This window comes from Ramlibacter sp. G4-7 (genome assembly GCF_057784995.1).
In genome coordinates this window covers 1-56,017 of sequence record NZ_JBYNTT010000012.1, presented here as the reverse complement: position 1 = coordinate 56,017, position 56,017 = coordinate 1, and the positions used below count along the sequence as shown (strand labels likewise).

Here is a 56,017-nt window from a genome sequence, read left to right as displayed (position 1 = left end):
AGGGCGGCAAGGCTTTTGGCGTGGCGGTGAACATCGCCACCCGCGAAGGCATCCGCGAGGCGATCCGGCGCTCTTTCGAGCACGGCAAGCGCTTCGACATCCTGGTCAACAACGCGGCCTGGGTGCGCTACCAGGCCATCCCGGAAATCATGCCGGAGACGGTGGACCGCATGCTGGACGTGGGCTTCAAGTCCGTCATCTGGAGCCTGCAGGAGGCCGTGGCCGTGATGGACCCGCAGCGCGGCGGTTCCATCGTCAACGTGGCATCGGTCGCGGCCTTGCGCTCGGCCGCCAACTCGGTGGTGTATTCGGGCATCAAGGCCGGCATCCTGGGCATCACCCGCGCGGCGGCGGCGGAGCTGGGTGGGCGCCACATCCGCGTCAATGCCGTGTGCCCCTCGGCCGTCCCCACCGAAGGCACGCAGCGCAACCGCGACGCCGAACGCGACGCCAACCGCATTGCCCGCACACCGCTGGGCCGCCTGGGCACGGTGGAAGACATCGCGCGCGCCATCTGCTTCCTGGCGAGCGACGAGGCCGGCTTCATGACGGCGCAGGCCCTGACGGTGGATGGCGGCATCACGCTGACCAACATCTGAGGCGGATGACATGAACTTCACACGAGCGGCGCACGTCCTGTTCTGCGCCCTGGGATGGCTGGCCAGCCACGCGTACGCAGCTGCGTACCCCGAGCGGCCCGTGTCACTGAGCGTTCCCTACGGCGCCGGCGGCTCGACCGACGGGATTGCGCGCGAATTCGCCAATCTCCTGGGACAGGAATTGAAGCAGACGGTGCTGGTGCTCAATCAACCCGGCGCGTCCGGCACGCTCCAGCTCGGCAACCTGGCGCGCGCGAAACCGGACGGCTACACGATCGGCTTCTACTCCTACAGCACCGCCACCTTCACTTCCCAGCTGATGAAGGTGCCGTACAAGCGGGACGACTTCACGCTGCTGGGCGGCGTGGCCGAATTCAGCTACGGCATCGTGGCCGCGCCGGACTCGCCGATCAACAACATCAAGGACCTGGTCGCGCAATCCAGGACGCCCAAGGGCGTCTTCTACGGCGTCACCGGCGCTCCCAACAACTTCCCCTTCCTGCAGCTGCAGAAACTGACGGGGGGCAAGTTCGACCAGGTCACCTACAAGTCGTCGGCCGAGTCGATCATGGCCGTGATGGGAAAACAGGTCGACGTCGCCTTGCAGGGTCCCTCCGAGTACGCAGAACTGGTGAAGGCCGGCAAGCTGAAATTCATCGCGTCGGCCAGCGACTTCCGGCTGCCGTGGTTCCCCAATGTCCCGACCATCAAGGAGCAGGGCTACGACATCGGCATCACCGGCATCATCGGTGTCGCCGTGCCCAGGGGCGTCCCGGAAGACGCCAGGAAAACCCTCGAGGCGGCCATCCACAAGGTGGTCTCCAGCAAGCGGTACAAGGACTTCCTGGCCAACGAGTACGGCATCAAGAACTACCCCGCCAGCAGCACCGAGTTCTCGAAGCTGATCGACAAGGGGTTCGGGGTCATGGCCGACATGATCAAGACCTACGACATCAGGAACTGAAGCCCCGATGCCCACGGTCCTGATCACGGGTGCTGCGTCCGGCATCGGGCGGGACACCGCACGGCTCTTTGCCGCCGCAGGCTGGCAATGCGTGCTGGTCGACTACAACGAGCAGGCCTTGCGCCAGTTGGGCCAGGAACTGCCCTCCCCGGCCGCGGCCGCGCACGTGCTGCATGCCATCGACCTGACCGATCCGGCGCAGGTCGCCCGCCTGGGCGAAGGAACGCCCGCGCTGGACGCCGTCCTGAACAACGCAGGCATGTCCGACGCGTCGAACACGCCCCTGGCCGACCAGGGTGCGGCGCAGATGGGACGCCTGCTCGCGCTCAACCTGCACGCGCCGGCGGCGGTGGTCGATGCCTGCTCCGCCTTGCTCAAGCCCGGCGCGCGCGTCGTGAACGTGTCGTCCGGCGCGGGGCTGCATGCCATTCCCTGGCGTGGCGCGTACAGCCCGAGCAAGGCCGGCCTGATCGCCCAGACCCGGGCCCTGGCGCAGGCCCGGCCCGACCTGTGCGTCACGGTGCTGGCCCCCGGCTTCGTGCGGACCGAACTGGTGGAGGGCCTGATCCAGGCCGGCCGCCTCAAGCCCGAGGGCGCGGTGGCCAAGATCCCGCTGGGCCGCATGGCGGCGCCCGCCGAAATGGCGCAGGCCCTGTACTTCCTGGCCACGCCCGGCGCGCGCCCCTTGAGCGGGCAGATCCTCGCCGTCAACGGCGGCTCCTCCATCTACGGCGGCAGCCAGCCCTTCCCCCCGGCTTCGCTGGAGCCACTGCCCCTGGACCTGCCGTTGCGGCTGGAGGTGGTGGGCAGCGATGCCGGTGCATGGCACGCCCTGGCATCGACACTCACGGACGGGCCCGCCTACGCGGCCTGCCTCGATCCGTCGCCGCTGTCCTGCGCACCGGGGGCCGTGTTGCAGGCGGTCCATGCGGCCGCCGCGCGCTTCGCGGCCGGGCACACGCAGCAGGCGAGCCTGACGGTGCTGCTACCGCCCGCCCAGGCCGCGCGCTGGCAGGACGCCGGCGATGGCGCCGCGGCGCGCATGCTGGTCTCCACCCTGGCCTGCGAGTGGGGCGGCCGCGCCCTGCGCATCAATGCCCTGGAGATCCCGCAAGACGTGGACCCCGCGTCCCTGCACCCGTTGCTGCGCTACGTCTGCGGATCGGCAGCCCAGTTCCTGACGGGGCAGTCGCTGGTGTGCGGCAGCAGCACGCCGAAGGAGGCGCGATGAGAGCCGACGACACTGCGGCCGATGCACAGCGCACGCGAATCAAGGAGTTCTTCATCCAGGAGCGCGGCTACTGGCGTCCCTGGACCGAGACCATGCTGGCGGTGAGCCCCGGCTTCGTCGAGCAATACGCCCGGTACGCGGGCTACCCCGCACGCACGGGGCCGTTGACGCCGCGCATGGTGGAGCTCATCTACGTGGGGCTGGACGCATCGTCCTCGCACCTGTTCGCCTCGGGCTTGCACACGCACATGAAGCGTGCACGCGAGGTGGGCGCGACCGACGCCGACATCTTCGACGTGCTGCACCTGGTGGCGGTGCAAGGGGTCGCCAGCGTCGGCCAGGCGGCCGATATCCTGGCCGAGTTCACGGACCCGGGCGAAGCCCCGGCGGTGGACGCTGCCCTGCAGGCCCGCATCGACGAACTGGGGCCCACGCACGCCCTCTCGCTGCAGGCCATCGCGCGGCTGGACCCGGGCTACGCCGAAGTGCTGCTCGCCTTCATCGAGCAAGGCCGGCCCGAGACAGGCCTGTCGCCGGCCGAACGCAGCCTGGTGCAACTTGCCTTGCACGCCTGTTTCACCGCCTTCAACCCTGGTGCGCTAAGACAGATCGTGGCCACGGCGCTGTCGCAAGGCCTGAAACCTGCCGGACTGCTCCAGGCCATCCAGCTGGGCGCGCACCTGGCCGTCCATGGCACGGCACTCGGTTGCGATACCTTCCGCAAGCTGACCGAGCCCGACCGGGCTGGTTGACCAGGGAGTTGCCCATGCCCGTCTTGCTGGACCTCCAGGATGGCGTCGCCACGCTCACGCTGAGCCGCCCCGAGGCGAGGAATGCCATCGATCCGGACACGCGCGCCGAACTGCGCGAGGCGTGGCGGCGGGTCGCGGACGACGATGCCATCCGTTGCGTGGTGCTCACGGGCGCGGGCGACAAGGCGTTCTGCAGCGGGGCCGACCTCAAGAAGACCATGCCGCAGGCGGAGAGCTTCGCGCAGTTGTCCTTCAGCGGCCAGGGCCAGGCCCCGATGACTGCCGGGATGGACATGGACAAGCCCATCGTCTGTGCCATCAACGGAGATGCATTCGGCGCCGGCCTGGAACTGGCGCTCGCGTGCGACATCCGACTGGCCGCCAGCCATGCCCGCTTCGGCCTGCCGGAAGTGCAGTTGGGGTCCCTGCCGGGCGGGGGCGGCACGCAGCGCCTGCCGCGGGTGGTCAGTGCGTCGGACGCGATGAAGATCCTGCTGACCGGCAACGGCTTCGACGCCGCCGAGGCCTTGCGCATCGGGCTGGTCAGCGAGGTGGTCGGAGCAGCGCAGCTGATGCCCGCGGCGCTCGCCATCGCCCGGCGCATTGCGCAGAACGCGCCGCTGTCGGTGCGCGCCATCAAGCGCCTGGTGCGCACGGGCCTGGACATGCCGCTGGACAAGGCCCTGGAGACCGAGCACTACGTCTTCGGCCTGCTGCGCGATACGCAGGACCGCATCGAAGGCCGGCTCGCCTTCCAGGAAAAGCGGCCGCCGGTTTTCCGCGGTCGCTGACCGGCTCGCCAAGGAAGCCAGCCGGCCCATGGTCCGCGTCAGCCACGGAAATGGTCGGTGAAGATGCGCGCGAACAGCGAAGGCTGTTCCAGGTTCATGGAGTGGCCGATGAAGGGAAAGAGTTCCAGCCGCGCGTTCGGCAGGCCCTGCACCATGCGGTCCACGTGCTCGCGCGGGATCCAGTAGTCCATGTTGCCGTACAGGATGAGGTGCTCGTGCGCCATCGTCGCCATCCGCTCGGCAAGCGCGCCGGACTCCCACTCCAGGGCCAGGTTGTGCGGCGTGCCGAACCAGACGCCATCGGAGAGCACCCGGGTCTTGTCCACCAGCAACTGGAACAGCTCGCGTTGCGCACCGGTCACCGCGTCGGCGAAGCGCGGTGACTGGCCGGGCGCCAGGGTCTCCGGGCGGAACAGGCTGGGCGCGGCAGTGGCCAGCCCCGCGAAGCAGACCTGGCTGTCGTTCTTCATGGCGCTGAGCACGTCGACCTGCCCCGGCGCGAGCTGCAGTCCCAGCGGCGTCACGGGGTCCAGCATCAGCACCTTGCCGAAGCGTTCCGGCGCCATCGCCAGCATGTGCGACGCGATGATGCCGCCCGTGGAATGCCCGTACAGATGGCACTTCGCGATGCCCAGCGCGTCCAGCAGCGCCAGGTGGTCGCGCGCATGCACGGCCATGGTGTAGTTGGAGTAGTCGGCGGCGGGTTGCGGCTTGTCGGACGCGCCGCAGCCGCGCCATTCGGCGGCGATCACGCGCAGGTCGTCCGGCAGCAGCGGCAGCACGAGGTCCAGCCAGTTCGCGCAGCCCAGGTTGCCGTGCACGGCGAGCACCACGTTGTCGCCCTTGCCGTGGGCAAGGTAACTCATCGATACGGTATCGGTGGCGATGCGGGCCATGGAAGCCTCCAGGGGTTCGGGACTGCGGGCGCGAGGCCCGGGAGTGCGTCGGCCTCGGGCGTGGCGAGCCAGCGCAGGAACTCCGTCATGACGCCATCGACCAGGGCCTGGTCGGCCTCGAGCAGTGCCTCGCGCTGCTCGGCGGGCACGTCGCTGGCCAGGGCCTTGAGCAGGCGGATCTGCGTCTGCAGCATCCGTCCGTTCTCCTGCTCGATGCGCGCGAGCGCCATCACGAAAGGGCTGGGCGGGCCGGCGGCCTCGGGAACGATGGGCGACAGGCGCATCCGGGCGAACTGCGCGTGCCCCAGGGACAAGCCGGCGTAGACGGCGGCCGGCGAGAACAAGGGCCCCGGCGCTTGCATGACCCGGCCCCAGGCCGCGGCAAGCGGCGCGGTGATGCGCCACGCCTGCACCGAGAGCGCGGGGACTGCGACCCATTGCGTGCTGCGTGCAAGCAAGGTGATCGCCTCGAGCTCGCGCGCGGCCTGGGTGATGACGAACTGCTGGGCCAGGCCGAGCGTCGGCACCCACTGCAGCACCGCCTGGAACGCCAGGTTGCCACTCTTGGCGGCCGTGAGCACCAGGCCCACCTTGGCCTGCACGGCGGGCCCGAAGCCGCGCTCGGCGATCCGGTCTCGCGCCTGGTCGAAGAGTTCGACGGGGATCACGGCCGCGACGGGGACGCTGGAAGACGCCGGCTGCGGCGCGCCGCCGGCCTGGCGCGTGCGGGCGCCGCGGCGCGGCCGGCGCGTACCGGCACGGGCGCCAGCTGGATGGCCCGCTGCCAGTCCCCGACCAGCGGCAGCCACTGGCGCGGCGCGGCGGGATCGTCGGCGGCCGCCCAGACGCTCTGGTCGCCGACCCAGGTGCCGTCGCTCACCTGTGCCAGGAAGAACTCGATCTGCCGCATGGTGACGGCAGGCAGTTCCAGCGTGAACGCGTGGTAGGCCCGCTGGACGATCACCAGCCGCGAGTTGGCGATGCGGCGACGGATCAGCTCGTGGCATTCGCGCGGGGTGAAGAAGTCGAACTCCCCGTTGAGGATCAGGGTGGGGACGGTGATGCGGTGCAGGTGCGGCGTCAGGGGCTCGAACTGGACGAACGACTCCATGAGGTTCTGCATCGCGTAGCCGTCGTTGCCGATGTAGCCGGCACGCTTCATCCCGGCGATGCGCTCGCGGTTGGCCGCGATCCAGGCCGAGCTCATGTTCATCGGGTACAGCATCGACTGCATGTACGGGAAGCCGACGTCCACCAGACCCTGCAGCATGACCGCGCCGAGAAATTCGAGCTGCGGGGTCAGTTCGGCGAAGGTGCTCATCGCGACCAGGCTCTCCAGCCGGCGGCCGTGCCGGATGGCAAAGTCCAGGGCGATCACGCCGCCGAAGGAAATGCCGGCCAGGTGCGTCCTGCGGATGCCTAGCGCCGTGAGCAGTTCATCGAGCAGGTCGGCGTGCGTCGCCAGCGGGATGTCCAGGACGGGCTTGGAGGAAAGCCCTTGTCCCAGCATGTCGTAGGCCAGCACCCGGTAGCCGCGCGGCACGAAGTACTCCGCGTAGCTCTTCCACAAGTTGGCGTTCTGGGTGAGGCCATTGAGGAAGGTGATGACAGGCAGGCCCTCGTCCCCGGCGAGTTCGTAGTGGACCTGCAGCTTGTCGAATCGGACGCTGGGCATGACACCTTCCGCGAGCAAGGGCACGGCCGCGATGTTGCGCCGGATGGCCGCCCTGCCAGTACTGCCCCTTGGTCCAACTAGCGGTCGCGCTCCCCGCGGCGCACTCTGGCCGGCCAGCCTTGACGGAACATCGGGGAGGTCCACGTGAGACAAGATCCCTCGTGCCGCGGCCCGTTCGCGCGCCGCGCAGCCATTCTGCTCACCCTGCTCTGGATGCTGCTCGCAGCACACGCCCAGGAGCCCCTGACGCCACGCTCGGTGGTCGCCGGCCTCGACCGGCTGAAACAGAGCTACGAAGTGAAGAACTTCCGCATCGGCGGCAAGTACGAGCTCGCCGACCCGAAGGCGTGGGAGAACGGCGCACCCGACGGCGTGACGCTCGAATCGCTGGGCGGCGCCCCGGCGCGCACCGCCTACATCGCGGTGGGCACGCCCCGGCGCAACGACAAGGGCGAGATCGTCAACGCCATCGTCATCAACTCCTACTACTCCGGCGATGCGACGGCGATGTACAACAACTGGTACGTGGGGCAGGCCGGCAACGGGTTCTCGGGCGGCGCGCTGGTCGGCCCCGGGCTGCTGTTCGACACGAACCGCTTCTACGTGGTGTTCGTCGACGCCCTGGGCTTGTGGGGGGCATCGAAGCCCTCCGACGGCCTGGGCCGCAAGTTCCCGGTCTACAGCTACTACGACGTCGTGCAGCTCAATTACCGGCTGCTGCGCGATCACCTGAAGATTGCGCGCGTGGTGCTCGCCACCGGCGCATCCATGGGCGGCACCCAGGCCTATTACTGGGGCCTGATGCATCCCGGGATGGTCGCGGCCGTGATGCCCATCGGCGGGGCCAGCGCCACCGACGGTGAAGGACCCGTGGCCGCCTGGACCTTCCAGCTCGCCAAGGCCGCCCTCGAATCCGACCCGGTGTGGGTCGCCACCCAGGGCGACTACTACAAGCTGCCCAAGGACCAGCATCCGAACAAGGGCGTGGAGTTCCACTGGTCGATGCTGTCCATCACCGGCTATGACCTGAACTACCGCCAGAGCCTGGGCTGGGAGGCGGTGGGCAAGGAAGTGTTCACCTGGGAACCCGATCCGCGCATGGGCGCGAGCGCCGGCGCCAACCTGAAGAACCTGGCGAAAATCTTCGACGGCGTGGACCTCTGGTACCGCGACACGGTCGGCGAGATCCACAACGTGAACAAGCTGCTGCCGCAGATGAAGGCGCGCACGCTGGTCGTGCACGTTGACAACGACCAGTGGCTGATCTCCGACAAGGCGCAGGCGGCCGCGGACGCGATCCCCGGCGGGCAGTACGTGTCCCTGTCCGACCCGACGGCGCACTACGCGGTGTTCAAGGCGCTCAACGTGCTCAAGCCCGACCCCGTCTTCACCACCTACATGCACGAGACCGGCATCCTGGCCGACAAGGACATCGTGTGCGAGGCGAAGAACTACCGCACCCCGACGATCGACATGCAGCCGGACGCCGGCAAGTCCTTCTGGAAGACCGGCATGGTCTCGCCCTTCCCCGTGAAATTCGCGCGCGTGAAGGACAGGCGCGGCGTCGAATGGGAACTGGGCTACATGGACGAATACTGCGGCAAGGCGGCGAACCCGCCGGTGCTGGTCGTCGTCCATGGCAAGGGCGCCTTCGGCGCGCACTACGGCTACCTGATCAAGTACGCGGTGGAGCGCGGCTACCGCGTGATCGCGCCGGACATGCCGCAGTGGGGCACCTCGGGGCCGGGCAACCTGGACAAGCCGATGACGCGCACGCTCAACGACGTGCGCGACGCATTCCACGCCCTCATCGTCGACAAGCTGGGCGTGAAGAAGGCGAACTACCACGGCCACTCGCTGGGCGGCCAGACGGTGATGGGCTACGCGCTGCGCTATCCCGAGGCGGTGCAAAGCCTGGTGCTGGAAGCGCCCGCGGGCCTGGAGGAGTACCAGCGCACCTTCCGCATGGGCGACAAGGACGTGCCGATCTGCGACAAGTCCATCGCCTACGACCTGAAGGCCTGGCATGCCGCCTACGACCCGATGGGCCTGGTGGAAGGCGAGCTCAAGCGCAGCCCGCAAGCCGTGCGCGACTTCTTCTACTTCAAGAAGCGCGACGCGGCCGGCAACGCGGTGGCGGCCAACACGGGCTACTTCTTCGAGGACTCGGAGTACGCGCGCCTGCACACCGACCAGCGCGTGGCGATGATCGCCGGCAACCGGGCCGAGTTCGAGCAGTGGTCCTTCATGTTCATCTACGACCTGTATTCGATCTGTTCCGAGCTGAACGTGGACGACCCCGCGTCCCTGTACAAGCAGCTGGTGAAGATCAAGGCACCGGTGTTCCTGGCCTTCGGCGCCAAGGAGCCCTTCATCCCCGGGACCGCGCTCAATGGCCTGACCGACCTGTCCAAGAGCATCATCCTGCCGTTCCAGCAGCGCATGGCGGCCGCGGGCAATGCGCCGGTGATCAAGGTCTATCCCGGCGTCGGGCACTTCATCCACACCGACGTGCCTTACGAGTACGCCCGCGACACGGTCGACTTCCTGAAGAACCGGCGCGTCGATACCGCGTCGCCCATCGTGATCGACGCCCTGGTCAACAGCACGACCGCGGTCACGGGCGCCGCCGAAGCCCCCGCCGGCAAACCCGCCGGTCTCGCCAAGTGAGGTGCCCCATGGCCATCCGCACGACCTGCACGGTCCTCGCACTCGCCGCCGCGGCGCTGTGCTGCCTGCCCGCTGCCGCGCAGTCCTTCGACGCGGCAAAGATGCACCGGATCACGCCGCCCTCGTCGATCATGGCGCAGGACGCGAAGAAGGAGTACTACACCATCCCGAACTTCCGCATCGGCGGCAAGTACGACCTGGACGCGGGCCCGGACGCGTGGCGCAACGGCGCCGCCGGCGGCACGACGCTCGAATCGCTGGGCGCGCCGCCGCTCAAGGTGGGCTACATCGCGGTGGGCACGCCCCGGCGCAACGACCGGGGCGAGATCACCAACGCGCTGATCATCAACACCTTCTACTCGGGCGACGCGACCTGGATGTACAACACCTGGTACGAAGGCCAGCCGGCCAATGCGTTCTCGGGCGGCCCCATCGTCGGGCCGGGGCGCACCATCGACACCGAGCGCTTCTACGTCGTGTTCCTCGATGCGCTGGGGCTGTGGGGCGAGGCCAAGCCCTCGGCGGGGTTGGGGCGCAGGTTCCCGCAATACAGCTACTTCGACATGGTGCAGGCGAACTACCAGCTGCTGCGCGACCACCTGAAGGTGGCGCAGGTCGAGGTCGCCACGGGTGTCTCCATGGGCGCGACGCAAAGCTGGGTCTGGGGCGTCATGTACTCGCCCAGCGGCTATGTGAAGGCCATCATGCCGATCGGCGGAACGACCGCCTCCGACGGCGACGATCCGGTCGGCCAGTGGACCTTCCGCCTCGGCCAGGCGGCGATCGAATCCGATCCCGTGTGGCGGCAGACCGGCGGCAACTACTACGACCTGCCGGAGGAAAAGCATCCCAAGCGCGGCCTCGAGTTCATGTGGTCTGCGCTGCAGCTCACGGGCTACACCTTCCCCGTGCGCTCGGCGACGCCCTGGTCCACGCTGCAGAAGGAGGTCTTCTACTGGGAGCCCAAGGGTGACGAGACCCAGACCTACATCAACCGCACGAAGAACGAGGACCCGGTCGACTACTGGTACCGCAACAACGCGGGCTTCTCGTACAACATCAACAAGGAGCTCAAGCGGATCAAGGCGCGCACCCTGGTCGTGCACGTGGACACCGACATGTGGCTGATGGTGGAGAACGCCAGGAAGGCGTCCGAACAGGTGCCGGGCGCGATCTTCGCGCACTTCCCCGATGCGGGGGCGCACTACGGCGTGTTCAAGGCGCCCAACATCATCCGCCCCACCATCCAGGGCTTCATCGAGGACCGCTTCACGACCGCCCTGCCGGGAATCGACGGGGCCGGCGGCAGCGGAGGCAAGACAGCCGCCGCCGACCCGAAGCCGGCGGGGCTCGCGAAGTAGGCGATCCGCTGCACCAGGCGGATAGGGGCGGACGCGCGCGCTGGGCGCAGTCGGCCTGTCAGGAAAACAAAAAGGGCCGACCCGAACGGGCCGGCCCCTGCGTGGAACCTCTGGCGGAGTGGACGGGACTCGAACCCGCGACCCCCGGCGTGACAGGCCGGTATTCTAACCAACTGAACTACCACTCCCCGTGGCTGCCGGCCTCGATCCTGGCGGATGCGAGCGCGGCACGAACTGGCGACCCTACGGGGATTCGAACCCCGGTACTCACCGTGAAAGGGTGATGTCCTAGGCCTCTAGACGATAGGGTCGGGGCCGAAAACTGGCAAGGGCGAGGCATGGCCCCGCCCAAAGAAAACGGGCCTTCGTGGGGCCCGTTTCCTGGGAAAACCTCTGGCGGAGTGGACGGGACTCGAACCCGCGACCCCCGGCGTGACAGGCCGGTATTCTAACCAACTGAACTACCACTCCGCGTGGCTGCCGCGTTCCACTCTTTCGAATGCAAGTGCGGCAAAACTTGGCGACCCTACGGGGATTCGAACCCCGGTACTCACCGTGAAAGGGTGATGTCCTAGGCCTCTAGACGATAGGGTCAAAACCTTGGACGAACCGTTCGACATCTGGTGGTGGAGGTAAGCGGGATCGAACCGCTGACCTCTTGCATGCCATGCAAGCGCTCTCCCAGCTGAGCTATACCCCCTCGCAGGTGTCGAGCCTCGAATTCTACACTGAAATTCAGGCGCTCCGCAGCTGCTCGAGCACACGCTCGCGCAGTGACAGCGCAAGGACAGCATCCAGCGACGGCGTCTGCGCCGTGCCCATCACCAGCACGCGCACGGGCATGGCCAGCTGCGGCATCTTGAGGCCGGTGGCACGCAGGGTTTCCTTGACGGCCTCGGCGATGTCCTCGCGCGTCCAGGGACAGCCTTCGAGCATGCGCGCCAGCATGGAGATCGCCGGCCGCACGCCTTCATGGATGTGTTTCGCCACTTCGTCGGCGTTCGGCGTCACGGGCTGGTAGAAGCGCTGTGCCCAGTCGGCCAGCACCAGCGTGGTCTCGCAGCGGTCCTTGAACAGGCCGCAGATCGCGGGCAGTCGCGCGTCGGGCGCCACCCCGCGCTGCTCGAGCAGGCCGGCGACGATCAGGGCCAGGTCGTCGTCCGCCATCGCCTTCAGGTGCTGGGCGTTCACCCAGCGCAGCTTGGCCTCGTCGAACTGGGCGGCGCTGCGCCCCAGGTGGTCCAGGTCGAACCACTGCAGGAACTGCTCGCGGCTGAAGATCTCGTCGTCGCCGTGCGACCAGCCCAGGCGCGCCAGGTAGTTCACCATGGCGTCGGGCAGGAAGCCCTGGTCGCGGTACCAGGTCACGGGCTGCGCACCGCGCCGCTTGGACATCTTCTCGCCCTGCTCGTTGAGCACCGTGGGCAGGTGCGCGAACACGGGCGGCTCGTAGCCGAGCGCGCGGAAGATGTTGATCTGGCGCGGCGTGTTGTTCACGTGGTCGTCGCCGCGGATCACGTGCGTGATCTGCATGTCGATGTCGTCGACCACCACGCAGAAGTTGTACGTGGGCGTGCCGTCGGGCCGCGCGATCACCAGGTCGTCGAGTTCGTCGTTGGCGATCGAGATGTGGCCCTTGACCTTGTCGTCCCATTCGACGGTGCCGCCGATCGGGTTGCGGAAGCGCCAGACCGGCTGCACGCCCTCGGGGACGGCCGGCAGCGTCTTGCCCGGCTCGGGCCGCCAGGTGCCGTCGTAGCGCGGCTTCTCCTTGCTGGCCATCTGCCGCTCGCGCAGCGCGTCCAGTTCCGCCACGCTCATGTAGCAGGGGTAGACCTGGCCCTTGGCCTTCATCTCCTCCAGCACCTCGCGGTACCGGTCCATGCGCTGCATCTGGTAGAACGGGCCTTCGTCGTGCTCCAGGCCCAGCCACTGCATGCCTTCGAGGATGACGTCCACCGCCTCCTGCGAGGACCGCTCCGTGTCGGTGTCCTCGATGCGCAGGATGAAAGTGCCGCCCTGCGAACGCGCGAACGCCCACGGGTAGAGGGCCGAGCGGATGTTGCCGAGGTGGATGAAGCCCGTCGGCGACGGAGCGAATCGGGTGCGAACTTTCACAGCTTGTCGAGACCGCGCAGCAGGTCCGCCTTGATGTCGTTGACGTGTTCCAGGCCGACTGCCAGCCGGATCAGGCCCTGGCCGATGCCGGCCGCCTGCCGCTGCTCCTCCGTCAGCCGCCCATGCGAGGTGGTGGCGGGATGCGTGATGATGCTTTTCGTGTCGCCGAGGTTGGTGGCGATGCTCATGACTTGCGAGCTGTCGATGACGGCGAACGCATTGCGGCGCAGCGTGGCGGGGTCGGCGCCCTTCACGTCGAAGGAGACCACCGCGCCGCCGATGCCGGATTGCTGCTTCATGGCCAGGGCGTGCTGCGGGTGCGACTCCAGCCCGGGGTAATACACACGGCTCACGTTGGGATGCGCTTCCAGAAAGCGCGCGATCTCCAGGGCGTTGGCGGCCTGTGCCTGCATGCGGATGCCCAAGGTCTCCAGGCCCTTGAGCACCACCCAGGCATTGAAAGGCGCGAGCGTCATGCCGGCCGTGCGCACGATGGGCGCGAACACGTCGACGATCCACTTCTTCGGGCCGCACAGGGCGCCCGCCATCACGCGGCCCTGGCCATCGAGGTACTTGGTGCCGGAGTGGATGATGAAGTCCGCGCCGAGCTCCACCGGCCGCTGCAACGCGGGCGAGGCGAAAGCGTTGTCCACAGCCAGCAGGGCGCCCGCGGTGTGGGCGATATCCGCCAGCGCCGCGATGTCGCACACATCGGTGAGCGGGTTGGTCGGCGTCTCGGCAAACAGCAGCTTGGTGTTGGGCTTCACGGCGGCCTTCCACTGCTGCAGGTCGACCTGCGACACGAAGGTGGAGTCCACGCCGAACTTGCCGAATTCCTTGGCGAACAGGTTCAGGGTGGAGCCGAAGACCGAGCGCGAGCAGACCACGTGGTCGCCCGCGCGCAGCACGCCCATGCCCAGGAGCAGGATGGCCGCCATGCCCGTGGACGTGGCGATCGCCGCCTCCGTGCCTTCCATGGCGGCCAGCCGCAGTTCGAAGCCGGTCACCGTGGGGTTGGAGGTGCGGCCGTAGGTGTAGCCTTCCTGCGGGTTGGCGAAGCGGTACGCCATGGTCTCCGCGTCGGGCTGCACGAAGCCGCTCGTGAGGTACAGCGCCTCGGAGTTCTCGCCCCACTGGCTCGCGGGCAGGCCCGCGCGCACCGCCAGCGTGTCGCGGTGCAGTCCTTCGGGCAAAGTCTTGGTCTTCACTTTAGTCTTCCAGAGCGCAGGGCGCTCGTCCTCCAGCGCGTCGGTGGGCCATTGCTAGGCCTCTTGCGGATTGGGGATGGCGAGGCGCGTGGTGTTTTCTTCCAGCGGGTCTTCCTGGCCGATGCGCGCCTCGTTGATCCGGGCGATGTCCTCGGCGTTGATGTCGCCGGTGACGTACACGCCGTCGAAGCAGGACGCGTCGAAGCCGCTCAGCTGCGGATTCAGCTTGCCGATGGCGTTCTTCATGCCCTCCACGTCCTGGTAGATCAGCGCGTCGCAGCCGATGATCTCGCGGATCTCCTCGACCGTGCGATCGTGCGCGACGAGCTCGGAAGCCGTGGGCATGTCGATGCCGTACACGTTGGGAAAGCGAACGGGCGGCGCCGCGCTGGCCAGGTACACCTTGCGGGCACCGGCGTCCCGCGCCATCTGCACGATCTCGCGCGAGGTCGTGCCGCGCACGATGGAGTCGTCCACCAGCAGCACGTTGCGGCCCTTGAATTCGCTCTGGATCACGTTGAGCTTCTGCCGCACGGATTTCTTGCGCACCGCCTGCCCCGGCATGATGAAGGTGCGGCCCACGTAGCGGTTCTTCACGAAGCCTTCGCGGTAGGGCAGCCCCAGCAGGTGGGCGAGCTGCATGGCGCTCGGGCGGCTGGACTCCGGGATCGGGATCACCACGTCGATCTCGCTGGGCGGCACGGTGGAGACCACGCGCTTGGCGAGCGTCTCCCCGAGATTCAGGCGCGCCTGGTAGACCGAGATGCCATCGAGCACGGAGTCCGGACGCGCGAGGTACACGAATTCGAAGATGCAGGGCGACAGCTGCGGGTGCTCGGCGCACTGGCGCGTGTGCACGTTGCCCTGCATGTCCACGAACACCGCTTCGCCCGGCGCGATGTTGCGCTCGAACACGTGGCCCGTGCCTTCCAGCGAGACCGACTCGCTGGCGACCATCACGGTGCCGTCGGCGCTGCGGCCGAAGCACAGCGGACGGATGCCGTAGGGGTCGCGGAAGGCCAGCAGGCCATGGCCGGCGATCAGCGCCACCACCGCGTAGGAGCCGCGGATGCGCCGGTGCACGTTGCCCACCGCCGAAAACACGTCCTGCGGCGTGAGCGGCAGCCCGCGCGTGGTGCGTTCCAGTTCGTGCGCGAACACGTTCACGAGCACCTCGGTGTCGCTCTCGGTGTTGATGTGGCGGTGGTCGGCGCTGAACAGCTCCGCCTTGAGCGCCTGCGCGTTGGTCAGGTTGCCGTTGTGCGCCAGCGTGATGCCGAAGGGCGCGTTCACGTAGAAGGGCTGGGCCTCTTCCTCGCTGTGCGCGTTCCCCGCCGTGGGGTAGCGCACCTGGCCGAGCCCCGCATTGCCTGGCAGGGCGCGCATGTTGCGGGTGCGGAACACGTCCCGCACCATGCCCTTGGCCTTGTGCATGTAGACCTTGCGGCCCAGCAGCGTGACGATGCCCGCGGCGTCCTGCCCGCGGTGCTGCAGCAGCAGCAAGGCGTCGTAGATCAGTTGGTTCACCGGGGCCGGACTGACGACCCCCACGATTCCGCACATAGTTCGTCCGCTTTCTTCAGGCCGGCAGGTACGCGCCAAAACGGTCGGGCACCACCGGCTTCAATCCGCGCAAGGCCGTCGTCGCAACGCCGGCCGTCCTCGATTCCGTCCACCACGGGCCCTTGTCCAGGCCGGCGAGGTGCACCACCACGGCCAGCGCCAGGATGGCCACCACGCCGCGGACCACCCCGAACAGCCCACCGAGCACGCGGTCGATGGGCCGCAGCCCCACCGCGGCCACCAGCTTGCTGGTGATCCACACCAGCAGCCCGCCGGCGAACAGGGCGGCGATGAACACCACCACGAAACCCGCAGCGTACTGGATCGCCTCGCCAGCGCGGCTCAGCGGCATCAACGCAGCCGCCCGCGGCGCCAGCCACTGCGCCAGCACGAAGGCCGAGAACCAGTTCAGCACCGACAGTACTTCATACACGAGGCCGCGCCACAGGCCCAGCAGCACCGATGCTGCGAGCAGGGCCAGCACCACCCAGTCGAGCGTCGCCACTACAGGGTGAGGACGGCGGCCGGCAAATCCAGCCCCTTGATCTTCTCGGCGGCCTTGTCCGCCTCGGCCCGGGACGCGAACGGGCCCGCACGCACGCGGATGCGGGTGCCGTCCTTCGTCTCGGCCACGTTGGTGTAGTTCTTCAGTCCCGCGCGCTCCAGCTTCTGCTGGACCTGCCGCGCCTTGCCCTTTTCGGCGAAGGCGCCGACCTGCACCACGTAGCGCGCGCCGGTGGCCGCGTCGGCCGTGGTCACCGACTTGCCTTCGAGCAGCGCGTGCGCCTTGGCGCTGTCACTCGTCCTGGGTTCGGCCTTGGGTTCCGGCTTCTTCTCCGGCGGCTCGCTCCTGGCCACCTTTTCGGCAGGGGCAGGCTTGGCTTCGGGCTTCTGCACCGGCGCCACGCCCGCCTCGGCTTTCGATTCGGTGATCACGGCCGCAGGTTCCGACGCCGCGGATGCGGTCGGGGCCACGGGTGCGGGGCTGACCTTGCCAGCGGCGGGCGGCTGCGGCGGCAAGGGCGGCAGCGGCTTGACCTTGGTGCGGTCGGGAATCTCGATGGGGATGTCCACGGCGACGGGCCGCGGCTGGGTGTCGAACAGCAGGGGGAAGCCGATCACGCCGGCGAGCACCAGCACCACGGCGCCGATCAGGCGATGCTTCGCGCGGCGGCGCATCACCTCGATGCTTTCGGCGGGAGCGGCAACGGCCACCGGCTCGTCGACCTTTTTCTTGCGCGACTTGAACAAGGCCATGGGTGAGGGTCAGCCGAGGTGCCTGGCGGCGAGACGGGGGATGCCTTTCTCCAGCACGCCGCCCACGGTGTAGAACGATCCGAACACGAGGATTCTATCAGCCGGCTCTGCAGCGGCCACCGCGGCGTCGAGCGCGGCCTGCGCGTTCGTGTGGGTGCTCACGGGCACGTCGCGCCGGCCCGGCACGGCCTGCCAGCGCCGGGCGAGTTCCTGCGCGCCGGCCGCGCGCGGCGTGGGCAGGTCCGTGAAATACCACCGGTCCACCAGCGGCGCGATCTTCGCGAGCATCGGCGCGAGGTCCTTGTCGCCCATCGCCCCGAACACGGCATGGGTGGCGGGATAGAAGCCCATCGCGTCGAGGTTGGCGGTGAGCGCGGCCACCGAATGCGGGTTGTGCGCCACGTCCAGCACCAGGGTGGGCTGGCCGGGCACGATCTGGAAGCGCCCGGGCAGTTCCACCATGGCCAGGCCGTTGCGGATCGCCTGCGCCGTCACCGGCAGGCGCGGGCGCAGCGCTTCCAGCGCGGCCAGCACGCCGGAGGCATTGAGCAACTGGTTGGCGCCGCGCAAGGCCGGATAGGCCAGGCCCGGGTAGCGGCGCCCGCGGCCAGCCCAGGCCCACTGCTGCTTGTCGCCGGAGAAGTTGAAGTCGCGCCCCAGCAGCCACAGGTCGGCGCCGAGCGCGCCGGCGTATTGCAGGATCGAGTGCGGGGGCATCGGGTCGCTGACGATGGCCGGCTTGCCTTCGCGCAGGATGCCGGCCTTCTCGCGCCCTATGCTCTCGCGGTCCGCTCCCAGGTACTCCATGTGGTCCAGGTCGATGCTGGTGATGATGGCGCAGTCGGTGTCGATCGCATTCACCGCGTCCAGCCGGCCGCCCAGGCCGACCTCGAGGATCGCGACGTCCAGGTTGCTGGCCGCCATCAGGCTCAGGATCGCCAGCGTGGTGAACTCGAAATAGGTGAGCGTCACGCCCTGGCGGGCCGCTTCGACCCGCTCGAAGTGCGGCACCAGCGCGTCGCCGCGCACGATCTCGCCGGCGATGCGGCAGCGTTCCTCGAAGTGCACCAGGTGCGGCGAGGTGTACACGCCGGTGCGGTAGCCGGCCTGCAGGGCGATGGCCTCGAACATCGCGCAGGTCGATCCCTTGCCGTTGGTGCCCGCCACCGTCACCACCGGGCAGTCGAAACGCAGTTGCAGGCGTTCCCGCACCTCGTGCACGCGGGCCAGCCCCATGTCGATGGTCCGGGGGTGCAGCCGCTCGCAGTGCGCGAGCCATTCGCCGAGTTCTTTCATGCCCCGCATTGTCCCGCGCCGGCGCGATCTATCATCCGGCGCATGGCGATCACCCTCTACGGCATCCCCAACTGCGACACGGTGAAGAAGGCACGCGCCTGGCTGGGAGACCAGGGCGTGGAGTACACGTTCCACGACTTCAAGAAGCAGGGCGTGCCGCCGCAGCGGCTGGACGCATGGTTGCGCGCGGCCGGCTGGGAGAAGTTGCTGAACCGCCAGGGCACGACCTGGCGCAAACTGGACGAGGCCACCCAGTTGCGCTCCGGCAACGAGGCCGGCGCACGGGCGCTGATGCTGTCGCAGCCGAGCATCATCAAGCGTCCGGTCGTCGAGTGGCCGGACGGCCAGACGACGGTCGGATTCGACAGCGCCGCCTGGCAGGCGCGAACAAATGCCTGAGCCAGGACCGTTTACAACGGCTTTACCGTAAAGGCTGGCAAGGTCATCCGCGGGTGCATAAGATTTCAGCACCCGTAGTTCAAAGAGTCCCTGCCATGAAACAGACCCTCCTTTTCGCCGCGCTGGGCCTGGCTGCCGTCGGCGCCGCCGCGCAGGAATTCGGCAACGTCCTCTCCAGCACCCCCGTGATCCAGCAGGTCGCGGTGCCCCGCACCATCTGCCAGCCCGTCGGCCCCTCGCAAGTCACCACCACGGGCGGCGGCGCCGTGGTGGGCGGCCTCACCGGCGCCGGCATCGGCAGCATGATCGGCCAGGGCAGCGGCAACACCGCCGCCATCGCGGTGGGCACCATCATGGGCGCGATCGTCGGCAACAACGTCGAGGCGCAGAACCAGCGCTACGCCCAGACGTATCCGCAGTGCGTCACCGAACACGTGAGCGAGAACCGCACGGTCGGCTACGACGTGGTCTACGAATACCGGGGCCAGCAGTACAGCGCCCGCATGCCCTACGACCCGGGCCGCAGCGTGCAGCTGCAGCAGACGCTCGCGCAGGCGCAGCCCGCCCAGCCCCTGGGCAACGGCGGCGGCGTGGTGGTCGCGCCCCCGGTGCAGCACTCCGCGCAGGTCGCGGCTCCCGCGCAGCAGGTGACGGTGCCGACGCCGGTCGCGACGGCGCAGACCCCCGTCGTCGTGCAAAGCCCGCAGGTCGTCTACACCCAGCCGTACCCCCCGGGCTACCCGGTCGCCTACCCTGCGGCCTACCCGGCGTATCCCGCCTACCCGTATCCCTACTACCGCCCTTACCCGGTGTTCCCGGTCGGCCTGTCCTTGGGTTTCGTGTTCGGCGGGCATGGGCACGGCCATCGCCATTGAGGGCTGCGGCCTCTGCCACGCAAGGGCGCCGCGGGCGCCCTTTTTCATGCCCGCGGGAAGGTCGGGCGGCCTCGCCTAAAATTGCGGGTTTCCCCGGAAGCTTCCCCATGACCACCGAGAAATTGGACGCCGTGTCCGTCGCCACCAAGGCCAACGTGTACTTCGAGGGCAAGTGCGTGAGCCACGGCATCACGCTGGCGGACGGCACGAAGAAATCGGTCGGCGTGGTGCTGCCGGCCACCCTGACCTTCAACACCGGCGCGCCGGAGATCATGGAGTGCGTCGCCGGCTCCTGCGAGTACAAGCTCGCGGGCAGCAGCGAGTGGAAGAAATCCTCGGCCGGCGAGAAGTTCTCCGTGCCGGGCAACTCCAGCTTCGAGATCCGCGTGACCGAGGCCTACCACTACGTCTGCCACTTCGGCTGAGCGGAACCGCCATGAGCACGATCCTCGAGAACCTGCCGCTCGCCCAGAAGGTCGGCATCGCCTTTTCCGGCGGCCTGGACACCAGCGCCGCCCTGCACTGGATGCGCAAGAAGGGGGCCATCCCCTACGCCTACACCGCCAACCTGGGCCAGCCGGACGAACCCGACTACGACGCGATCCCGCGCAAGGCGATGGAGTACGGCGCCGAGAAGGCGCGGCTGGTGGACTGCCGCAAGCAGCTCGCGCACGAGGGCATCGCCGCCCTGCAGTGCGGCGCCTTCCACATCTCCACCGGCGGCCTGACCTACTTCAACACGACGCCGCTGGGCCGCGCCGTGACCGGCACGATGCTGGTGGCCGCGATGAAGGAGGACGATGTCCACATCTGGGGCGACGGCAGTACCTTCAAGGGCAACGACATCGAGCGCTTCTACCGCTACGGGCTGCTGACCAACCCGTCGCTGCGCATCTACAAGCCCTGGCTGGACCAGGCCTTCATCGACGAACTGGGCGGGCGCGCGGAGATGTCCGCGTTCATGACGGCCGCCGGCTTCGGCTACAAGATGTCGGCGGAGAAGGCGTATTCGACCGACTCCAACATGCTGGGCGCCACGCACGAGGCCAAGGACCTGGAGCAGCTCAATTCGGGCATCAAGATCGTCAACCCCATCATGGGCGTCGCCTTCTGGAAGGACGAGGTCGCCGTGAAGGCCGAGGAAGTGCGCGTGCGCTTCGAGGAAGGCCAGCCGGTCGCCCTGAACGGCAAGAGCTTCGACGACCCGGTGGAGCTGTTCCTCGAAGCGAACCGCATCGGCGGCCGCCACGGCCTGGGCATGAGCGACCAGATCGAGAACCGCATCATCGAGGCCAAGAGCCGCGGCATCTACGAGGCCCCGGGCCTGGCGCTGCTGTTCATCGCCTACGAGCGCCTCGTGACCGGCATCCACAACGAGGACACCATCGAGCAGTACCGCGACAACGGCCGCCGCCTCGGCCGGCTGCTGTACCAGGGGCGCTGGTTCGATCCGCAGGCCATCATGCTGCGCGAGACGGCGCAGCGCTGGGTGGCGCGCGCGGTGACGGGCGAAGTCGCGCTGGAGCTGCGCCGCGGCAACGACTACTCGATCCTGAACACCGAGTCGCCCAACCTCACCTACGCGCCGGAACGCCTGTCCATGGAGAAGGTGGAGAACGCGCCGTTCACGCCCAAGGACCGCATCGGCCAGCTGACCATGCGCAACCTGGACATCACGGACACCCGTGCGAAGCTGGGCATCTACGCGCGCACCGGGCTGCTCACCACGAGCGGCGACGCGCCCCTGCCTTCGCTCGAATAGGCGATCGCGGCACGTGCGAAGGGGCGACCGGGGGTCGCCCTTTTTTTTGTTGGGCGCCCCCTGGATTTCCCGCGCTCGCCGCCGCGCGTCCGCCGCTTATCCTCGCCGGCGGCACACCAACAACCGGAGACAACATGCGCCGCCTTCCCTCGCGCGTCCTGCGCCTGCTCGCCACCCTGCTCGTCGCGGTCGCCGCAACGGCGTGCGCCCAGACGCCGGTGCGACCCAGGCTCACCGACGCGGGCATCACCGATCCGTCGTCCGCCCTGTGGATCGGCAACAGCTTCTTCTATTACAACAACAGCATGCACGGGCACGTGGGGCAGTTCGTCGCCGCCGGCATGCCCGGCTTTCGCCATCGCGCGACCTCGGTGACCATCAGCGGCTCCGGCTTCGACTGGCACGACGCCGAGTCCTACTTCCGGCCGAATGCGCTGGGCGCCTATTCCTTCGACGCGAACAACAACGTCACCTTCAACAAGCTGGACCGCCTGTTCGACGTGGCGATCGTGATGGACTGCAGCCAGTGCCCGATCCACCCGCAGCTCGCGCCGGTGTTCGTCAAGTACGCGAAGATCAATGCGGACACCTTCCGCAGGCATGGCGCCAAGCCCGTGTACTTTATGTCCTGGGCCTACCAGGACAAGCCCGAGATGACGGCGCAACTAGCCGAGGCCTACACGCGCGAGGCCAACAACAACGACGCTTTCGTGATCCCCGCCGGCCTGGCCTTCGCCCGCTCGATCGCGCAGCGTCCGGACGTGAACCTCTACGTCGCCGACAAGCGCCATCCCAGCCTGGCCGGCACCTACCTCGCGGCGGCGACGAGCTACGCGGCACTGTTCAAGCGCTCCCCCGTGGGATCGTCGTACACGGCAGGTCTCGACCCGTCGGTGGCGCGGCACCTGCAGACGGTGGCGTGGGAGACGGTGCAGGACTTCTATCGGCGCTGAGCGTGGCGGCGTCCTATACGTTCCTGAAGCCGGCGAAGCTGCCGCTGCGCCCGGACGCGTTGGACCGGGCCGCCGTGCTGCCGCTTCCCACGGCGGAATCCGCGGCGGCGCTGGACGAAGCCGTGCCGGGCTTGCGCTGGACCTCGCAGACCCAGGCCGCAGCCGATGTCGAGGCGGGGTGGGTGGAATTCCGGCTGCACGACGACCCGTCCACGGGGGCCTTCCTCGCCCTGCGCTGCTCGCTGCGCAGCGACTACACGGCCTTCGTGCAGGGCCTGTGCGACCGCTTCGGGTGGGTGGCGTTCGACGAGGAACCGCGGCTGTTCCAGCCTCGGCAGCCGCCGCAGGCGTTGTAACGCCGCCGGCAGAAAGACGGCACGGTCGACATTGGCGCGCCGGCGCCGCCGGGATTACCATGGGCCATTCGCACCTCGGACAGCCGCCGGCGCGGCGAAAGGAGTTCCGCATGGCACGCGTCAAGCACTGGCAGGATCCCGTCAATGCCCTGGTCGGCGTCTGGCTGGTCCTCTCTCCCTGGATCCTCGGCTTCCATGCGGTGACGATCGCCACGGCGACCACCACGGCCGTGGGCGCCCTGCTCTTGGCCACCAGCCTCGGCGCGATGCAGTTCTCCCAGGCCTGGGAGGAGTGGCTCGACATCGTGCTGGGGGTGGCGCTGATGCTGCTGCCGGTCGTCTTCGGATTCGACGGCGTGCGGACGGCGCTGCAGAACGCGCTGGCCTGCGGCGCCATCGTCACTTTCCTGGCCTTGTGGGTGCTTGCCAGCGACGACGTGCTGGCCGGGTGGTGGGAAAGGAACGTCGGTTAGCAGCCTGCCAGCGCGGGCGCCCAGCCGCCGCGCCTCAGACGACCACCGGTTCCGGCTCCAGCCGGATCCCGAAGCGCTCGTAGACGCTGGTCTGGATCGCCCGGGCCAGGGTGACCACCTCGCCTCCTGTGGCGCCGCCGCGGTTGACGAGCACCAGGGCCTGCTTCTCGTAGACGCCGGCCTGGCCGACCGACTTGCCCTTCCAGCCGCAGGCGTCGATCAGCCAGCCCGCCGCCAGCTTGATGCTGCCATCGGGCATGGGGTAGTGCACGATGCCGGGGTCGCGGGCGATGATGTCCTGGCACTGCTCCGGCGTGACGGTCGGGTTCTTGAAGAAGCTGCCGGCGTTGCCGATCACGCGCGGGTCGGGCAGCTTGGCGCTGCGCACGGCGCAGACCCAGTCGTAGATCTGGCGCGCGTCCGGATGCGTGATCCCGGTCTCGGTCACCTTGCGCTGCAGGTCCAGGTACCCCAGCACGGGCTTCCAGGGCTTGGGCAGGCGGAAACGCACGCGCAGGATGAGGGCGCGGCCGGCCAGGCCGAAGTCGCTGTCGCGCGCCGGTGAATGCTTGAACACCGAGTCCCGGTAGCCGAAGGCGCACTGCGTCGCATCCAGGGTGAACTCCCGTCCCGTCATCAGGTCGATGGCGTCCAGCGACTCGAAACGGTCCTGCAGCTCGATGCCGTAGGCGCCTATGTTCTGCACCGGCGAGGCCCCCACCGTGCCCGGGATCAGCGCCAGGTTTTCCAGGCCGCCGAAGCCCTGCTCGATGGTCCAGGTCACGGCCTCGTGCCAGTTCTCGCCGGCCCCGAATTCGATCAGCGTGCCCTTGGGGCCGTCCTCCAGCACGGTGCGCCCGGGCACCTCCACCTTCAGCACCACGGCCTTGACGTCGCCGGTCAGCACGATGTTGCTGCCGCCGCCCAGCACGAACCTGGGCTCGGTGGACAGCGCCGGGTGGGCCAGCACGGCGTGGACGTCCGCGGCGCCCTTCACCCGCACCAGGGTCCGCGCGCGCGCGACGATGCCGAAGGTGTTGTACGGCTGCAGCGGCGCGTTGGTCTCGACGATCATGGGAGAATTGTGGACCAAGCCGCCCCCCGGCTGTGCAGGAGGACATCCCATATGCCGTCGTTCGATACCGTGTGCGATCCCAACATGGTGGAAGTGAAGAACGCCGTGGAAAACACCGCCAAGGAGATCGGAACCCGGTTCGACTTCAAGGGCACGGCGGCCGCCATCGAGGTCAAGGACAAGGAGATCATCCTGACCGGCGATGCCGACTTCCAGCTGCAGCAGGTGATGGACATCCTGGTCGGCAAGCTGGCCAAGCGCAACGTGGATGTGCGGTTTTTGGACAAGGGCGAGGTCCAGAAGGCGGGCGGGGACAAGGTCAAGCAGGTCATCAAGGTGCGCAGCGGCATCGAGTCGGAACACGCCAAGAAGCTGCAAAAGCTCATCAAGGACAGCAAGCTGAAGGTCCAGGCTTCGATCCAGGGCGATTCGGTGCGCGTCACCGGCGCCAAGAAGGACGACCTGCAGGCGACGATGGCCCTTGTGCGCAAGGAGATGGCAGAGCTACCCTTGACCTTCACGAATTTCCGGGACTGAAGGGAGAGCCATGAACAAGTGCTTGCTCGCCGCCGCGCTGGCGCTCGCGGCCGGGGCCGCTGCCGCGCAATCCGTCACGCTGCAAGGCATGCTGGGCGCCAAGGCCCTGCTGGTGGTCGACGGTGGTGCGCCCAAGGCGGTCGCCGCCGGCGAGACCTGGCAGGGGGTGAAGGTGCTCTCCACGGCCGGCGACCAGGCCGTGCTGGACGTGGGCGGGCAGCGCCAGACGATGCGCGTGGGCGATGCGCCCCTGGCGGTCGGCGCCACGGCCGCGCCCAAGGGCAACAAGATCGTGCTGTCGGCCGGCAGCGGCGGGCACTTCACCACCCAGGGCGCGATCAACGGCCGCGCGGCGCAGTTCATGGTCGACACCGGCGCCACCGCCGTGGCGATGGGCGTGGCGGATGCCGAGCGCCTGGGCATCGACTACCGCAAGGGCCAGCTGGGGCGCGGCAACACCGCCAACGGCCAGGTCAACGTCTACAGCGTGAAGCTGACCTCGGTGCGCGTGGGCGACGTCGAGGTGTACGACGTCGATGCCGCGGTGCTGCCGGACATCAACGGCCACATCCTCCTGGGCAACAGCTTCCTCAGCCGCTTCCAGATGACGCGCCTCAACGACCAGCTGGTGCTGGAGAGACGTTACTAGTTGCGCGACTCCGAGTACCCCGGGCCGCGCGAGGCGCGGCCGCGAGAAAGTGCGCTGGAGCCCTTGCGCGCCCCCGTGTTCCGCATGCTGTGGTTCACCTGGATGGCGGCCAACACCTCCATGTGGATGAACGACGTGGCCTCGGCCTGGCTGATGACCACGCTCGGCCCCTCGCCCCTGTGGGTCGCGCTGGTGCAGAGCGCCTCCACCTTGCCCGTGTTCCTCCTCGGCCTGCCCAGCGGCGCGCTCGCGGACACCGTGGACCGCCGGCGCTACTTCATGGCCACGCAGTTCTGGGTGGCGGCGATCGCCACGCTGCTGTGCATCGTCATCCTGCTGGACCGGCTCACGGCGCCGCTGCTGCTGGCCCTGACCTTCGCCAACGGCATCGGCCTGGCCATGCGCTGGCCGGTGTTCGCGGCGATCATTCCCGAGATCGTGCCGCGGCCGCAGCTCGCCCAGGCCCTGGCGCTCAATGGCGTGGCGATGAACGCCTCGCGCATCATCGGCCCGCTGGTGGCCGGCGCGGTGATCGCGAGCCTGGGCAGCGCCTACGTGTTCGTGCTCAATGCGACGCTGTCCATCCTGGCGGGGATCACGATCATGCGCTGGCGGCGCGTGCACCAGGAAAGCCCGCTGGGCCGCGAGCCGCTGGCCAGCGCCATGCGCGTGGGCGTGCAGTACGTGCGCCAGTCCAGCCGGATGCGCTCGGTCCTGCTGCGCATCGCGCTGTTCTTCCTGCACTCCACCGCCCTGCTCGCACTGCTGCCGCTGGTGGCCCGCGCCTTGCCGGGCGGCACGGCGGGGACCTTCACCGTGCTGCTGGCCTCGATGGGAGCCGGCGCGATCGTCGCCGCCCTGACGATGCCGCAGATCCGCCGCTGGCTGCCCCTGCAGCCGCGCGTGCTGGTGGGCACCGCGCTGCAGGCGCTGGCTGCGGTGGCCGTCGTGTTTTCGCCCAACATCTGGCTGGCGGTGCCGGGCATGGTGATTGCCGGCGCGGCGTGGATCACGGTGGCCAACTCGCTGACCGTCGCCGCGCAGATGGCCTTGCCGGACTGGGTGCGGGCACGCGGCATGTCGATCTACCAGATGGCGCTCATGGGCTCCACGGCCGCGGGTGCCGCCTTGTGGGGCCAGGTCGCGACCTGGACCAGCATCCAGGCGGCGCTGGCCATCGCCGCCGCCACCGGCATCGCCACCATGGCGATCGCGCAGCGCATGGTGGTGGACCGCGGCACCGAGGAAGACCACACGCCCTCGCGCGTGCTCAAGGTGCCCGAGATGGCCGAGCCGCCGCGGGCCGGCCGCATCCAGTTGCGCGTCGAATACCAGATCGACCCGGCCCGTGCGCCCGAATTCCTGGCCCTGATGGAGGAGAGCCGCCGCAGCCGCATGCGCCAGGGCGCGCTCGACTGGCAGCTGCTGCACGACCTGTACGAGCCGGGCCGCTACGTGGAGCAGATCGTCGACGCCTCGTGGACGGAGCACCTGCGCCGCTTCGACCGCATCAGCGCCGACGACGTGGCGCTGCGCGACCGGCGGCTGGCGTTCCACATCGGCGCCGAGCCGCCGCGCGTGTCGCGCTTCCTCATCGAACAGGAATAGGCGAGGTCATTGCGGGCTCGCCCCGCAATCCAGCGCTGCGTGCGTGCCGGGTCGACCCCGGCACGGCAGCTCAGGCCTTCTTCGCCCCCAGCCGTGATTCCTTGCCTGCCATGAGGCGCTCGATGTTCGCCCGGTGGCGCCAGGCGAGCAGCAGGGCCATCACGAACAGCGCCACCGCGACCGGACGTTCCGCATACCAGGCCAGCCGGTCGCCGAACAGGTAGTACACCGGCGCGAACGCCGCCGCCACCAGCGATGCGAGCGAGGAGTAGCGGAAGAAGAAGGCGATGATGATCCAGGTGAGCGCGGTCGCCAGTCCCAGCAGCCAGTGGATGCCGAACACCACGCCGATGAAGGTCGCCACGCCCTTGCCGCCCTGGAAGCGGAAGAACACCGGATAGAGGTGGCCCACGAAAGCGGCGACCGCGACGAGCGCCAGCGTGTCTGCATGCAAGCCGTAGCGCGCGCCAAAGACCCGCACCAGCACCACGGGCACGAAGCCCTTCATGGCATCGAGCAGCAGCGTGACGATCGCCGCGGCCTTGCTGCCCGAGCGCAGTACGTTGGTGGCGCCGGGGTTCCTGCTGCCGAAGGTGCGCGGGTCCGACAAGCCCATCGCCTTGCTCACGAGCACCGCGAACGCGAGCGACCCGAGCAGATAAGCCGCCACCACCGCGGCCGGCGAAATCCACGCATCCATGCCGCCTCCTCCTCTTTTACGGGCTGCATTGTGCCAGCGGGTATTGCAGCGACGGCCGGGCAGCGTGTCCAACTCAGCCTCAATGTATCTGTGCTTCTTGCACATTTTTTCTTGACTGGGCGATTTGCACATTTCACAGTCGCTCCCATGGACCTGCGCGTTGCTCCCGACACTCCCGGCCTCGCAGGCGAGCCGCCGGCCAACGGCGCGCCGCCGCTGGTGCAGCGGGCGCTGCTCGACGCCTGCCGCGCGCTGCTGCGGCAGGTCGCGCGCCTGGCCGTCGGCCGCGGCGTGCCGTTCGCGGACGTGGCCGAAGTGCTCAAGCACGGCTTCGTCGAGGCGGCGCGCGCGGCGCACCCCGGGGTCGCGCCGCACCGCGCCGTGAGCCGCATCAGCGCCGCGACCGGCATCAACCGCCGCGAAGTCACCCGCCTTCTGCAGCCCCCCAAGGGCGATCCGGGGTCCGCCCGGCCGGCGCCGGCCACGCAGGTGTTCACGCGCTGGCTGACCGATCGGGCGCTGCAGGGCGAGGACAAGCTGCCGCTGGCGCTGCCGGTGCAAGGGCCCGCTCCCAGCTTCGACAGCCTGGCCAACTCGGTGACGCGCGACGTGCATCCCCGCACGCTGCTGGAAGAGCTCTCGCGCCTGGGGCTGGCCCGCCTGGACGAAGCCGGCACGCACGTGCACCTGCTGCGCAGCGCCTTCGTGCCGCGCGAGGATCGCGACCGCATGCTGGCCTTCCTCGGAGCCAACGTCGGCGACCACCTGGCCGCGGCGGTGGACAACGTGCTGGCCGACGGCAGCCGCCACTTCGAGCAGGCGCTGTTCGCGGATGAATTGTCGGAGGCCTCGCTGGGAGAGGCACGGGCGCTCGTCACCGCAGAGTGGCAGCGCCTCCTTCACACCCTGGCGCCGACGCTGCAGGCGCTGATCGACGCCGACAAGGCCGCCGGCCGCGTCGCGGCGCAGCGCATGCGCATCGGCCTCTTCGCCTATACGGATGCGATGGCGTCCCCACCGGACGCCCCGCAGCCGCCCACCCGCCGCTTCAAGGAGAACCACCGTGAGTGAATACTATCGCCTGTCCGAAGCGCAGCCCATCCCGCGGCGCAGTGTCCTGGTCGCCCTGCTCGCTGGTGCCGGTATCGTGGTGCTGCCCTCCTGCGGGGGCGGCGGCGGGGGTGGCGGCATCGCCGGCGTCGACACCGGCGGCACGGGTTCGTTCACGGCCGGCCGCATCACCGGCTTCGGCTCGGTGATCGTCAACGGCGTGCGCTTCGAGGACAACGCCGCCCGCGTCGCGGACGACGACGACGAGGCCAAGGTGCTCTCCCCGCAGGACCTGCGCCTGGGCATGGTCGTGCGCATCCAGGCAGGGCCGCGCCGGGCTGGCAGCGGCGACGACCTCCCCAGTGCCACGGCCACCGCGATCAGCGTGGAAAGCCAGCTGAAGGGACCGGTCGAGTCCAAGACCGCGCCGGACACGCTGGTGGTGTTCGGCCAGACCGTGAAGGTCGATGCGGCCACCGTGTTCGACGGCACCAGCTTCGCGACGATCGCCGTGGGCGACATCCTGGAGGTTTCGGGCTTTGCCGACGCAAGCGGCGCCATCACCGCCACGCGCATCGAGCGCGAAGGCGCGGCCGGCGAATTCAAGGTCCGCGGCGTGATCGCCGGCCTCGACACCGTGGCCAAGACCTTCCGCATCGGCACCGCGACGTTCAACTATGCGGGGGCCACGCGGCTGCCGACCACGCCGCTGGCCAACGGGCAGTTCGTGCGCGTGCGCACGCAGACGGTGAAGAACGCCGGCGGCGAGTGGCCCGTCAACCGCATCGACCTGCGCCAGGCGCCGCAGGTGGAGGACCGCAACGAGGCCGAGGTCGAAGGCATCCTGGTGCAGAACGGCAGCGTGCTCACGGTCAACGGCATCGTCATCGACGTTTCGCAATTGCCGGCCGGCGCGGTTCCGGCCGCCGGCCAGCGCGTGGAAGTCGAAGGCCAGTTCGTCAACGGCGTGCTGGTGGCGCGCAAGTTCGAGCTGGAAAACGAGAACGAGGACCGCAAGGTCGACGTGCGCGGCACGGTCTCGGCCCTGGACACCTCGGCGCACACCTTCGTCGTGCGCGGCGTGACCTTCCACTACACGCCGGGCACGACCGCCGAGAAGGACGGCACCATCGCCGCCAACCTGGCCAACGGCGCCAACGTGCGCGTGCGCGCCACGCTGCCCAGCACGGGCACGGGCAACCCCGAGGCGACGGAGATCGACTTCAACGCCTGAGGCTCACGCCTCTTCGAGCGCGCAGCGCACCGGCTTCGCCTCCAGCAGGTCGACGCAGACCTGCGGGGCGATGCCCACCAGGTAGCCGCGCCGGCCGCCATTGAGCACGATGCGCGGCAGCGCGAGGACGCTCTCCTCGATGTAGACGGGCATCTTCTTGCGCGTGCCGAAGGGCGAGGTGCCGCCCACGAGGTAGCCGCTGTGGCGGTTGGCCACTTCCGGCTGGCAGGGCTCCACCGACTTCGCGCCGATCTGCCGCGCGAGGTTCTTGGTGGAGACCTTGCGGTTGCCGTGCATCAGCACCAGCAGCGGCCGCGCCTTCTCGTCTTCCATTACCAGCGTCTTGACCACCGTGAACGGGTCGAGGCCCAGCACCTGCGCGCTGTGCTGCGCGCCGCCGTGCTCCACGTACTCGTAAGGGTGTTCGCTGAAGGCGACGCCGTTGGCCCGCAGGAAGGCGGTGGCCGGCGTTTCGCTGACGTGCTCCTTCTTCGCCATGCCTCAGGCCGCCGGGTCGCGGATCTCCCAGCGGATCTGGTCGGCCTCGGCGAGCAGCTCGGGCGACAGCTGCGTGCCCCAGGCGTCCAGGTCTTCCTCCAGCTGCGCCAGCGAGGTCACGCCGATGATGGTGCTGGCCACGCGCCAGTTGCCGTAGCACCAGGCGAGCGCGAAGCGCGTGGGCGTGAGCCCGTGCTTGCGCGCCAGCGCGTTGTAGCGCCGCGCGGCTGCCAGCGCGTCGGGGCGCGCCCAGCGCTGGTTGCGCATGCGCTCGAACTTGGACAGGCGTCCTTCGCGCACCTCGGGCGCATCGAGGCCGCCTGCGTCGTACTTGCCGGTGAGCGCGCCGAAGGCCAGCGGCGAATACGCCAGCAGCGACACGCCCAGGCGGTGCATGGTCTCGTCCAGGCCGTTGTCCAGGAAGCGGCTGGTGAGCGCGTACGGGTTCTGCACCGTCGCCACGCGCGGCAGATCGTACTGCTCCGCCAGCCGCACGAACTCGTGCACCCCGTAGGGCGTCTCGTTGGACAGGCCGATGGCGCGCACCTTTCCGGCGCGCACCAGTTTCTGGAAGGCCTGCAGCTGTTCGTGGATCGAGGTGCTGCTGGTCTCCTTCTCCGGCCGGTAGTAGATGTCGCCGAAGCTGGGGACGTGGCGCTCGGGCCAGTGGATCTGGTACAGGTCGATGACGTCGGTCTGCAGGCGCTTGAGCGAGCCTTCGCAGGACGCGACGATGTCCGCGCCCGTGAGCCCCTGGCCCGCGCGCACCCAGGGCATGCCGCGCGACGGCCCGGCCACCTTGGTCGCGAGCACCAGCTTCTGCCGCAGGCCGGGACGCGCAGCGAACCAGCGGCCGATGATGGTCTCGGTGGCTCCGAAGGTTTCGGCACGCGGGGGCACGGAGTACATCTCCGCGGTGTCCAGGAAGTTGATGCCGCGCTCCACGGCGCGATCGAGGATGGCGTGCGCGTGCGCTTCGTCCACCTGCTCGCCGAAGGTCATGGTGCCCAGGCAGATGGGGGTGACGCGCAGGTCGCTCTGGCCGAGCTGGATGGTTTGCATGGAGTTACAGCGTTGACGATGTGAGGGGTCGGTCGAGCATATTAGCGGGATGCCGGAAGGTCCTTCGATCGTCATCCTCAAAGAACAGGTCACTCCCTTCCTCGGGCACACCATCCGGCGGGTCTCCGGCAACACGACGATCGAGAAGGAACGGCTGCAGGACCAGAAGGTGGAGGCCTTCCGCAGCTGGGGCAAGCACTTCCTGGTCGAACTGCCCGACTTCAGCCTGAAGGTGCACTTCATGCTGTTCGGCAGCTACCGCATCAACGAGGCCAAGAGCTGGGCGGTGCCGCGGCTGTCGCTCGGGTTCGACGTGGGCGAGATCAACCTGTACGCCTGCTCGGTGCGCTTCATCGAGGAGCCGCTGGACCTGGTCTACGACTGGTGGGCCGACGTCATGTCGGAGCACTGGGACGAGAAGCTCGCGCTCAAGCGCCTGAAGTCCGCGCCGGCCATGCTGGTGTGCGACGCGCTGCTGGACCAGGACCTGTTCGCCGGCGTGGGCAACATCATCAAGAACGAGGTGCTGTTCCGCATCCGGGTGCACCCGCTGTCGACCGTGGGCGCGCTGCCGGCCGCCAAGCTGCGCGAGCTCGTGCGCGAGGCGCGCCAGTACAGCTTCGATTTCTACGAGTGGAAGAAGCAGTTCGTGCTCAAGAAGCACTGGCTGGCGCACACGAAGCGGACCTGCCCGCGCTGCCTGATTCCCTTGCAGAAGGCGCACCTGGGACGCAGCAACCGGCGCAGCTTCTGGTGCGATAACTGCCAGGTGCTGTACGAGTGATGGGGACTGGCGGCAACGAGGGTCGCGGACTTTCCTGACCGGGCCGAGCGCCCTTACGGCGTGCCGGGTGATCCCTCCGCGGTCGGGGCGCCGCTCGCCGTGCCGGGCTCCAGGGAAGGAGGCCGTGCTTCGTACCTCGGCTCCGGCAATGGCGCCGGCCGCGGACGCCGCGGGGCGGGAGGCGGCGAATCGAGGGCCACCCTGCCGGTATCGGCGACGCTGCCCTGGGGCGCAGGTGCCGGCCGCGGCCGGCTCGGTGCCGCCGTGGAAGCGCTGGCGAGGTCCTGGCGCCGCTGCGCGTACCAGCGCCGCAGGCACTCCGCGTCGCGGCAGGTGTCCTCGCGGTGCTGCCATTGCGCATCGCTGTCGCGCTGGAATGCGCGCGGGTCCGCGGCCGCCTGCTTGGCGCGCTGGTGCATCGCACCCAGCTCGCGGTCCATGCGCGCCAGCTCCTCGTCGCCACAGATCAATTTCTCTGTCGTCGAGCGCGCCTTGGCGCAGTCGAAGGACGGCGCTGTGCGGCGCGCGACGGTGACCGGCGGGGTCGCTGGCGCGGCCGGCGACGCGGGACGTTCGATCGCCTCCGGTGCCTTGACGATGTGCGGCGCCGGTGCCGGTTTCGGCGCTTGGGGAGCCGCCGCGACTGCCGGCGGCCGGGCGCTTGCGGGCGGCTCGACGGCCGCCGGAACCTGCGGCCGCGAGTCTGCCTGGACCTGGGCAGGACGTACCGGTCGGGCGGGCGGTGCAGATGCGACGGCAGGTGCAGCCTGCGGTGCAGGCGCCGTAGCAGCCGGTGCGGGCGTGGCAGGGGCCGGCGCGGCCGCCACCGGAGCCGGCGCCGGGACCGGCGCGGCTGCCACGGGGGCCGGCGCGGGTGCGGCCACCACCGGCGCGGGAGCCGGCGGCGGCGCCTTGGCAATGACGGTCGGGGCCGTGCCGCCGGTCGCCTGCTGTACCGTCACCAGGCCGGCGCGCGCAAAGCGCGTCTTCTCGTGCTCCTCGCCGTAGCGCGCCCGGTAGCCTTCCAGGCTCGCGCTGTACAGGCGCTCGGCGCGCTGGAACAGCTCCTTGCCCTTGCCGGCCCCACCCAGTGCGCCGACGGTCGCGTAATGCCGCCCGAGCTGGTACATGGAGTCGGCCAGCGGGACGGGATCACCGTCCCGCAGCATCGCGGCGTTGCGGCAGGCGTTGAGGAAATCGATCTCGGCATCGTGCTGGCGGCCAGCAGCGGCCGCTTCCTTGCCGGCGAGGATCAGCGACGCTACCTCGCTGGCACTGGCCGCGCCGGGCTTGGCCTGCAGCGTCTCGCGGCCGTCGCCATCCCCGGCTTTGGGCAGCATGGGCGACATCTCGCAGTTGCCGGACACGGCGGCCACGAAGGCCGTGCTCGTCGGCGCGGGTGCGGCGCCCATCTTGCGTGTCGTCGGTGAACTCGCATACGGTCCGTCACCGCCGCGCAGGCTCATCATGCCGACCGCTCCGGCCGCAACGCCGACCAGCAGCGCAACACCGACCATCACGCTTGTGCGGGAGTGCTTGACCATGGCCGCCACGGTACCGGCGCGCCCGGGCCGGGCAGGCGGGACAGTCAGGACAGCGGGAGCCGGACCGTTCCTACGACGGCACCCTGGAGCGCGCGCGCTCCTCCTCCTGCAGTCGCAGCACGCGGCGCTGGACCTTGCCCGTGGTCGTCATCGGCAGTGCCTCGATGAACTCGATTTCCTTCGGGTACTCGTAGGGCGCCAGCTTGCCCTTGACGTGCAGCTGCAGCTCGCTCACAAGTTCCGCATCGAAGACGGCCTGGCCGTGCGCGGCGCCGGCACGCGAGGCCAGCACGTCGGGGGCGAGCACGACGTAGGCTTTCACCAGCGCACCGCGCTCCGCATCGGGCTTGGGCACGACGGCCGCATTGACCACGGCCGGGTGCTTCACCAGGCAGTTCTCGATCTCGCTCGGGCCGATGCGGTAACCCGCCGCCTTGAAGACGTCGTCGGCGCGGCCCTGGTACCAGAGGTAGCCGTCCTCGTCGCGCGTGGCGAGGTCGCCGGTGCGGCACCAGTCGCCGGTGAACTTGCGCCGCGTCGCCTCCGGATTCTTCCAGTAGCCCAGGAAGAAGATCGGGTCGGGGTCACCGTGCACGTCATGGCGGTTCACCGCGACGTCGCCCGGCACGCCGGGCGGCACCTCCCTGCCCTCGTCGTCGATCACCGCCACGCGGTGGCCGGGGTAAGGACGTCCCATGCTGCCGGCACGCGCGGGCCAGCCGGTGCCTGCCGCCGTCGCGCCGTTCATGCTGCAGTTGCCCACGACGTAGTTGATCTCGGTCTGGCCGAACATCTCGTTGACGGTGACGCCCAGCTGCTCGCTGCAGTACTGGAACACCGCGTCCCCGACGGCCTCGCCGGCGCTCATGATGGCCTGCAGACGCAGCGTGAAGCGTGCGCGCGGGCGCGGATGCGCCTTCATCATCGCCTTGAGCGCGGTGGGGAACAGGAAGGTGTGCGTGACGCCGTGCTCCTGCAGCAGCGCGAAGGCCGTGTCCGGATGGAAGCGCGCGTTGCAGGCCACGATGGGACGGCCGAAGTACAGCGAAGGCAGCAAGGCATCCATGAGCCCGCCCGTCCACGCCCAGTCGGCCGGCGACCAGAACACCGCGTCGCTCTGCGGCCCCCCTCCCTCCCCCTCCGGGGAAGGCTCAGCGCGCCGCGGCGGGAACCCGAACCAGTTCTGGCTGCACACGAACCCCGGCAGGTTGCCCACCAGCGCCCGGTGCGGGATCAACGCCCCTTTGGGCGGCCCGGTCGTGCCGCTCGTGTAGATCAGGACGGCGCCGTCGTCGGCCTGCGTGGCCGCCGGCGCGAATTCCGTCGGCAGCGCGGCGCGCTGCGCTTCCCAGGACGCATCCGCCCTGGCCGCCGCAGCGCCCACGCCGACCACGGTGCGCAGCAGCGGGCAGGAGGCGCGCACCTGCGCGATGTTCGCGATCGAGCTCTCGTCGCAGACCGCCACCACCGCCTCGCTGTCCTGCAGCCGGTACTCCAGCGCCTCGGGCCCGAACAGCATGGACAGCGGCATCGCCACGGCCCCGAGCTGCAGCACCGCCATGTACGCGATCGCGGTCTCGAAGCGCTGCGGCATGACGATGGCGACGCGGTCGCCGCGCCGCACGCCCAGCGCGACGAGCATGTTGCTCATGGCATTCGCCTCGCGTTGCAGCTGCGCGAAAGTCAGCGTCGCGGCAGGCGACGCACCGTGCGCGATGACGGCCACGCGTGTCGCGGCGTCCGCGCGCCGTGCCCAGCGGCCGCAGCAGGCCTGCGCGATGTTGAAGTCCGGCGGCACCTGCCAGCGGAAGCCGCGGTGCATGGCCGCCCAGTTGTCGCTGCCCTGACTGCCTGCCATCGTCCGCTCTTCTATCATCGGCCGAATGTACCAACCCAGGCGCGCGTCCCGCAGCGAGTTTGTCCCGATCCGCACCCTGCGCTACCACGTGCGGCTGTGGGGCGAGCCGCGCGCGGGCCAGCCGCCGCTGGTGATGGTGCACGGCTGGATGGACGTGGCGGCCTCCTGGCAGTTCGTGGTCGATGCCTTCGCGCAGGAGCGTCTCGTGATCGCGCCGGACTGGCGCGGCTACGGCCTCACCGAAGGCCCGGCCCCGGACAACTACTGGTTCCCGGACTACCTCGCCGACCTCGACTTCCTGCTGGATCACTATGCGGGCGAGGCGCCGGTGGACCTGGTGGGGCACAGCATGGGGGGCAACATCGCGATGCTCTATGCGGGCGCGCGCCCGGAGCGCATCCGGCGGCTGGTGAACCTCGAAGGCTTCGGCATGGCCGCCACGCGTCCGGCGCAGGCGCCGGGTCGCTACGCGAAGTGGATGGCCGACCTCAAGGCCTTCCACCGCGGCGAGATGGCGCTCAAATCCTACGAGGACGCGGACGGCGTGGCGCGCCGCCTCATGAAGACCAACCGCCGCCTCACGCAGGACAAGGCGGACTGGCTGGCTCGCCACTGGGCGCGCCAGGAGGCGGACGGCCGGTGGCACATCCTGGGCGACGGCGCCCACAAGATCGTCAACGCGAACCTGTACCGGGTCGACGAGGTGCTCGAGCTCTACAAGGCGATCAGCGCCTCCGTTCTCAACGTCGAGGCCAGCGACGACAGCTTGGCGCAGTGGTGGCAGGGCCGCTACACCCTCGCCGAGTACCACGAACGTTTGAAGGCGGTGTCCGACGTGCGCACGGCCCGGGTGGCCGACGCGGGCCACATGTTGCACCACGACCAGCCCGAGGCGGTGGCGTTGCTGATCGAGGACTTCCTCGCCACCTGATGCCGGCGCGCGCGGCATTCCTGCCTCGGCAGTCGTCTTTTTCGTGAAATTTTGTGGCGCCCGCGCCCGCTGAAACCAGTTGTACGTAAATGCACTTGCCGTAGGAGCGCTCCTACTCCATAGTCAGCCATCTTCGATAGGGGTGACTCATGTGGAAGTCGGGTGTGACGGCCCTTCTGGCGGCTGCAGTCCTCAGTCCGGTCCTTGCTCAATCGGATGAGTTCGACCAGGGGATGAACACGATGTGGGAAGTGCTCTGGCACCAGAGCGGCACGCCCACTCGCCTCGTGCGCTGGGAACAGGACATCAAGGTTCGCGTCTACGGCGTGAACCTGTCCACCCACAAGCTGCACACCTTGCAGGCCCTGAAGGACGTCGGCGCCGAAGCGGGCGTCCGCGTCATCGACGTCAGCGACCGGCCGGACGCCGCCCAGGTCGCCAACGTGAGCGTCGAGATCGTCCCCGACAGCATGCTGGAAGAGAACCAGCCCTGCGTCACCTTCCTGAACTTCCAGACCGAGACGCGGATCGACTCCGCGGCCATGCAGATGCGCAGCCGCGACGCCTACCGCTGCGCCTACCACGAGGCCATGCACGTCATGGGCGTGCGCGGCCATCCGGCCGGCAAGACGGTCCTGAGCTACTTCCCGGGCAAGGTCGACAGCCTCCTGCCGCTGGACCGCGTGATGCTGCGCGCCTGGTACTCCCCGCGCATGCGCGGCGGCATGACGCCTTTCGAGGTCCTGCCGGTGCTGGCCGACGAACTGGTGGCCTCCATGCCCGACAAGGAGCGCGCCGCCGCCTCCCGCGACCGCTTCTTCCGCAGCACGATCGACCAGATGCAGACCTTCGCCGACGGCGCGGGCGACGTCCCCATGATCGTCAAGCGCTCGGGCAAGTCCACGACCGAGGGCGTGCGCTTCGGCCGCATGGAAATGAGCTACTTCCTCGGCATCGCCTACCTTGAAGGCGCCACCGTGCCGCAGGACTCCACCCAGGCCGTGCGCTGGCTGCAGCGCGCCGCCACCCTGGGCAGCCGCACGGCGCAGGCCCGCCTGGGCGCCGCCACGGCGCGCTGATCCGGCCCGCCGCCGGCGGCGGCGGCGCCAGGACCTGATTCCTGGGTCGGCCCACGGCCGAGCGATTTCCCGGCACACTGGCCGGCTGCCTTCCCCCGGTCAGCCGCGCGATGCCCCCCAACAACCCGAACGATCCCGACACCTTCCGCCGCATTCTCCAGCGCAACCTGACGCTTCCGCTCGCCCTCGGCGTGGCGAGCGCGCTGGTGTTCCTCTCCCTCCTGGGGTACCTCGCAAGCGCGATCGCGCATGTGCAGCGCAGCGACGAGTTGCTGAGCCAGGCCTCGCTCGTGCAGAAGCTGGACCTCGACATGGAGTCGGCGGTACGCGGCTTCCTCCTCAACGGGGACGAACGCTTCCTGCGGCCGTACGAAGACGCGCTCGGACGCATGCCCGCGGCGAGCCGGCAGCTGCGGGAACTGTTGCATGGCAACCCCGCGCAGCTGCAGCGGCTGGACCGCATCGAGCTGCTGCAGGGGCGCTGGCGCGAGTACGCCACCGACCGCATCGGCACCAAACGCAAGGACCCGCTCGCCCCCATCAGCGCCAGCACGGGCCGCGAGCTGAAGGACGAAGTCCGCGAAGAGTTCGACGAGCTCTTTCGGGTGGAGCGCCGCGATCGCGCGGGGCGCATCGAGGAAACCAACCGCAACGCGCTGCTCACCGCCGTGGCCTTCGTGTTGTTCATGCTCGGCACGGGCGGCCTGATCGCATGGCGCGGGCGCCGGGACCTGCTCGGGCTCTCCGGGGCGTACGAAAGGGCGCTGGAGGAACAGCGACGCCAGGCCGGTGACCTGGCAGCTCACGCCTGGCTGCGGGAGGGCCAGTCGCGGCTGTCCGAGCTGCTCGGGCGCGAGCAGGACCTTGCTCCCATAGGCCACGCGGCGCTCGAGTTCCTGTCGCAGTACCTCGGCAGCGCCGTGGGCGCGCTCTACGTCCCGGAGCCACCCGGATTCGTGCGGGTGGCGACCTGGGGCTGGACCCCCGGAAGCGAGGACGTCGGCGCGCGCATGCCCGGGGACCGCAGCCTGGTTGCGGAAGCCGCATCGCAGCGCCGCCAGATCGCGCTCAGCGAGGTTCCGCCGGGTTATCTCAAGGTCAGCTCGGGGCTCGGCGAGACGACGGCCCAATCGGTGCTGCTCGCGCCGGTCGAACACGAAGGCCGGCTCGCCGGCGTGCTGGAGATCGGCCTGCTGCGGCCGCTCGCACCCCGGGACGGGGAACTGCTGTCGTACGCGAGCGGCATCCTCGGCGCCTCGCTGGAGGCCGCGCGCTACCGCAAGCGCCTGCAGGACGTGCTGGAAGAGACGCAGCAGCTCAACGAGGAACTGCAGGTGCAGCAGGAGGAGTTGCGCACCGCCAACGAGGAGCTCGAGGAGCAGTCCCGCGCGCTCAAGGAGTCGCAGGCGCACCTGGAAACCCAGCAGGCGGAGCTGGAACAGACCAACGTGCAGCTCGGCGAACAGACCGAGCGCCTAGAGCAGCAGCGCGACCAGCTGCGCGAGGCCCAGGTGCAGCTGGAGGAACGTGCCGGCGAGCTGCAGCGCGCCAGCCGCTACAAGTCCGAGTTCCTCGCCAACATGTCGCACGAGCTGCGCACTCCCTTGAACAGCTCGCTGATCCTGGCCAAGCTGCTCGCCGACAACGCCGAAGGCAACCTGAGCGAGGAGCAGGTCAAGTTCGCCGAGTCGATCTACACCGCCGGCAACGACCTGCTCAACCTGATCAACGACATCCTGGACATCGCCAAGGTCGAGGCAGGCAAGCTGGAGGTGCGGCCGGAGGTCACCTCGGTGGCTTCCCTCATGGAAGGCCTGCGCTCCATGTTCCAGCCCCTGGCCACGCGCAAGGGACTGCAGCTGGAAGTGATGGCGGAACCCGAGGCGCCGGGTTCGCTCTTCACCGACCGCCACCGGGTCGAACAGATCCTGCGCAACCTGCTGGCCAATGCGGTGAAGTTCACCGAACACGGCACCGTCGCATTGCGCGTGGGTCAGGAGGCGGACGACCGCATCCGCTTCGAGGTGCGCGACAGCGGCATCGGCATCCCCGCGACCCAGCAGCACCTGATCTTCGAGGCCTTCCGCCAGGCCGACGGCACGAACAGCCGCAAGTACGGTGGCACCGGCCTGGGCCTATCGATCTCGCGCGACCTGGCGCGCCTGCTCGGCGGCGACATCTCCGTGGCGAGCAGGCCCGGCCAGGGCAGCACCTTCACGGTGGTGCTGCCGCGGGAATACCACGCGGACAAGGCAAAGGGGCCGGTGGCGATGGCGCCCCCGACACCCGTGCCCGCCGCCACGGCGCCCCCCGCGCCCCCCGCGCCGGCCCCCGCCGCGAGCAGCCCGCCCGCGCTGGCCGCTGCCGGCTTCCCCGATGACCGCGACGTGCCCGCCAACGGCCGCCGCACGGTGCTGGTGGTCGAGGACGACGAGCGTTTCGCCGCCATCCTGTTCGACCTGGCGCACGAACTGGGCTACCGCTGTCTGGTGGCGCACGATGCGCGGACGGGGGCCGAGCTCGCGCTGCAGCAGCTGCCCGACGCCGTGCTGCTGGACATCCAGCTGCCCGACGACACCGGGCTGGCCGTGCTGCAACGCCTGAAGGAAGACCCACGCACGCGGCACATCCCCGTTCACGCGCTGTCCGCGCAGGACCGCGCCGACCCGGCCTTGCAGATGGGCGCCATCGGCTATGCGCGCAAGCCCGCCTCGCGCGAGGAGCTGCAAGCCGTGTTCCGGCGCCTGGAGGCCAAGCTGAGCCAGAAACTCAAGCGCGTGCTGCTGGTGGAGGACGACCCGCGCCAGCAGGAAAGCGTGCGGGCGCTCATCGGCGACGGGGACGTCGAGATCGTCGCGGTGGGCGAAGGCAAGGCGGCGCTGCAGGCGCTCGCCGAGTCCGTGTTCGACTGCATGATCATGGACCTGAAGCTGCCGGACATGAGCGGGCAGGACCTGCTGCACCGCATGGCGGCGGGCGAGAGCCGCTCCTTCCCGCCGGTGATCGTGTACACCGGCCGCAACCTCACGCGCGACGAGGAGGCGGAACTCCTGCGCTATTCGCGCTCCATCATCATCAAGGGCGCGCGCTCGCCGGAACGCCTGCTCGACGAGGTCACCCTCTTCCTGCACAAGGTGGAGCACCAGCTGTCCAGCGAGCGGCAGAAGATGCTGCGCACCGCGCGCAGCCGCGACAAGGCCTTCGAGGCGCGGCGCATCCTCGTGGTGGACGACGACATGCGCAACATCTTCGCGCTCACCAGCGCCCTGGAGCAGAAAGGCGCCGAGGTGGACGTGGCGCGCAACGGCGTGGAGGCGCTGCGCAAGCTCGAGGAGAACCCGGACGGGATCGACCTGGTGCTGATGGACGTGATGATGCCGGAGATGGACGGGTTGACCGCCACGCGCGAGATCCGCAAGAACCCGCGCTGGCAGAAGCTGCCCGTGATCGCCGTGACCGCCAAGGCCATGAAGGAGGACCAGGAGAAGTGCCTGGCCGCCGGCGCGAACGACTACCTGGCCAAACCAATCGAACTGGAACGGCTGTTCTCGCTGATGCGAGTGTGGATGCCCAAGCTGGAGCGCATGCTGTGAGCGAGGGCGTGCCATGACCCAGTCCGTCGCCGACATCGAGATCCGCCTGCTGGTGCAGGCGGTGTACATGCGCTACGGCCACGACTTTCGCGACTATGCCTTCGCTTCCCTGCGGCGGCGCGTGCTGCAGGGCCAGCAGCGCATGGGGCTGGCTTCCATCTCCGCGCTGCAGGAAAAGGTGCTGCACGATCCCGACGCGTTCGCGCAGCTGCTGCAGTACCTGACGGTGCCCGTCAGCGAGATGTTCCGCGACCCGGCGTACTTCCTCGCGCTGCGCCGCCACGTGGTGCCGGTGCTACGCACCTATCCTTCGCTCAAGGTGTGGGTCGCGGGCTGCAGCACGGGGGAGGAGCCGTACTCGCTGGCGATCCTGCTGCAGGAGGAGGGCCTGCTGGAACGCACCATCCTGTACGCCACCGACATCAACCACACCTCGCTGGACAAGGCCCGCCAGGGCATCTTCCCGCTGGACCACATGCAGGGGTTCACCCGCAACTACCAGCGCGCGGGCGGCTTGCGCAGCTTCAGCGACTACTACACGGCTGCCTACGGCGGGGCGCTGTTCGACCGCAAGCTGCGCGAAAGCATCACCTTTGCCGACCACAGCCTGGCCACCGACGCGGTGTTCGCCGAAACGCAGCTCGTGTCCTGCCGCAACGTGCTGATCTACTTCAACCGCGCGCTGCAGGACCGGGCGCTGGGCCTGTTCCACGATTCGCTGTCGCGGCGCGGCTTCCTGGGGCTGGGCTCCAAGGAGACGCTCGACTTCTCCGCGTACGCCGAGCACTTCGAGCCGGTGAGCCGCCCCGACCGGCTGTACCGCAAGCGGGGCGGCGCATGAACACCAGCCTGCCCGAGGACTTCGCCTTCGCCGCCGGCGCGGTCGCCATCGGTGCGTCCGCCGGCGGCATCGACGCGCTGTTCACGCTGCTGGGCGACCTGCAGCCGCCGGTGCACGCGCCCATCATCATCGTGCTGCACCTGCCCGAGGACCACGAGAGCCGGCTGGTGGAAGTCTTCGCCGCGCGCATGCGCGTGCCGGTGCAGGAGGCGCAGCCCGGCGCGGCCGCGGCGCCCGGCACGGTCTACTTCGCGCCGCCGGGCTATCATCTGCTGGTCGAGTCGGACCGCACCTTCGCCCTCAGCTGCGACGCGCCCGTGCTGTTCTCCCGGCCGTCGATCGACGTGCTGCTCGAATCCTGCGCCGACGCGTACGGCAGCACCCTCCTCGGCATGGTGCTCACCGGCGCCAACGAGGACGGCGCCGCCGGCCTGGCGTGCGTCAAGGGCAGCGGTGGCCTGACCGCCGTGCAGGATCCCGCGGAGGCCGCTCATTCCGCCATGCCGCTGGCCGCGATCGCGGCCGCGCATCCCCATTACGTCCTGCCCCTGACAGGCTTGCACCGCCTGCTGCACACTGTGATCCGCCGATGAGTCCTGCCATCCCCGACGCCAACCTGCTCCTGGTCGATGACCTGCAGGAGAACCTGATCGCCCTGGAGGCGCTCATCCGCGGGCCCGGCCGGCGCATCTTCACCGCGCGCTGCGGCGACGACGCGCTGTCGCTCATGCTGGAGCACCCCTTCGCGCTGGCCATCCTGGACGTGCAGATGCCGTCCATGAACGGCTTCGAGCTGGCGGAGCTGATGCGCGGCACCGAGCGCACCCGCAACATCCCGATCGTCTTCGTCAGCGCCGCCGGGCGCGAGCTGAACTACGCCTTCCAGGGCTACGAGTCGGGTGCGGTGGACTTCCTGTACAAGCCGCTGGACCCCCACACGGTGCGCAGCAAGGTCAGCGTGTTCGTCGAGCTGTTCCGACAGCGGCAGGAGCTGCAGGAGGCGCAGTCCCAGCTGCAGCGCGCCGTGAACATGCGCGACGACTTCATGTCGATGATCGCGCACGAACTGCGCAACCCGCTCAATTCGGTGTACCTGCAGGCGCAGCTGCGCCGCAAGATGCTGTCGGCGGCGCGACCGCCGGACCCGCAGGCCATGCAGAAGATGGTGGAGCGCGACGAGCGCCAGATCCGCAGCATGGTGCGCCTGCTCGACGACATGCTGGACGTCTCGCGCGCACGCACCGGCAACCTGGCGATCGTGCCCGCGGCCTTCGACCTCGCCGCCTCGGCGCAGGCGGTGGTGGAGGCCATCCAGGAGCAGGCCAGGACCACCGGCGTGCAGCTCACGCTGGCGGCGCCCGAGAGCCTGAAGATCGTCGGGGACGAGTTCCGGATCGAACAGGTGATCACCAACCTGCTGACCAACGCCTTGCGCTACGGCGACGGCAAGCCCGTGGCGGTGACCGTGGGCGTGCGCGAACAGGAGCCGGAAGCCTTCGTCTCCGTGCGCGACCAGGGCATGGGCATCGCGCCGGCGGACCAGGAGCGCATCTTCGAGCAGTTCGAGCGCACCGAAGGCGCGGCGCAGGTCGCGGGCCTGGGCCTGGGCCTGTACATCGCCCGCCAGATCGCCCAGGCCCACCAGGGCCGGCTGGAGGTGCGCAGCGCCGTGGGCCAGGGCTCCGAGTTCATCCTGACACTCCCCCTCCCGGCGCCCGGCAGCGAGGCATGAGAAAATCGCAGCTTTGAAGGACAGCAGAACAAAATGGACGCAGAACGCATCAACCTGATCGGCACCACCCTGCAGGACCTGCAGGCCCGCACGGCCGATCTCCGGAGGTATCTTTGACTTCGATGCCAAGTCGGAGCGCCTGAGGACCGTCAACGCCGCGCTGGAAGACCCCACGGTCTGGAACGATCCGAAGAAGGCCCAGGAGCTGGGCAAGGAAAAGAAGCAGCTGGATGGCATCGTCGTGAGCATCCAGGACCTCGAGCGCGAGCTCGCCGACAACCTCGAGCTCTACGAGATGAGCAAGGAGGAAGGCGACGAGGCCGGGCTGGCCACCATCGAGGACGAGACGGGCAAGCTGGAAGCCATCGTCAAGGACCTGGAGTTCCGGCGCATGTTCAACCAGCCGGCCGACCCCAGCAACTGCTTCCTCGACCTGCAGGCTGGCGCCGGCGGCACGGAAGCGTGCGACTGGGCCGCCATGCTCATGCGCCAGTACGTCAAGTACGCGGAGCGCAAGGGCTTCAAGTACACGGTGGAGGACGAGACCCCGGGTGACGTGGCCGGCATCAAGAGCGCCACGATCAAGATCGAGGGGGACTACGCCTTCGGCCTGCTGCGCACCGAGACCGGCGTGCACCGCCTGGTGCGCAAGTCGCCGTTCGACTCCTCCGGCGGCCGCCACACCAGCTTCGCCAGCGTGTTCGTCTATCCCGAGGTCGACGACTCGATCGAGATCGACATCAACCCGGCGGACGTGCGCACGGACACCTTCCGCGCTTCCGGCGCGGGCGGCCAGCACATCAACAAGACCGACTCCGCGGTGCGCCTGACGCACATCCCGACCGGCATCGTGGTGCAGTGCCAGGACAGCCGCTCGCAGCACTCCAACCGCGACGTCGCCTGGCGGCGCCTGCGCTCGCGCCTGTACGACTTCGAGATGCGCAAGCGCATGGAGGCGCAGCAGAAGCTGGAGGACTCCAAGACCGACGTCGGCTGGGGCCACCAGATCCGCAGCTACGTGCTGGACAACAGCCGCATCAAGGACCTGCGCACCGGCGTGGAGATCTCGGCGACGCAGAAGGTGCTCGATGGCGACCTCGATGCGTTCATCGAGGCTTCGCTGAAGCAGGGCGTATGAGCCACCATGTCATTGCGGGCGGGACCCGCGATCCATGCGGCCTGCGCACACCAGCCGACGCCCCATGGATCCCGGGTCCAGCCCGGGATGGCATGCAATGACCACCGCCACCGCCCTCATCTTCGACATGGACGGCACCATGGTCGACTCCATGCCGGCGCATGCGAAGAGCTGGGACGCCTTTCGCCAGCGGCACGGCCTGGACCTTTCCGTCGAGGAGATCCTGCGCCGCACCACGGGCCGCAATGGCGTGGAGTGCGTGCGCATCCTCCTGGGCGAGGACATCTCCGATGAGGAGGCGCTGCGCCTGGTCGGCGAGAAGGAAGCCCTCTACCGCGAGATCTTCGCGCGCGACTTCCGCGAGGTCGCCGGCTTCTCCCGCTTTGCGCAGCAGGCGCAGGACCGCGGCCTGAAGCTCGCGGTGGCCACCGCGGGCGACCGCCAGAACCTGGAGTTCGTGCTGCAACGGCTGCACCTGAAGCGCCGTCCGGACGCGGAAGTCCGCGGCGACCAGGGGCTGCCCGGCAAGCCGGAGCCGGACATCTTCCTGGCAGCGGCCAGGCAGGTGGGCGCCGATCCACGCGCCTGCATCGTGTTCGAGGACGCGCCTTTCGGCATCGAAGCGGCGCGCCGCGCCGGCATGCGCGCGGTGGCCATCTGCAGCACCCACAAGGCCGGCGAGCTCGCCGGGCCGCACGTGATCGCCAGCGTGCGGGATTTCGAACAACTGATGAACAACGATTTTCTGGAGAGCCTCCATGCGTGAAGGAACTTCCAAGGTCATCTACCGCGCCGACTACCAGCCGCCGGCGTTCTGGATCGACACCGTCGAACTCTGCTTCGACCTGGACCCGGCCAAGACGCGGGTGCTCAATCGCATGCGCATCCGCCGCAACCCCGACGTGATGCCACAGCCCCTGCGCCTGGACGGCGAGGAGCTGAACCTGGCCCGGGTGCTGGTGGGCGGGCAAGGCACCTCCTTCAAGATGGAGGAAGGCCAGCTGGTGCTGGAGAACCTGCCCGAAGGCAACGAACCTTTCGACCTGGAGATCTTCACCACCTGCGCGCCGGCGAAGAACACCAAGCTGATGGGCCTGTACGTCAGCAACGACTCCTTCTTCACCCAGTGCGAGGCCGAGGGCTTCCGCCGCATCACCTACTTCCTGGACCGCCCGGACGTGATGGCCAGCTATACGGTCACGCTGCGCGCGGACAAGCACAGGTATCCCGTGCTGCTGTCCAACGGCAACCTGGTGGACCAGGGCGAGCTCGGCGACGGCCGCCACTTCGCCAAGTGGGTCGACCCGTTCCGCAAGCCCAGCTACCTGTTCGCGCTGGTCGCCGGCCAGCTGGTGTGCCGCGAGCAGCGCATTTCCGCCCGCAACGGCAAGGACCACCTGCTGCAGGTCTACGTGCGCGCCGGCGACCTGGACAAGACCGAGCACGCGATGAACTCGCTCATGGCGTCGGTCGCCTGGGACGAGGCGCGCTTCGGCCTGCCCCTGGACCTGGAACGCTTCATGATCGTCGCCACCAGCGACTTCAACATGGGCGCGATGGAGAACAAGGGCCTGAACATCTTCAACACGAAGTACGTTCTCGCCAGCCAGGCCACCGCCACCGATACCGACTACGCCAACATCGAGTCGGTGGTGGGCCACGAGTACTTCCACAACTGGACCGGCAACCGCGTCACCTGCCGCGACTGGTTCCAGCTCTCGCTCAAGGAAGGCCTCACCGTCTTCCGCGACCAGGAGTTCAGCCAGGACCTGTCCGGCGATGCGTCGGCCCGGGCCGTCAAGCGCATCGAGGACGTGCGCGTGCTGCGCACCGCGCAGTTCCCCGAGGACGCGGGTCCGATGGCGCACCCGGTGCGGCCCGACCAGTACCTGGAGATCAACAATTTCTACACCGTCACGGTGTACGAAAAGGGCGCCGAAGTCGTGCGCATGATGCAGACCCTGGTGGGCCGCGAGGGCTTCGCCAAGGGCCTGTCGCTGTACTTCCAGCGCCATGACGGCCATGCGGTGACCTGCGACGATTTCGCCCAGGCCATCGCCGATGCCAATCCCGGCTCGCAACTGGCCCAATCCCTGGACCAGTTCAAGCGCTGGTACCTGCAGGCCGGCACGCCCCGCGTGCGGGTGCAGACGCACTTCGACGCGGTGTCCGGCATCTACACGCTGACGCTGTCGCAAAGCTGCCCGCCGACGCCGGGCCAGCCGGAGAAGCAGCCTTTCGTGATCCCGGTGGCCCTGGGCCTGCTGGACGCGGAAGGCCGGGAACTCACCAGCGGCCTGCACGTGCTGACGCAGGCCAGCGAGACGCTCACCTTCCCCGGCTACACCTCGGAGCCGGTGCCTTCGCTGCTGCGCGGCTTCAGCGCGCCGGTGATCCTGGACTACGACTACAGCGACCAGCAGCTGCTGGCGCTGCTCGCGCACGACACCGACCCCTTCAACCGCTGGGAAGCGGCCCAGCGCCTGGCCACGGGCCGCGCGCTCACCTTCATCCGCAGCGAGAGCGCCGTGGAGCTGGACGCGCCCTACCTGGACGCCATGCGCAGCGTGCTGCGCCACCCCACGCTGGATTCCGCCTTCAAGGAACTGGTGCTGACGCTGCCCGCCGAGACCTACATCGCCGAGCAGCTGGACGTGGTGGACCCGCAGCGCATCCACGCGGTGCGCGAAGCGATGCGCGAGCAACTGGCGCGCGCGCTGTACCCGGACTGGGAAGCGGCCTACGAAGCCAACAAGGACAACGGCGCCTATCGTCCCGACCCGGTGTCCAGCGGCCGCCGTGCCCTGGCGGGTCTGGCGCTGACGCATCTTTGCCTGGCCGCGCGTGCCAGCGGGGACACGGTGTGGCCGGGCAAGGCGTACCAGCGCTTCAAGGACGCCTCGAACATGACCGACCGCTTCAACGCGCTGGCCGCGCTGGTCAGCAGCGGCCACGCGCTGGCGGGCGAGGCGCTGCACCGCTTCCACGCGATGTTCCGCAACGAGCCGCTGGTGCTGGACAAGTGGTTCGCCCTGCAGGCCGGCGCACCGGACCGCGGCGGCAACATCCTGCCGATCGTCAAGCAGCTGATGGCGCACCCGGACTTCAACATCCGCAACCCGAACCGCGCCCGCAGCGTGATCTTCAGCTACTGCAGCGCCAACCCGGGCGGCTTCCACCGGGGCGATGCGGCGGGCTACGTGTTCTGGAGCGATCGCGTCATCGAGCTCGATGCGATCAACCCGCAGGTGGCGGCGCGCCTGGCGCGTGCGCTGGACCGCTGGAAGAAGCTGGCCGAGCCGCTGCGCAGCGCCGCGCGCGAGGCGATCGCGCGCGTTGCGGCCCGGCCGGATTTGAGCAACGATGTGCGAGAGGTCGTGACGCGCGCCCTGGCGGAGTGAGCGTGCGGCCAAGGAGGTCGGCATGGCAGTGCAGAACGCGTTCTACGCCCAGTCGGGCGGCGTCACCTCGGTCATCAACGCCTCGGCCTGCGGGCTGATCGAGGCGGCGCGCGCGCACCCGGACCGCATCGGCACGGTCTACGCAGGCCGCAACGGCATCCTGGGCGCGCTGGCCGAGGACCTGATCGACACCGGCCAGGAGTCCGCCGCCGACATCGCGCTGCTGCGCTCCACGCCCGGCGGCGCCTTCGGCTCCTGCCGCTACAAGCTCAAGTCCCTGGAGGCGAACCGGCGTGAATACGAGCGGCTGATCGCGGTGTTCCGGGCGCACGAGATCGCCTGGTTCTTCTACAACGGCGGCGGCGACTCGGCCGACACCTGCTTCAAGGTGAGCCAGCTGTCCGCCGGCATGGGCTATCCGCTGCAGGCCATCCACATCCCCAAGACGGTGGACAACGACCTGCCGGTCACCGACTGCTGCCCCGGCTTCGGCTCGGTGGCCAAGTACGTGGCGGTCTCCACGCTGGAGGCTTCGCTGGACGTGCGGTCCATGGCGCGCACGTCGACCAAGGTGTTCGTGCTCGAGGTGATGGGTCGCCATGCCGGCTGGATCGCGGCAGCGGGCGGGCTGGTGGAGGACGAAGGCATTCCCGTCGTCGTGCTGTTCCCGGAAGTGCCGTTCGAGGAGGCGAAGTTCCTCGCGCGCGTCGATGCCCTGGTCCAGCAGCACGGCTTCTGCACCGTGGTGGTCTCCGAAGGCTGCCAGTACGCCGACGGCCGCTTCCTCGCCGAACAAGGGACGACCGATGCCTTCGGCCACGCGCAGCTCGGAGGCGCCGCGCCCGTCATCGCAGGGCTGGTGCGGCAGCACCTGAAGCTCAAGTTCCACTGGGCGGTGGCGGACTACCTGCAGCGCTCGGCCCGGCATATCGCCTCGAAGGTCGACGCCACGCAGGCGTACGAGCTGGGCGCGGCCGCCGTGAACATGGCGCTGCAGGGCCACAACGCCATCATGCCGACCATCGAGCGGGTGAGCGACGCGCCCTACGCGTACCAGGTGGGCATGGCCCGGCTCGCCGACGTGGCGAACGTGGAGAAGTTCATGCCGCGCGACTTCATCACGACCGATGGCTTCGGCATCACCGAAGCCTGCAAGCGCTACCTGCGCCCGCTGATCGAGGGCGAGGACTACCCGGCCTACCGCAACGGTCTGCCCGTCTACGCGACGCTGAAGAACGCTCCGGTGCCCCGCAAGCTCGCGCCCTTCGAGGTGTAGGTTAGGATTCCTCCCTGCCCTTGCAGGAGAGTGAATTTGCCCGCCCGTGTTTCCCTGACCCGCTACCTCGTCGAACAGCAACGTGTCGGCGGCCTGATCCCGTCGCAGCTGCGCCTCCTGATCGAGGTGGTGGCCCGCGCCTGCAAGCACATCTCGCATGCCGTCAACAAGGGCGCGCTGGGCGACGTGCTGGGTTCGGCCGGCACCGACAACGTACAGGGGGAGGTCCAGAAGAAGCTGGACATCATCGCCAACGAAGTGCTGATCGAGGCCAACGAATGGGGCGGCCACCTGGCCGCCATGGCCAGCGAGGAGATGGAGGGCATCTACGTCGTGCCCAACCGCTACCCGCAGGGCGAGTACCTGCTGCTGTTCGACCCGCTGGACGGCTCGTCCAACATCGACGTCAACGTGAGCATAGGCACCATCTTCAGCGTGCTGAAGAAGCCGGAGAACGGCCACGGCCATGGCGTGAGCGAGCAGGACTTCCTGCAGGCCGGCGCGAAGCAAGTCGCGGCCGGCTACTGCATCTACGGCCCGCAGACGACGCTGGTGCTGACGGTGGGCGCGGGCGTGGTCATGTTCACGCTGGACCGCGAACAGGGTTCGTTCGTGCTGACCCAGGAGGATGTGCAGATCCCGGCGGACACCAAGGAGTTCGCGGTGAACATGTCCAACATGCGCCACTGGGACGCGCCCGTGAAGCGCTACATCGACGAGTGCCTGGCCGGCAAGGAAGGCCCGCGCGGCAAGGACTTCAACATGCGCTGGGTCGCCTCCATGGTGGCCGACGTGCACCGCATCCTCACGCGCGGCGGCGTCTTCATGTACCCCTGGGACAAGCGCGAACCGGAAAAGCCCGGCAAGCTGCGCCTGCTGTACGAGGCCAACCCCATGTCCTGGCTGGTGGAACAGGCCGGCGGCGCCGCGACCAACGGCAGGCAGCGCATCCTCGACATCGTGCCGACGAAGCTGCACGAGCGGGTGAGCGTGGTGCTGGGGTCGAGGAACGAGGTGGAGCGGGTGACGGCGTACCACGCAAAGTAGCGTCATCCCGCGCAGGCGGGGACCCGGAATGTCAAAAGCGGCCATCGGCCGCTTTTGCTTTTGCACGCCCTGCGCCCGCGCCTGCGCGCGGGGGACGCGGACACCTCAATCCGGCTGGATGTTGTTCTTGCGGATGAAGTCGCCCCAGTGCTGCCGCTCCTTGCGCATGTCCGCCGCGAACTCCTCGGGCGTGTCGTGCACGGGAATCAGGGCCTGCTGCTGCAGGCGCTGCACCACCGCGGGGTTGTGCAAGGCCTTGCCGACCTCTTCGCCCAGGCGCTTGACGACTGCGGGCGGCACCTTGGCGGGCGCCATCACGCTGAACGAGGTCCACGCGCGCACGCCCGGGTAGCCGGCTTCGGCCAGCGTCGGCACGTTGGGCAGCAGCGGCGTCTTCTGGTTGACGGCCAGCGCCACGACCTTGCCGGCCTTGATGTGCTGGTCGATCGAAGCGAGGTCCGTGAACATGAACTGCAGCCGCCCGCTCAGGAGGTCCTGGTAGGCCGGCGCGACACCCTTGTAGGGCACGTGCGTGAACTTCGCGCCGGTCACGTCCTCGATCATGCGCACGCCCATGTACACGGGGCTGCCGACGCCGGCGGAGCCGTAGAAGAACTTGCCCGGATCCTTCCTGCCGGCTTCCACCAGGTCCTTCATCGTCTTCCAGCCCGCCGAGGGCGACGCCACCACCACCATCGGCGCCATCACGCCGCGCGTGACGGGCACCAGGTCGCGCTCGATGTCGAAGGGCATGGACTTGAGCAGTCCGGGGTTGATGCCCAGCGAGGAGTTGGAGGCGACCAGGATGGTGTAGCCGTCCGGCTCCGCCTTTGCGGCGAGGTCGGCGCCGATGTTGCCGCTGGCGCCCGGCTTGTTGTCCACGACGAAGGACTGGCCGGTCTGCTCCGACAGCGCCTGCGCGAGGATGCGGCCGAAGGCATCGGTGCCGCCGCCCGCCGACGACGGCACGATCACGCGCACGGGCCGCGACGGCCAGGTGCCTTGTGCGAGCGCGCCGGCCAGCGGCGCGAGCAACAGTGCGCCGACGAGGGTGCGGCGCGGGATGGGGAAAGACATGCGGTCTCCTTGTTGTTCGTTCACAGCCCGCGCTTCGTGCGCGCGGCTTCCTTCCACAGCGCCCACGGGCGCTCCGCCTGGCCCTCGACGTTGACCATCGCCGTCGCGGCCTCGCCGGCAGTGAGGTACTCCGGGTCGCCCAGCTGCAAGGCCTGCATCTGCAGCTTGGCATTCACTTCGGCATAGACGGCGCGATAGACCACGAGCTTGAGCGAAGGTGCGACCGTCGTGGAGCCGTGCCCGCGCATCAGCACGAAGCTGGCCGCGCCCAGGCTGTCGGCGAGCGCGCGGCCCAGGCGGTCGTCGCGCACCAGCAGGTCGCTCGCGTCGCCCGCGGTGTCGCGGATCTCGAACAGGGGGGCGCCCGCGCCCAGGAAGCCGCTCATGTGGCAGACCGGGCGCAGCCTGGCCTTGCGCGAGACGGAGAAGGGCACCACCGAAGGCGAGTGGCTGTGCACCACCGCCATCACGTCCGGCCGGGCGCGGTAGATCGCGCCGTGGATGAAACGCTCCAGGTACACGCGGCGGTCGCCGGCATCCAGCGGCGTGCCGTCCAGCGCGAACTGCAGGATGTCCTCGCGCCGCACCTGGCCGGGGGCCATGTTGCGCGCGAGCAGGAAGCGATCGGGCACCTGGTCGTGGCGCACGCTCACGTGGCCGAAGGCGTCGAGCACGCCTTCGTCGACGAGGATGTGGTTGGCGGCGACGAGGTCGTCCAGCAGGGAGGGATCGGGAGGTGTCATGTCTGGATCTTGGGAATATCGTACGTTGTCAGCGCGAACAGTTCCTCGACCGGAAGCCGCCGCGCGGACGGGCCCCGGTCGTGGTGGTGCGCCAGGAAAGTCTCCGGCGTCGCGCGCCTGGCGCCACGCCTTGAGGCCGGTCCGCGGCGCATGGGCTGTTGCGTCGCCGCGAGCAGTACTTCCAGGCGGGGCGGCGAGGCCTTGGGTGCGGAGGGACCGGCCAGGCCGCTCCAGCGCGATCGTCTTGGCGGCCTCCGGGTCTCTGCAAGCACTGCTTCCTTTTCTGGCGTGGATTCTGGCGGGCCCGCCGGACGCCGTCCATCCGGGCCAACCACATCCCCTATAATCGCAGGCTTGGCCGGAGTAGCTCAGTCGGTAGAGCAGCTCATTCGTAATGAGAAGGTCGGGGGTTCGATTCCTCTCTCCGGCACCAGACAAAAAAGTAGAGGCCGCTAGCAAAACGCTAGCGGCCTTTTTGTTTTTGCGTCCATGTAGCCATGGTGTAGTCAGTTCGAACGTGACGGCTGAACACCCGAGCGCCTCCCTTCGAACACCGATGCTTGTCGCACGAAAAATCTCGTGTCCGGTGTGCGCGACACGGTCACGTATGGTCCTGGCACGTGCCTCGTAGCATGAACGCGACGCCGCCGCTGCGATCGCGACGGCCAGCGACCACACTGCCTGCGAAATCAGCAAGCGCTTGAAACTCAATGCTGATGCGGCCTGCGCAGCGACCCCTCACGCTTGTCCACAGCGTTCTCCACGCGCGCTGTGGGAACCTCAGTCACGCGGGTGTGCTAGGGAATCTATGATTCAAGTCCACCGCTGACGCCGGTGCCACGTTCCTGGCTAAACACAGGAGGCGGTGGGAAGGATGGAAAGTCGGTGTTCAAGTCGGATCAACCGGCACCTCGCAGTACGGCGTTTCAGCACGTGCCCGGATTCGTCACCACCTTGCTGTGGGAGACGGCACCGGGGACCGGTGTTCCCGCAGCCGACGTGGACCCGAGCGTGAAAGCCAAGTCCTGGGTGCCGGCCGCGGGTGGCACCAACTTGATGTTCATCACCTTTCCCCCGGACTCGGTGATGATGAGCCCGAACTTCAATCCGGCGGCTGCTGGAGGGGAGTACGTGCAGGTCCTTCCGGGCTTGGCCGAAAAGTTCGAGATGGAGAACCCCGGCATGCACACCACCGACACGGTGGATTACGGTGTGCTGCTGGATGGAGAGATCCACCTCGAACTGGACGACGGGGAGCATAAGAAGCTCTCGCCGCACGACGTGGTGATCCAGAACGGCACCCGCCATGCTTGGCGCAACAAGAGCGAGCGACCGGCGACCATGCTGTTCGTGCTGGTCGGCGCGACTCGAAACACCAGGTAGCTGGGAGCGCGCTCCGGGAGCGGGGGTTCCACGGTGTACGTGGACCTTCGTTCACGGTCGGATTTTGGACGTGAAGGATATGGACGCTGATTCACGGCTTTTCTACGAGGACCTGGAGCCGGGCACCGGTGTGACGAGCGCACCGCACGTCGTCGACCGTGAAGAACTCGTTTCGTTCGCAAGGATCTGGGACCCTTTGCCGTTCCATGTCGACGAAGACGCGGGACAGCGCGCATTTGGCGGCATCACGGCGCCTGGGTTGTTTGCATTGGCCGTGAAGCAGCGCCTTGTCCATGGTCTAAAGCCTTTGGCCGTGATTGCCTCACTGGGCTATGACGAGGTTCGTTTTCACCAACCGCTCCGACCAGGCACGCGAGTCACATTGCAAGCGGATTGGGTGAGCCGCCGCGTCTCGGAATCGAAGCCCGACCGAGGAATTGTCACCATCCGATTCACGCTGCTCGATGCTGGCGGCGAGGCGGTTATGAGCCATCTGGATACAGTGCTTGTTCGACGGCGCCTTCCCCGCAGCAGTCCACCGATGAACGCCGCAGCGTTCGCGTCGAGCTAGGTCGTTCCGAGGCGACGCGTGCCGCCGCTTGGCGCAGGTATGCGTCGTGACGAACGCGTCGGGTTGGGACGTCCGCACTTGGCGGCAGCTGACATTCGCCGCCCAAGACCCGATCGGCAGCACTCAGTCTTGACCGATCTTTCCTCCCGCCGCCGCAAAGCACCGTTCATGACGTGGGCCGTGAGTTAGAACGCTTGATCCGGAGCTGACCTCATCGCCAGCCTTCGGCATCGCCCGCGTGTGGCTGATAGTGGCACACCAGCGGCCGACAAGCGCAACCTGGATGGCCCTCAACTCGATGGGAGACCATCATGGAAACCGGACGCAATGCCACTCATCGCCAGCCGTGGAACAAGGGCAAGAACGTCGGCCAGAAGGCGCGACCAGCGAACCCTCGGGAATCGCATCGGCGATGCGCCGGGCGATTTCTTCGCGCGTGCGAAGCTTGTAGCGGGGAATGCTCATCTGGCCTTCCTTCATGCCGACGGGGTGCGTGGGCACATAGGGGATCGACACGCCTGGACTGGTGGGATTGGGCATGCGAGGAACGCGGCGACACACCGCCGCCGCGAACTGGTGACGCCCAGGAGCGGCGATCGAAAAACGCCGGCATGGATAACCTAGCCCTTCAGGCGGCGTGAAAGAGGGTCCTATCCCTCCAAGACCCTGAACTGCAATGAAGTGCGGGAATTTTTCGCATCCCATCAGTATCGGTCCGCAACGCCCTGTGCCGAGCCGCGTGAATGCCAACTTACCTAAGGACTCGGCAGACTGGCTCTACAACTATGCCTTGGACCGCCGCATCCATCCCTTCAACTGCGCTCGCCCTAGGGCTGCTGACGTACACCCAGCTCCCCACAGCAGAGCTTCCACCGGGTGATTGCAGCGCCCGCGCCCGCAGGCTGAGATGTAAGCCTCTGCGCCGCGGATTACGGTTTGTAGGAGAGAGGGGACGTCGGTGTAGGCCCTCACTGACTAAGATCGGCCCGCTCGGCCATTGAAGCCCGCAGCCCAACAAGACGACTCGCAAAGGGTCCGCTGTCACACCTCTTCTCCCGAATTCAAATGACACGCAGAAAGCAAACTCCGATTCCGACGCGCACGCTTCACTGGAGCGGCAGCATCCTGACGCTCGCCTTCGCGCTCAGCGCCTGTGGTGGTGGTGGCGGTTCCAGCAGTTCCACCACCGATGCGGACGCCGCCAACACTGCCGGCGCTCCCACGAACACTTCCGCACCGGCTCCTGGACCGGCCTTGGTGGGCATGGACTTCGGCGTCGTGCCGCTCGGCGCTCACTGGACTACCCTCCTGACATTCGTCTGCGTAGGCGTGCCGCTGCGCAGGGTTGTCCACGGCGACGGGCGTCGCTGGCGACGAACGCTCGCCGCGGGGGGCAACCCGTGTTCA

At 68.7% G+C, this 56,017-nt stretch carries 51 protein-coding genes, 6 tRNA genes and 1 pseudogene (1 of these 58 cut by a window edge); 35 read left to right on the top strand and 23 right to left on the bottom strand.

Annotated elements, in window-relative coordinates:
• The 5 genes in view from AC3EGR_RS17210 to AC3EGR_RS17190 are tightly spaced (at most 14 nt apart) and all read left to right on the top strand, a layout consistent with a single transcriptional unit that may run on beyond the window.
• Positions 1–599, top strand: the 3' portion of a protein-coding gene (locus AC3EGR_RS17210; protein WP_488547727.1) for an SDR family NAD(P)-dependent oxidoreductase. 160 nt of this gene lie to the left of the window's left edge; the window shows 599 of its 759 coding nt (coding positions 161–759); the start codon falls outside the window, past its left edge; it ends in the stop codon at positions 597–599.
• Between the two features lie 10 nt (positions 600–609).
• Positions 610–1,563, top strand: coding sequence for a tripartite tricarboxylate transporter substrate binding protein (locus tag AC3EGR_RS17205; protein WP_488547726.1), 954 nt, complete (start codon positions 610–612; stop codon positions 1,561–1,563).
• A 7-nt stretch (positions 1,564–1,570) separates the two neighbouring features.
• Positions 1,571–2,794 carry an SDR family NAD(P)-dependent oxidoreductase gene (locus AC3EGR_RS17200; RefSeq protein ID WP_488547725.1) on the top strand — a complete coding sequence of 408 codons (1,224 nt, stop codon included), beginning with the start codon at positions 1,571–1,573 and terminating at the stop codon, positions 2,792–2,794.
• Positions 2,791–3,546: a carboxymuconolactone decarboxylase family protein gene (locus AC3EGR_RS17195; RefSeq protein ID WP_488547724.1), complete on the top strand. Its 756-nt coding sequence runs from the start codon at positions 2,791–2,793 to the stop codon at positions 3,544–3,546. The genes AC3EGR_RS17200 and AC3EGR_RS17195 overlap by 4 nt, the downstream gene beginning before the upstream one ends.
• A gap of 14 nt (positions 3,547–3,560) precedes the next feature.
• On the top strand, positions 3,561–4,337 hold the full coding sequence (locus AC3EGR_RS17190; protein ID WP_488547723.1) for an enoyl-CoA hydratase/isomerase family protein: 777 nt from the start codon (positions 3,561–3,563) through the stop codon (positions 4,335–4,337).
• Positions 4,338–4,375: 38 nt separating this feature from the next.
• On the opposite strand, the gene AC3EGR_RS17185 is transcribed toward AC3EGR_RS17190, so the two are convergent.
• Genes AC3EGR_RS17185 through AC3EGR_RS17175 form a run of 3 tightly spaced genes read right to left on the bottom strand, consistent with a single transcriptional unit; the run spans position 4,376 to position 6,908 of the window.
• Positions 4,376–5,233: an alpha/beta fold hydrolase gene (locus tag AC3EGR_RS17185; RefSeq protein WP_488547722.1), complete on the bottom strand. Its 858-nt coding sequence runs from the start codon at positions 5,231–5,233 to the stop codon at positions 4,376–4,378.
• A complete protein-coding gene (locus AC3EGR_RS17180) occupies positions 5,200–5,901 on the bottom strand; it encodes a hypothetical protein (RefSeq protein WP_488547721.1) in 702 nt (233 codons plus the stop codon). The genes AC3EGR_RS17185 and AC3EGR_RS17180 overlap by 34 nt, the downstream gene beginning before the upstream one ends.
• On the bottom strand, positions 5,898–6,908 hold the full coding sequence (locus tag AC3EGR_RS17175; RefSeq protein WP_488547720.1) for an alpha/beta fold hydrolase: 1,011 nt from the start codon (positions 6,906–6,908) through the stop codon (positions 5,898–5,900). Before AC3EGR_RS17175 ends, AC3EGR_RS17180 begins: the two co-directional genes overlap by 4 nt.
• Positions 6,909–7,052: 144 nt before the next feature.
• On the opposite strand from AC3EGR_RS17175, the gene AC3EGR_RS17170 reads away from it, so the two are divergent.
• On the top strand, positions 7,053–9,578 hold the full coding sequence (locus AC3EGR_RS17170) for an alpha/beta hydrolase (protein ID WP_488547719.1): 2,526 nt from the start codon (positions 7,053–7,055) through the stop codon (positions 9,576–9,578).
• 8 nt (positions 9,579–9,586) lie between these two features.
• Positions 9,587–10,939, top strand: coding sequence for an alpha/beta hydrolase (locus AC3EGR_RS17165; RefSeq protein ID WP_488547718.1), 1,353 nt, complete (start codon positions 9,587–9,589; stop codon positions 10,937–10,939).
• 111 nt (positions 10,940–11,050) lie between these two features.
• Here the strand turns inward: AC3EGR_RS17165 and AC3EGR_RS17160 are convergent.
• The 11 genes from AC3EGR_RS17160 to folC form a co-directional block, all read right to left on the bottom strand.
• Positions 11,051–11,127: transfer RNA gene (locus AC3EGR_RS17160), tRNA-Asp, on the bottom strand.
• A 47-nt stretch (positions 11,128–11,174) separates the two neighbouring features.
• Positions 11,175–11,250 (bottom strand) — tRNA-Glu (locus AC3EGR_RS17155).
• 83 nt (positions 11,251–11,333) lie between these two features.
• Positions 11,334–11,410: transfer RNA gene (locus tag AC3EGR_RS17150), tRNA-Asp, on the bottom strand.
• Positions 11,411–11,457: 47 nt separating this feature from the next.
• Positions 11,458–11,533: transfer RNA gene (locus tag AC3EGR_RS17145), tRNA-Glu, on the bottom strand.
• A 30-nt stretch (positions 11,534–11,563) separates the two neighbouring features.
• A tRNA-Ala gene (locus AC3EGR_RS17140) sits at positions 11,564–11,639 on the bottom strand.
• Between the two features lie 35 nt (positions 11,640–11,674).
• Entirely contained in the window at positions 11,675–13,057 is a 1,383-nt protein-coding gene (gene gltX / locus AC3EGR_RS17135; RefSeq protein WP_488547717.1) for a glutamate--tRNA ligase, read from the bottom strand.
• Positions 13,054–14,265, bottom strand: coding sequence for an O-succinylhomoserine sulfhydrylase (locus AC3EGR_RS17130; RefSeq protein ID WP_488547716.1), 1,212 nt, complete (start codon positions 14,263–14,265; stop codon positions 13,054–13,056). Before AC3EGR_RS17130 ends, gltX begins: the two co-directional genes overlap by 4 nt.
• 54 nt (positions 14,266–14,319) lie before the next feature.
• Entirely contained in the window at positions 14,320–15,828 is a 1,509-nt protein-coding gene (gene purF, locus AC3EGR_RS17125; RefSeq protein ID WP_488547715.1) for an amidophosphoribosyltransferase, read from the bottom strand.
• Positions 15,829–15,844: 16 nt separating this feature from the next.
• A complete protein-coding gene (locus tag AC3EGR_RS17120; RefSeq protein WP_488547714.1) occupies positions 15,845–16,333 on the bottom strand; it encodes a CvpA family protein in 489 nt (162 codons plus the stop codon).
• A complete protein-coding gene (locus AC3EGR_RS17115; protein ID WP_488547713.1) occupies positions 16,333–17,085 on the bottom strand; it encodes an SPOR domain-containing protein in 753 nt (250 codons plus the stop codon). The genes AC3EGR_RS17120 and AC3EGR_RS17115 overlap by 1 nt, the downstream gene beginning before the upstream one ends.
• A gap of 9 nt (positions 17,086–17,094) precedes the next feature.
• The gene (gene folC, locus AC3EGR_RS17110) at positions 17,095–18,390 is read right to left on the bottom strand and encodes a bifunctional tetrahydrofolate synthase/dihydrofolate synthase (RefSeq protein ID WP_488547712.1); all 1,296 of its coding nucleotides are present in this window, start codon (positions 18,388–18,390) and stop codon (positions 17,095–17,097) included.
• Between the two features lie 33 nt (positions 18,391–18,423).
• Here folC and AC3EGR_RS17105 point away from each other — a divergent pair, with 33 nt between their 5' ends.
• The 7 genes from AC3EGR_RS17105 to AC3EGR_RS17075 all read left to right on the top strand — a co-directional run bounded on the left by AC3EGR_RS17105 (position 18,424) and on the right by AC3EGR_RS17075 (position 23,199).
• Positions 18,424–18,780, top strand: a complete 357-nt coding sequence (locus AC3EGR_RS17105; RefSeq protein ID WP_488547711.1) for an ArsC family reductase — start codon at positions 18,424–18,426, stop codon at positions 18,778–18,780.
• 95 nt (positions 18,781–18,875) lie between these two features.
• Complete coding sequence (locus tag AC3EGR_RS17100) at positions 18,876–19,655, top strand: glycine zipper 2TM domain-containing protein (RefSeq protein ID WP_488547710.1); 780 nt, start codon at positions 18,876–18,878, stop codon at positions 19,653–19,655.
• A gap of 107 nt (positions 19,656–19,762) precedes the next feature.
• Complete coding sequence (ppnP, locus tag AC3EGR_RS17095; protein WP_488547709.1) at positions 19,763–20,080, top strand: pyrimidine/purine nucleoside phosphorylase; 318 nt, start codon at positions 19,763–19,765, stop codon at positions 20,078–20,080.
• An 11-nt stretch (positions 20,081–20,091) separates the two neighbouring features.
• Positions 20,092–21,417 (top strand): argininosuccinate synthase, encoded by a 1,326-nt coding sequence (gene argG / locus AC3EGR_RS17090; RefSeq protein WP_488547708.1) that lies wholly within the window; start codon positions 20,092–20,094, stop codon positions 21,415–21,417.
• 134 nt (positions 21,418–21,551) lie between these two features.
• A complete protein-coding gene (locus AC3EGR_RS17085) occupies positions 21,552–22,370 on the top strand; it encodes a hypothetical protein (RefSeq protein WP_488547707.1) in 819 nt (272 codons plus the stop codon).
• A gap of 2 nt (positions 22,371–22,372) precedes the next feature.
• On the top strand, positions 22,373–22,726 hold the full coding sequence (locus AC3EGR_RS17080) for a hypothetical protein (RefSeq protein WP_488547706.1): 354 nt from the start codon (positions 22,373–22,375) through the stop codon (positions 22,724–22,726).
• A gap of 110 nt (positions 22,727–22,836) precedes the next feature.
• Entirely contained in the window at positions 22,837–23,199 is a 363-nt protein-coding gene (locus AC3EGR_RS17075; RefSeq protein WP_488547705.1) for an SPW repeat domain-containing protein, read from the top strand.
• Positions 23,200–23,233: 34 nt separating this feature from the next.
• On the opposite strand, the gene murB is transcribed toward AC3EGR_RS17075, so the two are convergent.
• Positions 23,234–24,274, bottom strand: coding sequence for a UDP-N-acetylmuramate dehydrogenase (murB, locus tag AC3EGR_RS17070; protein ID WP_488547704.1), 1,041 nt, complete (start codon positions 24,272–24,274; stop codon positions 23,234–23,236).
• Between the two features lie 51 nt (positions 24,275–24,325).
• On the opposite strand from murB, the gene AC3EGR_RS17065 reads away from it, so the two are divergent.
• The 3 genes from AC3EGR_RS17065 (at position 24,326) to AC3EGR_RS17055 (ending at position 27,068) form a co-directional block, all read left to right on the top strand.
• Positions 24,326–24,811 carry a YajQ family cyclic di-GMP-binding protein gene (locus tag AC3EGR_RS17065; protein ID WP_488547703.1) on the top strand — a complete coding sequence of 162 codons (486 nt, stop codon included), beginning with the start codon at positions 24,326–24,328 and terminating at the stop codon, positions 24,809–24,811.
• A gap of 10 nt (positions 24,812–24,821) precedes the next feature.
• Positions 24,822–25,460 (top strand): retropepsin-like aspartic protease family protein, encoded by a 639-nt coding sequence (locus tag AC3EGR_RS17060; protein WP_488547702.1) that lies wholly within the window; start codon positions 24,822–24,824, stop codon positions 25,458–25,460.
• An 84-nt stretch (positions 25,461–25,544) separates the two neighbouring features.
• The gene (locus AC3EGR_RS17055; protein WP_488547845.1) at positions 25,545–27,068 is read left to right on the top strand and encodes an MFS transporter; all 1,524 of its coding nucleotides are present in this window, start codon (positions 25,545–25,547) and stop codon (positions 27,066–27,068) included.
• Between the two features lie 70 nt (positions 27,069–27,138).
• Here the strand turns inward: AC3EGR_RS17055 and plsY are convergent, their stop codons facing one another.
• Positions 27,139–27,768 (bottom strand): glycerol-3-phosphate 1-O-acyltransferase PlsY, encoded by a 630-nt coding sequence (plsY, locus tag AC3EGR_RS17050; protein ID WP_488547701.1) that lies wholly within the window; start codon positions 27,766–27,768, stop codon positions 27,139–27,141.
• A 147-nt stretch (positions 27,769–27,915) separates the two neighbouring features.
• Between plsY and AC3EGR_RS17045 the strand changes: the two genes are divergently transcribed.
• Both AC3EGR_RS17045 and AC3EGR_RS17040 read left to right on the top strand, forming a co-directional pair.
• The gene (locus AC3EGR_RS17045; RefSeq protein WP_488547700.1) at positions 27,916–28,839 is read left to right on the top strand and encodes a DUF6502 family protein; all 924 of its coding nucleotides are present in this window, start codon (positions 27,916–27,918) and stop codon (positions 28,837–28,839) included.
• Positions 28,832–30,052 carry a DUF5666 domain-containing protein gene (locus AC3EGR_RS17040; protein WP_488547699.1) on the top strand — a complete coding sequence of 407 codons (1,221 nt, stop codon included), beginning with the start codon at positions 28,832–28,834 and terminating at the stop codon, positions 30,050–30,052. Before AC3EGR_RS17045 ends, AC3EGR_RS17040 begins: the two co-directional genes overlap by 8 nt.
• A gap of 3 nt (positions 30,053–30,055) precedes the next feature.
• Here AC3EGR_RS17040 and AC3EGR_RS17035 read toward each other — a convergent pair whose 3' ends face one another.
• Together AC3EGR_RS17035 and AC3EGR_RS17030 are read right to left on the bottom strand one after the other, a co-directional pair.
• Entirely contained in the window at positions 30,056–30,550 is a 495-nt protein-coding gene (locus tag AC3EGR_RS17035) for an aminoacyl-tRNA deacylase (protein ID WP_488547698.1), read from the bottom strand.
• Positions 30,551–30,553: 3 nt separating this feature from the next.
• Positions 30,554–31,612 carry an aldo/keto reductase gene (locus tag AC3EGR_RS17030; RefSeq protein ID WP_488547697.1) on the bottom strand — a complete coding sequence of 353 codons (1,059 nt, stop codon included), beginning with the start codon at positions 31,610–31,612 and terminating at the stop codon, positions 30,554–30,556.
• A 49-nt stretch (positions 31,613–31,661) separates the two neighbouring features.
• On the opposite strand from AC3EGR_RS17030, the gene AC3EGR_RS17025 reads away from it, so the two are divergent.
• On the top strand, positions 31,662–32,396 hold the full coding sequence (locus AC3EGR_RS17025; protein WP_488547696.1) for a DNA-formamidopyrimidine glycosylase family protein: 735 nt from the start codon (positions 31,662–31,664) through the stop codon (positions 32,394–32,396).
• A 53-nt stretch (positions 32,397–32,449) separates the two neighbouring features.
• On the opposite strand, the gene AC3EGR_RS17020 is transcribed toward AC3EGR_RS17025, so the two are convergent.
• Complete coding sequence (locus tag AC3EGR_RS17020) at positions 32,450–33,940, bottom strand: lysozyme inhibitor LprI family protein (protein WP_488547695.1); 1,491 nt, start codon at positions 33,938–33,940, stop codon at positions 32,450–32,452.
• 70 nt (positions 33,941–34,010) lie between these two features.
• Positions 34,011–35,798 (bottom strand): acetate--CoA ligase, encoded by a 1,788-nt coding sequence (locus AC3EGR_RS17015; RefSeq protein WP_488547694.1) that lies wholly within the window; start codon positions 35,796–35,798, stop codon positions 34,011–34,013.
• Positions 35,799–35,823: 25 nt separating this feature from the next.
• On the opposite strand from AC3EGR_RS17015, the gene AC3EGR_RS17010 reads away from it, so the two are divergent.
• From AC3EGR_RS17010 to AC3EGR_RS16960, 11 genes are all read left to right on the top strand, one after another.
• A complete protein-coding gene (locus AC3EGR_RS17010; protein ID WP_488547693.1) occupies positions 35,824–36,729 on the top strand; it encodes an alpha/beta fold hydrolase in 906 nt (301 codons plus the stop codon).
• A 233-nt stretch (positions 36,730–36,962) separates the two neighbouring features.
• Positions 36,963–37,808, top strand: a complete 846-nt coding sequence (locus tag AC3EGR_RS17005) for a hypothetical protein (RefSeq protein ID WP_488547692.1) — start codon at positions 36,963–36,965, stop codon at positions 37,806–37,808.
• A 110-nt stretch (positions 37,809–37,918) separates the two neighbouring features.
• Positions 37,919–41,401 (top strand): response regulator, encoded by a 3,483-nt coding sequence (locus AC3EGR_RS17000; RefSeq protein ID WP_488547691.1) that lies wholly within the window; start codon positions 37,919–37,921, stop codon positions 41,399–41,401.
• A gap of 13 nt (positions 41,402–41,414) precedes the next feature.
• A complete protein-coding gene (locus AC3EGR_RS16995; protein WP_488547690.1) occupies positions 41,415–42,242 on the top strand; it encodes a CheR family methyltransferase in 828 nt (275 codons plus the stop codon).
• Positions 42,239–42,835 (top strand): chemotaxis protein CheB, encoded by a 597-nt coding sequence (locus AC3EGR_RS16990; RefSeq protein ID WP_488547689.1) that lies wholly within the window; start codon positions 42,239–42,241, stop codon positions 42,833–42,835. Before AC3EGR_RS16995 ends, AC3EGR_RS16990 begins: the two co-directional genes overlap by 4 nt.
• A complete protein-coding gene (locus AC3EGR_RS16985; protein WP_488547688.1) occupies positions 42,832–43,974 on the top strand; it encodes a hybrid sensor histidine kinase/response regulator in 1,143 nt (380 codons plus the stop codon). Before AC3EGR_RS16990 ends, AC3EGR_RS16985 begins: the two co-directional genes overlap by 4 nt.
• Positions 43,975–44,007: 33 nt before the next feature.
• A protein-coding gene (gene prfB / locus AC3EGR_RS16980; protein WP_488547687.1) for a peptide chain release factor 2 occupies positions 44,008–45,112 on the top strand; the annotation gives its coding sequence in 2 pieces (ribosomal slippage) (positions 44,008–44,088 and positions 44,090–45,112; 1,104 coding nt in all).
• 97 nt (positions 45,113–45,209) lie between these two features.
• On the top strand, positions 45,210–45,878 hold the full coding sequence (locus AC3EGR_RS16975) for an HAD family hydrolase (RefSeq protein WP_488547686.1): 669 nt from the start codon (positions 45,210–45,212) through the stop codon (positions 45,876–45,878).
• Complete coding sequence (gene pepN, locus AC3EGR_RS16970; protein WP_488547685.1) at positions 45,871–48,513, top strand: aminopeptidase N; 2,643 nt, start codon at positions 45,871–45,873, stop codon at positions 48,511–48,513. The genes AC3EGR_RS16975 and pepN overlap by 8 nt, the downstream gene beginning before the upstream one ends.
• A gap of 22 nt (positions 48,514–48,535) precedes the next feature.
• The gene (locus AC3EGR_RS16965) at positions 48,536–49,789 is read left to right on the top strand and encodes a 6-phosphofructokinase (RefSeq protein WP_488547684.1); all 1,254 of its coding nucleotides are present in this window, start codon (positions 48,536–48,538) and stop codon (positions 49,787–49,789) included.
• 36 nt (positions 49,790–49,825) lie between these two features.
• Positions 49,826–50,836: a class 1 fructose-bisphosphatase gene (locus tag AC3EGR_RS16960; RefSeq protein ID WP_488547683.1), complete on the top strand. Its 1,011-nt coding sequence runs from the start codon at positions 49,826–49,828 to the stop codon at positions 50,834–50,836.
• Positions 50,837–50,941: 105 nt separating this feature from the next.
• Here AC3EGR_RS16960 and AC3EGR_RS16955 read toward each other — a convergent pair whose 3' ends face one another.
• Both AC3EGR_RS16955 and AC3EGR_RS16950 read right to left on the bottom strand, forming a co-directional pair.
• Entirely contained in the window at positions 50,942–51,913 is a 972-nt protein-coding gene (locus AC3EGR_RS16955) for a Bug family tripartite tricarboxylate transporter substrate binding protein (protein ID WP_488547682.1), read from the bottom strand.
• 20 nt (positions 51,914–51,933) lie between these two features.
• Positions 51,934–52,656 (bottom strand): class II aldolase/adducin family protein, encoded by a 723-nt coding sequence (locus AC3EGR_RS16950; RefSeq protein WP_488547681.1) that lies wholly within the window; start codon positions 52,654–52,656, stop codon positions 51,934–51,936.
• 357 nt (positions 52,657–53,013) lie between these two features.
• Between AC3EGR_RS16950 and AC3EGR_RS16945 the strand changes: the two genes are divergently transcribed.
• From AC3EGR_RS16945 to AC3EGR_RS16935, 3 genes are all read left to right on the top strand, one after another.
• A tRNA-Thr gene (locus AC3EGR_RS16945) sits at positions 53,014–53,089 on the top strand.
• A 452-nt stretch (positions 53,090–53,541) separates the two neighbouring features.
• Complete coding sequence (locus AC3EGR_RS16940; RefSeq protein ID WP_488547680.1) at positions 53,542–54,039, top strand: cupin domain-containing protein; 498 nt, start codon at positions 53,542–53,544, stop codon at positions 54,037–54,039.
• 79 nt (positions 54,040–54,118) lie between these two features.
• Positions 54,119–54,610, top strand: coding sequence for a MaoC/PaaZ C-terminal domain-containing protein (locus AC3EGR_RS16935; RefSeq protein WP_488547844.1), 492 nt, complete (start codon positions 54,119–54,121; stop codon positions 54,608–54,610).
• Positions 54,611–54,919: 309 nt separating this feature from the next.
• Here the strand turns inward: AC3EGR_RS16935 and AC3EGR_RS16930 are convergent, their stop codons facing one another.
• The gene (locus tag AC3EGR_RS16930) at positions 54,920–55,150 is read right to left on the bottom strand and encodes a hypothetical protein (protein ID WP_488547679.1); all 231 of its coding nucleotides are present in this window, start codon (positions 55,148–55,150) and stop codon (positions 54,920–54,922) included.
• A gap of 525 nt (positions 55,151–55,675) precedes the next feature.
• Here AC3EGR_RS16930 and AC3EGR_RS16925 point away from each other — a divergent pair.
• A pseudogene (locus tag AC3EGR_RS16925) lies at positions 55,676–56,017 on the top strand (hypothetical protein); the annotation flags it as partial.

Coding starts and splice junctions, on each gene's coding strand:
- AC3EGR_RS17205 (WP_488547726.1), top strand. CDS start 610: ATGAACTTCACACGAGCGGCGCACGTCCTGTTCTGCGCCCTGGGATGG.
- AC3EGR_RS17200 (WP_488547725.1), top strand. CDS start 1,571: ATGCCCACGGTCCTGATCACGGGTGCTGCGTCCGGCATCGGGCGGGAC.
- AC3EGR_RS17195 (WP_488547724.1), top strand. CDS start 2,791: ATGAGAGCCGACGACACTGCGGCCGATGCACAGCGCACGCGAATCAAG.
- AC3EGR_RS17190 (WP_488547723.1), top strand. CDS start 3,561: ATGCCCGTCTTGCTGGACCTCCAGGATGGCGTCGCCACGCTCACGCTG.
- AC3EGR_RS17185 (WP_488547722.1), bottom strand. CDS start 5,233: ATGGCCCGCATCGCCACCGATACCGTATCGATGAGTTACCTTGCCCAC.
- AC3EGR_RS17175 (WP_488547720.1), bottom strand. CDS start 6,908: ATGCCCAGCGTCCGATTCGACAAGCTGCAGGTCCACTACGAACTCGCC.
- AC3EGR_RS17165 (WP_488547718.1), top strand. CDS start 9,587: ATGGCCATCCGCACGACCTGCACGGTCCTCGCACTCGCCGCCGCGGCG.
- purF (WP_488547715.1), bottom strand. CDS start 15,828: ATGTGCGGAATCGTGGGGGTCGTCAGTCCGGCCCCGGTGAACCAACTG.
- AC3EGR_RS17115 (WP_488547713.1), bottom strand. CDS start 17,085: ATGGCCTTGTTCAAGTCGCGCAAGAAAAAGGTCGACGAGCCGGTGGCC.
- folC (WP_488547712.1), bottom strand. CDS start 18,390: ATGCGGGGCATGAAAGAACTCGGCGAATGGCTCGCGCACTGCGAGCGG.
- AC3EGR_RS17105 (WP_488547711.1), top strand. CDS start 18,424: ATGGCGATCACCCTCTACGGCATCCCCAACTGCGACACGGTGAAGAAG.
- AC3EGR_RS17100 (WP_488547710.1), top strand. CDS start 18,876: ATGAAACAGACCCTCCTTTTCGCCGCGCTGGGCCTGGCTGCCGTCGGC.
- ppnP (WP_488547709.1), top strand. CDS start 19,763: ATGACCACCGAGAAATTGGACGCCGTGTCCGTCGCCACCAAGGCCAAC.
- argG (WP_488547708.1), top strand. CDS start 20,092: ATGAGCACGATCCTCGAGAACCTGCCGCTCGCCCAGAAGGTCGGCATC.
- AC3EGR_RS17085 (WP_488547707.1), top strand. CDS start 21,552: ATGCGCCGCCTTCCCTCGCGCGTCCTGCGCCTGCTCGCCACCCTGCTC.
- AC3EGR_RS17075 (WP_488547705.1), top strand. CDS start 22,837: ATGGCACGCGTCAAGCACTGGCAGGATCCCGTCAATGCCCTGGTCGGC.
- murB (WP_488547704.1), bottom strand. CDS start 24,274: ATGATCGTCGAGACCAACGCGCCGCTGCAGCCGTACAACACCTTCGGC.
- AC3EGR_RS17065 (WP_488547703.1), top strand. CDS start 24,326: ATGCCGTCGTTCGATACCGTGTGCGATCCCAACATGGTGGAAGTGAAG.
- AC3EGR_RS17060 (WP_488547702.1), top strand. CDS start 24,822: ATGAACAAGTGCTTGCTCGCCGCCGCGCTGGCGCTCGCGGCCGGGGCC.
- AC3EGR_RS17055 (WP_488547845.1), top strand. CDS start 25,545: ATGCTGTGGTTCACCTGGATGGCGGCCAACACCTCCATGTGGATGAAC.
- plsY (WP_488547701.1), bottom strand. CDS start 27,768: ATGGATGCGTGGATTTCGCCGGCCGCGGTGGTGGCGGCTTATCTGCTC.
- AC3EGR_RS17045 (WP_488547700.1), top strand. CDS start 27,916: ATGGACCTGCGCGTTGCTCCCGACACTCCCGGCCTCGCAGGCGAGCCG.
- AC3EGR_RS17035 (WP_488547698.1), bottom strand. CDS start 30,550: ATGGCGAAGAAGGAGCACGTCAGCGAAACGCCGGCCACCGCCTTCCTG.
- AC3EGR_RS17030 (WP_488547697.1), bottom strand. CDS start 31,612: ATGCAAACCATCCAGCTCGGCCAGAGCGACCTGCGCGTCACCCCCATC.
- AC3EGR_RS17025 (WP_488547696.1), top strand. CDS start 31,662: ATGCCGGAAGGTCCTTCGATCGTCATCCTCAAAGAACAGGTCACTCCC.
- AC3EGR_RS17020 (WP_488547695.1), bottom strand. CDS start 33,940: ATGGTCAAGCACTCCCGCACAAGCGTGATGGTCGGTGTTGCGCTGCTG.
- AC3EGR_RS17015 (WP_488547694.1), bottom strand. CDS start 35,798: ATGGCAGGCAGTCAGGGCAGCGACAACTGGGCGGCCATGCACCGCGGC.
- AC3EGR_RS17010 (WP_488547693.1), top strand. CDS start 35,824: ATGTACCAACCCAGGCGCGCGTCCCGCAGCGAGTTTGTCCCGATCCGC.
- AC3EGR_RS17005 (WP_488547692.1), top strand. CDS start 36,963: ATGAACACGATGTGGGAAGTGCTCTGGCACCAGAGCGGCACGCCCACT.
- AC3EGR_RS17000 (WP_488547691.1), top strand. CDS start 37,919: ATGCCCCCCAACAACCCGAACGATCCCGACACCTTCCGCCGCATTCTC.
- AC3EGR_RS16995 (WP_488547690.1), top strand. CDS start 41,415: ATGACCCAGTCCGTCGCCGACATCGAGATCCGCCTGCTGGTGCAGGCG.
- AC3EGR_RS16990 (WP_488547689.1), top strand. CDS start 42,239: ATGAACACCAGCCTGCCCGAGGACTTCGCCTTCGCCGCCGGCGCGGTC.
- AC3EGR_RS16985 (WP_488547688.1), top strand. CDS start 42,832: ATGAGTCCTGCCATCCCCGACGCCAACCTGCTCCTGGTCGATGACCTG.
- AC3EGR_RS16975 (WP_488547686.1), top strand. CDS start 45,210: ATGACCACCGCCACCGCCCTCATCTTCGACATGGACGGCACCATGGTC.
- pepN (WP_488547685.1), top strand. CDS start 45,871: ATGCGTGAAGGAACTTCCAAGGTCATCTACCGCGCCGACTACCAGCCG.
- AC3EGR_RS16965 (WP_488547684.1), top strand. CDS start 48,536: ATGGCAGTGCAGAACGCGTTCTACGCCCAGTCGGGCGGCGTCACCTCG.
- AC3EGR_RS16955 (WP_488547682.1), bottom strand. CDS start 51,913: ATGTCTTTCCCCATCCCGCGCCGCACCCTCGTCGGCGCACTGTTGCTC.
- AC3EGR_RS16950 (WP_488547681.1), bottom strand. CDS start 52,656: ATGACACCTCCCGATCCCTCCCTGCTGGACGACCTCGTCGCCGCCAAC.
- AC3EGR_RS16935 (WP_488547844.1), top strand. CDS start 54,119: ATGGACGCTGATTCACGGCTTTTCTACGAGGACCTGGAGCCGGGCACC.
- AC3EGR_RS16930 (WP_488547679.1), bottom strand. CDS start 55,150: ATGCCCAATCCCACCAGTCCAGGCGTGTCGATCCCCTATGTGCCCACG.